The sequence below is a fragment of the Streptomyces sp. ISL-100 genome, assembly GCF_018614615.1.
Taxonomy (GTDB): Bacteria; Actinomycetota; Actinomycetes; order Streptomycetales; family Streptomycetaceae; genus Streptomyces.
Genome location: NZ_JAGGOK010000010.1, coordinates 224,286 through 281,956 on the forward strand (window position 1 = coordinate 224,286; position 57,671 = coordinate 281,956).

At 69.8% G+C, this 57,671-nt stretch carries 49 protein-coding genes, 1 other RNA gene and 1 pseudogene (2 of these 51 cut by a window edge); 24 read left to right on the forward strand and 27 right to left on the reverse strand.

All coding sequences use genetic code 11. The annotated features are described in order from the left end of the window. From J7E89_RS06510 to J7E89_RS06565, 12 genes are all read right to left on the reverse strand, one after another. A protein-coding gene (locus tag J7E89_RS06510; protein WP_214969362.1) for an NAD-dependent malic enzyme crosses the window boundary here: on the reverse strand, nucleotides 1-7 show its 5' portion. Its footprint begins 1,427 nt before the window's first position; only the first 7 of its 1,434 coding nucleotides appear in the window; it begins with the start codon at nucleotides 5-7; the stop codon falls past the left edge of the window. Between the two features lie 371 nt (nucleotides 8-378). Beyond that, nucleotides 379-2,799: a UvrD-helicase domain-containing protein gene (locus tag J7E89_RS06515; RefSeq protein ID WP_374196789.1), complete on the reverse strand. Its 2,421-nt coding sequence runs from the start codon at nucleotides 2,797-2,799 to the stop codon at nucleotides 379-381. Nucleotides 2,800-2,895: 96 nt separating this feature from the next. Beyond that, nucleotides 2,896-3,660, reverse strand: a complete 765-nt coding sequence (locus tag J7E89_RS06520; RefSeq protein WP_214969364.1) for an anti-sigma factor — start codon at nucleotides 3,658-3,660, stop codon at nucleotides 2,896-2,898. Continuing rightward, nucleotides 3,657-4,286 carry a sigma-70 family RNA polymerase sigma factor gene (locus tag J7E89_RS06525; RefSeq protein WP_214969366.1) on the reverse strand — a complete coding sequence of 210 codons (630 nt, stop codon included), beginning with the start codon at nucleotides 4,284-4,286 and terminating at the stop codon, nucleotides 3,657-3,659. The genes J7E89_RS06520 and J7E89_RS06525 overlap by 4 nt, the downstream gene beginning before the upstream one ends. A gap of 76 nt (nucleotides 4,287-4,362) precedes the next feature. Continuing rightward, nucleotides 4,363-4,953: an ABATE domain-containing protein gene (locus J7E89_RS06530; RefSeq protein WP_214969368.1), complete on the reverse strand. Its 591-nt coding sequence runs from the start codon at nucleotides 4,951-4,953 to the stop codon at nucleotides 4,363-4,365. Nucleotides 4,954-5,036: 83 nt separating this feature from the next. Next, nucleotides 5,037-5,549, reverse strand: a complete 513-nt coding sequence (locus J7E89_RS06535) for a GNAT family protein (RefSeq protein WP_308315364.1) — start codon at nucleotides 5,547-5,549, stop codon at nucleotides 5,037-5,039. Between the two features lie 356 nt (nucleotides 5,550-5,905). Then, on the reverse strand, nucleotides 5,906-7,069 hold the full coding sequence (locus J7E89_RS06540; protein WP_308315356.1) for a uroporphyrinogen-III synthase: 1,164 nt from the start codon (nucleotides 7,067-7,069) through the stop codon (nucleotides 5,906-5,908). A gap of 119 nt (nucleotides 7,070-7,188) precedes the next feature. Beyond that, nucleotides 7,189-8,520 (reverse strand): NarK/NasA family nitrate transporter, encoded by a 1,332-nt coding sequence (locus tag J7E89_RS06545; protein ID WP_214969372.1) that lies wholly within the window; start codon nucleotides 8,518-8,520, stop codon nucleotides 7,189-7,191. 106 nt (nucleotides 8,521-8,626) lie between these two features. Then, nucleotides 8,627-10,054 (reverse strand): acyltransferase, encoded by a 1,428-nt coding sequence (locus tag J7E89_RS06550; protein ID WP_251060156.1) that lies wholly within the window; start codon nucleotides 10,052-10,054, stop codon nucleotides 8,627-8,629. Next, complete coding sequence (locus tag J7E89_RS06555; RefSeq protein WP_214969511.1) at nucleotides 10,051-12,174, reverse strand: glycosyltransferase; 2,124 nt, start codon at nucleotides 12,172-12,174, stop codon at nucleotides 10,051-10,053. Before J7E89_RS06555 ends, J7E89_RS06550 begins: the two co-directional genes overlap by 4 nt. A gap of 107 nt (nucleotides 12,175-12,281) precedes the next feature. Beyond that, nucleotides 12,282-13,148, reverse strand: a complete 867-nt coding sequence (locus J7E89_RS06560) for a hypothetical protein (RefSeq protein ID WP_214969374.1) — start codon at nucleotides 13,146-13,148, stop codon at nucleotides 12,282-12,284. Nucleotides 13,149-13,293: 145 nt separating this feature from the next. Then, a complete protein-coding gene (locus J7E89_RS06565; protein ID WP_214969376.1) occupies nucleotides 13,294-14,259 on the reverse strand; it encodes a LysR family transcriptional regulator in 966 nt (321 codons plus the stop codon). Between the two features lie 83 nt (nucleotides 14,260-14,342). On the opposite strand from J7E89_RS06565, the gene J7E89_RS06570 reads away from it, so the two are divergent. The 12 genes from J7E89_RS06570 to J7E89_RS06625 all read left to right on the forward strand — a co-directional run bounded on the left by J7E89_RS06570 (nucleotide 14,343) and on the right by J7E89_RS06625 (nucleotide 22,620). After that, nucleotides 14,343-15,665 (forward strand): MFS transporter, encoded by a 1,323-nt coding sequence (locus tag J7E89_RS06570; RefSeq protein WP_214969378.1) that lies wholly within the window; start codon nucleotides 14,343-14,345, stop codon nucleotides 15,663-15,665. 376 nt (nucleotides 15,666-16,041) lie between these two features. Beyond that, nucleotides 16,042-16,335, forward strand: coding sequence for a type II toxin-antitoxin system Phd/YefM family antitoxin (locus J7E89_RS06575; RefSeq protein ID WP_214969380.1), 294 nt, complete (start codon nucleotides 16,042-16,044; stop codon nucleotides 16,333-16,335). Beyond that, the gene (locus J7E89_RS06580) at nucleotides 16,332-16,589 is read left to right on the forward strand and encodes a Txe/YoeB family addiction module toxin (protein WP_214969382.1); all 258 of its coding nucleotides are present in this window, start codon (nucleotides 16,332-16,334) and stop codon (nucleotides 16,587-16,589) included. The genes J7E89_RS06575 and J7E89_RS06580 overlap by 4 nt, the downstream gene beginning before the upstream one ends. 402 nt (nucleotides 16,590-16,991) lie before the next feature. Then, entirely contained in the window at nucleotides 16,992-18,212 is a 1,221-nt protein-coding gene (locus tag J7E89_RS06585; RefSeq protein WP_214969385.1) for a helix-turn-helix domain-containing protein, read from the forward strand. Between the two features lie 170 nt (nucleotides 18,213-18,382). Next, nucleotides 18,383-18,604 (forward strand): hypothetical protein, encoded by a 222-nt coding sequence (locus J7E89_RS06590; RefSeq protein ID WP_214969387.1) that lies wholly within the window; start codon nucleotides 18,383-18,385, stop codon nucleotides 18,602-18,604. 5 nt (nucleotides 18,605-18,609) lie between these two features. Further along, nucleotides 18,610-18,840, forward strand: a complete 231-nt coding sequence (locus J7E89_RS06595; RefSeq protein ID WP_214969389.1) for a hypothetical protein — start codon at nucleotides 18,610-18,612, stop codon at nucleotides 18,838-18,840. Beyond that, complete coding sequence (locus J7E89_RS06600; protein ID WP_214969391.1) at nucleotides 18,837-19,028, forward strand: hypothetical protein; 192 nt, start codon at nucleotides 18,837-18,839, stop codon at nucleotides 19,026-19,028. Before J7E89_RS06595 ends, J7E89_RS06600 begins: the two co-directional genes overlap by 4 nt. A gap of 184 nt (nucleotides 19,029-19,212) precedes the next feature. Continuing rightward, a complete protein-coding gene (locus J7E89_RS06605) occupies nucleotides 19,213-20,235 on the forward strand; it encodes a radical SAM protein (RefSeq protein WP_214969393.1) in 1,023 nt (340 codons plus the stop codon). Further along, nucleotides 20,232-20,882 (forward strand): AAA family ATPase, encoded by a 651-nt coding sequence (locus tag J7E89_RS06610; protein ID WP_308315357.1) that lies wholly within the window; start codon nucleotides 20,232-20,234, stop codon nucleotides 20,880-20,882. The genes J7E89_RS06605 and J7E89_RS06610 overlap by 4 nt, the downstream gene beginning before the upstream one ends. Next, the gene (locus J7E89_RS06615; protein WP_214969395.1) at nucleotides 20,875-21,375 is read left to right on the forward strand and encodes a hypothetical protein; all 501 of its coding nucleotides are present in this window, start codon (nucleotides 20,875-20,877) and stop codon (nucleotides 21,373-21,375) included. Before J7E89_RS06610 ends, J7E89_RS06615 begins: the two co-directional genes overlap by 8 nt. Then, nucleotides 21,372-22,163, forward strand: coding sequence for an STM4013/SEN3800 family hydrolase (locus J7E89_RS06620; RefSeq protein ID WP_214969397.1), 792 nt, complete (start codon nucleotides 21,372-21,374; stop codon nucleotides 22,161-22,163). Before J7E89_RS06615 ends, J7E89_RS06620 begins: the two co-directional genes overlap by 4 nt. A 22-nt stretch (nucleotides 22,164-22,185) precedes the next feature. Then, nucleotides 22,186-22,620 (forward strand): NUDIX hydrolase, encoded by a 435-nt coding sequence (locus J7E89_RS06625; RefSeq protein WP_214969399.1) that lies wholly within the window; start codon nucleotides 22,186-22,188, stop codon nucleotides 22,618-22,620. A 387-nt stretch (nucleotides 22,621-23,007) separates the two neighbouring features. Here J7E89_RS06625 and ssrA read toward each other — a convergent pair. The 5 genes from ssrA to ftsE form a co-directional block, all read right to left on the reverse strand. Then, nucleotides 23,008-23,378: a transfer-messenger RNA gene (ssrA, locus tag J7E89_RS06630) on the reverse strand. A gap of 106 nt (nucleotides 23,379-23,484) precedes the next feature. Beyond that, a complete protein-coding gene (smpB, locus tag J7E89_RS06635) occupies nucleotides 23,485-23,970 on the reverse strand; it encodes an SsrA-binding protein SmpB (RefSeq protein ID WP_214969401.1) in 486 nt (161 codons plus the stop codon). 18 nt (nucleotides 23,971-23,988) lie between these two features. Continuing rightward, the gene (locus J7E89_RS06640; protein ID WP_214969404.1) at nucleotides 23,989-25,161 is read right to left on the reverse strand and encodes a S41 family peptidase; all 1,173 of its coding nucleotides are present in this window, start codon (nucleotides 25,159-25,161) and stop codon (nucleotides 23,989-23,991) included. Nucleotides 25,162-25,229: 68 nt separating this feature from the next. After that, nucleotides 25,230-26,147 carry a permease-like cell division protein FtsX gene (gene ftsX, locus J7E89_RS06645; RefSeq protein ID WP_214969406.1) on the reverse strand — a complete coding sequence of 306 codons (918 nt, stop codon included), beginning with the start codon at nucleotides 26,145-26,147 and terminating at the stop codon, nucleotides 25,230-25,232. A 9-nt stretch (nucleotides 26,148-26,156) separates the two neighbouring features. Beyond that, entirely contained in the window at nucleotides 26,157-26,846 is a 690-nt protein-coding gene (ftsE, locus tag J7E89_RS06650; protein WP_028815006.1) for a cell division ATP-binding protein FtsE, read from the reverse strand. 256 nt (nucleotides 26,847-27,102) lie between these two features. On the opposite strand from ftsE, the gene J7E89_RS06655 reads away from it, so the two are divergent. Beyond that, nucleotides 27,103-27,297, forward strand: a complete 195-nt coding sequence (locus tag J7E89_RS06655; protein WP_214969408.1) for a hypothetical protein — start codon at nucleotides 27,103-27,105, stop codon at nucleotides 27,295-27,297. Between the two features lie 140 nt (nucleotides 27,298-27,437). Here J7E89_RS06655 and J7E89_RS06660 read toward each other — a convergent pair whose 3' ends face one another. From J7E89_RS06660 to J7E89_RS06675, 4 genes are all read right to left on the reverse strand, one after another. After that, a complete protein-coding gene (locus J7E89_RS06660) occupies nucleotides 27,438-28,334 on the reverse strand; it encodes an LPXTG cell wall anchor domain-containing protein (RefSeq protein ID WP_214969410.1) in 897 nt (298 codons plus the stop codon). 267 nt (nucleotides 28,335-28,601) lie between these two features. Beyond that, nucleotides 28,602-29,708 carry a peptide chain release factor 2 gene (gene prfB, locus J7E89_RS06665; RefSeq protein WP_214969412.1) on the reverse strand — a complete coding sequence of 369 codons (1,107 nt, stop codon included), beginning with the start codon at nucleotides 29,706-29,708 and terminating at the stop codon, nucleotides 28,602-28,604. Between the two features lie 71 nt (nucleotides 29,709-29,779). After that, nucleotides 29,780-31,027: a serine/threonine-protein kinase gene (locus tag J7E89_RS06670; protein WP_214969414.1), complete on the reverse strand. Its 1,248-nt coding sequence runs from the start codon at nucleotides 31,025-31,027 to the stop codon at nucleotides 29,780-29,782. A 131-nt stretch (nucleotides 31,028-31,158) separates the two neighbouring features. Continuing rightward, complete coding sequence (locus J7E89_RS06675; RefSeq protein WP_214969416.1) at nucleotides 31,159-32,787, reverse strand: serine/threonine-protein kinase; 1,629 nt, start codon at nucleotides 32,785-32,787, stop codon at nucleotides 31,159-31,161. Nucleotides 32,788-33,204: 417 nt separating this feature from the next. On the opposite strand from J7E89_RS06675, the gene J7E89_RS06680 reads away from it, so the two are divergent. The 4 genes from J7E89_RS06680 (at nucleotide 33,205) to J7E89_RS06695 (ending at nucleotide 40,144) form a co-directional block, all read left to right on the forward strand. After that, the gene (locus tag J7E89_RS06680; protein WP_214969418.1) at nucleotides 33,205-36,366 is read left to right on the forward strand and encodes an FtsK/SpoIIIE domain-containing protein; all 3,162 of its coding nucleotides are present in this window, start codon (nucleotides 33,205-33,207) and stop codon (nucleotides 36,364-36,366) included. A 172-nt stretch (nucleotides 36,367-36,538) separates the two neighbouring features. After that, nucleotides 36,539-37,912: an ABC transporter substrate-binding protein gene (locus J7E89_RS06685; protein ID WP_214969420.1), complete on the forward strand. Its 1,374-nt coding sequence runs from the start codon at nucleotides 36,539-36,541 to the stop codon at nucleotides 37,910-37,912. Nucleotides 37,913-37,988: 76 nt separating this feature from the next. Continuing rightward, nucleotides 37,989-39,272: a carbohydrate ABC transporter permease gene (locus tag J7E89_RS06690; protein WP_214969515.1), complete on the forward strand. Its 1,284-nt coding sequence runs from the start codon at nucleotides 37,989-37,991 to the stop codon at nucleotides 39,270-39,272. Beyond that, the gene (locus tag J7E89_RS06695) at nucleotides 39,269-40,144 is read left to right on the forward strand and encodes a carbohydrate ABC transporter permease (protein ID WP_214969422.1); all 876 of its coding nucleotides are present in this window, start codon (nucleotides 39,269-39,271) and stop codon (nucleotides 40,142-40,144) included. The genes J7E89_RS06690 and J7E89_RS06695 overlap by 4 nt, the downstream gene beginning before the upstream one ends. An 82-nt stretch (nucleotides 40,145-40,226) precedes the next feature. Here J7E89_RS06695 and J7E89_RS06700 read toward each other — a convergent pair whose 3' ends face one another. Further along, nucleotides 40,227-40,841, reverse strand: a complete 615-nt coding sequence (locus J7E89_RS06700) for a TetR/AcrR family transcriptional regulator (protein ID WP_214969424.1) — start codon at nucleotides 40,839-40,841, stop codon at nucleotides 40,227-40,229. A 116-nt stretch (nucleotides 40,842-40,957) separates the two neighbouring features. On the opposite strand from J7E89_RS06700, the gene J7E89_RS06705 reads away from it, so the two are divergent. From J7E89_RS06705 to J7E89_RS06715, 3 genes are read left to right on the forward strand one after another with little or no spacing between them, the layout of a single operon-like run. After that, nucleotides 40,958-41,833, forward strand: a complete 876-nt coding sequence (locus tag J7E89_RS06705; RefSeq protein ID WP_214969426.1) for an ABC transporter permease — start codon at nucleotides 40,958-40,960, stop codon at nucleotides 41,831-41,833. After that, nucleotides 41,826-42,545 (forward strand): ABC transporter ATP-binding protein, encoded by a 720-nt coding sequence (locus J7E89_RS06710; protein WP_374196790.1) that lies wholly within the window; start codon nucleotides 41,826-41,828, stop codon nucleotides 42,543-42,545. The genes J7E89_RS06705 and J7E89_RS06710 overlap by 8 nt, the downstream gene beginning before the upstream one ends. A gap of 27 nt (nucleotides 42,546-42,572) precedes the next feature. Continuing rightward, nucleotides 42,573-43,847 (forward strand): glycosyltransferase family 87 protein, encoded by a 1,275-nt coding sequence (locus J7E89_RS06715; RefSeq protein ID WP_214969430.1) that lies wholly within the window; start codon nucleotides 42,573-42,575, stop codon nucleotides 43,845-43,847. A gap of 74 nt (nucleotides 43,848-43,921) precedes the next feature. Here the strand turns inward: J7E89_RS06715 and J7E89_RS06720 are convergent, their stop codons facing one another. Beyond that, on the reverse strand, nucleotides 43,922-48,877 hold the full coding sequence (locus J7E89_RS06720; RefSeq protein ID WP_214969432.1) for an NAD-glutamate dehydrogenase: 4,956 nt from the start codon (nucleotides 48,875-48,877) through the stop codon (nucleotides 43,922-43,924). A 440-nt stretch (nucleotides 48,878-49,317) separates the two neighbouring features. Between J7E89_RS06720 and J7E89_RS06725 the strand changes: the two genes are divergently transcribed. Continuing rightward, entirely contained in the window at nucleotides 49,318-49,884 is a 567-nt protein-coding gene (locus tag J7E89_RS06725) for a DJ-1/PfpI family protein (protein WP_214969434.1), read from the forward strand. Between the two features lie 98 nt (nucleotides 49,885-49,982). On the opposite strand, the gene J7E89_RS06730 is transcribed toward J7E89_RS06725, so the two are convergent. Beyond that, nucleotides 49,983-50,648 carry an HAD family hydrolase gene (locus J7E89_RS06730; protein ID WP_214969436.1) on the reverse strand — a complete coding sequence of 222 codons (666 nt, stop codon included), beginning with the start codon at nucleotides 50,646-50,648 and terminating at the stop codon, nucleotides 49,983-49,985. A 73-nt stretch (nucleotides 50,649-50,721) separates the two neighbouring features. Next, nucleotides 50,722-51,230, reverse strand: a pseudogene (locus J7E89_RS06735) (hypothetical protein). Between the two features lie 278 nt (nucleotides 51,231-51,508). Here J7E89_RS06735 and J7E89_RS06740 point away from each other — a divergent pair. Continuing rightward, a complete protein-coding gene (locus tag J7E89_RS06740) occupies nucleotides 51,509-52,003 on the forward strand; it encodes an Rv3235 family protein (RefSeq protein ID WP_214969440.1) in 495 nt (164 codons plus the stop codon). A gap of 92 nt (nucleotides 52,004-52,095) precedes the next feature. On the opposite strand, the gene secA is transcribed toward J7E89_RS06740, so the two are convergent. Continuing rightward, nucleotides 52,096-54,927, reverse strand: coding sequence for a preprotein translocase subunit SecA (gene secA / locus J7E89_RS06745; RefSeq protein WP_214969442.1), 2,832 nt, complete (start codon nucleotides 54,925-54,927; stop codon nucleotides 52,096-52,098). A 239-nt stretch (nucleotides 54,928-55,166) separates the two neighbouring features. On the opposite strand from secA, the gene J7E89_RS06750 reads away from it, so the two are divergent. Next, entirely contained in the window at nucleotides 55,167-55,739 is a 573-nt protein-coding gene (locus tag J7E89_RS06750; RefSeq protein WP_214969444.1) for a GNAT family N-acetyltransferase, read from the forward strand. A 50-nt stretch (nucleotides 55,740-55,789) separates the two neighbouring features. Further along, nucleotides 55,790-56,962, forward strand: coding sequence for a winged helix-turn-helix domain-containing protein (locus J7E89_RS06755; RefSeq protein WP_214969446.1), 1,173 nt, complete (start codon nucleotides 55,790-55,792; stop codon nucleotides 56,960-56,962). Between the two features lie 36 nt (nucleotides 56,963-56,998). Here the strand turns inward: J7E89_RS06755 and J7E89_RS06760 are convergent, their stop codons facing one another. Beyond that, nucleotides 56,999-57,671: the 3' portion of a response regulator transcription factor gene (locus J7E89_RS06760; RefSeq protein ID WP_214969448.1), read on the reverse strand. 83 nt of this gene lie beyond the right edge of the window; the window shows 673 of its 756 coding nt (coding positions 84-756); its start codon lies beyond the right edge, outside the window; the stop codon is at nucleotides 56,999-57,001.

Here is a 57,671-nt window from a genome sequence, read left to right on the forward strand (position 1 = left end):
TTGCCATGGCCGACTTCCTCTGCTTTCCCTAGCTTCATTGCTGCGCGGCCGTGGCTGTTGCCCGGCGACGCCTTCCGATGGTCGCACCTACCTGTGGGTAGCAGGTAATGCGGTCATTTTGTTTTCGGAAAGTGTTTTCCACCATACGAGAAGTGCTGGTGGAACAAAAGAGATCCGCGGCACCCGAGGGTTCCGCGGACCTCTTCTTTGTATGTACGTACTAAAGCCAGGTGGCACCGACCCGCCATGCTCGCCTCGCGGCAAGTGGTCGCTCGAAGCGACGAAGGTTGGGCCCGGGGGCTTGGATCGAGCCGGTGCCACCCCCAGGCTAACAAACCACCCCGGGAAGTGAATCCCCGATGGCAGGTTGACCCGGATTTAGTACAACAGCGCCGGAACCCCGTCCGCACGCGGCTTGTCGCGCTCCCCCGAGACGACCGTGAGCTGCTGCGTCGCGCGCGTCAGCGCCACGTACAGGACCCGCAGGCCCGCCGGGGACTCCTCCGCGATCTCGGCCGGCGATACGACGACCGTCGCGTCGTACTCCAGCCCCTTCGCCTCCAGGCTGCCGAGCGCCACCACGCGCTCGCCCAGCGGCGCGAGCCACTTGCGTGCCTGCGCGCGACGGTTCATCGCGACCACTACGCCAATCGTGCCGTCCACACGGTCCAGGAGGCGCTGCGCCTCCTCACGGGTGGTCCGGGCGAGATCATTGCCGCGTACGACACCGCCGTGCTCATGGTTCGTCGTCACAAAACGCGGCTCCACGCCCGTGGAGCGAACGGCGGCGGGCGACTCCATGCCGGGCATGGCCCGCTCCAGCACCTTGGCGGCGAGAGCGGCGATCTCCGCCGGGTTGCGGTAGTTCACGGTCAGCGTGAAGCGGCGTCGCGGGCGGCCGCCGAGGGCCTCGTCGCGGGCCGCGGCCGCCTCGTCGGGGTCGGTCCACGAGGACTGCGCCGCGTCACCGACGATCGTCCAGGTCGCGTGCTTGCCCCGGCGGCCGACCATCCGCCACTGCATGGGCGTGAGGTCCTGCGCCTCGTCGACGATGACGTGCGCGTACTCGGTGCGCTCCTGCGCGAGCCGCTCGGCCCGCTCCCACTGCGTCTCCTCGCGCTGCGGCATGAGCTCTTCCAGGCCGCTGAGCTGGTCCAGCGGGTCGTACTCGCGCTTGCGCTTGGGGCGGGCCGGCGTACCGAGCAGCGTCTGGAGCTCGTCCAGGAGCGCCACGTCGTGCACGGACAGCGGACCGTTGCCCTCGGCGTCCAGGCGGCGCAGGGAGCGGGCCAGCTGACGGGTCTCGCGCGGGTTCAGTACGCGGCGGGCCCAGCGGCCGAGGCGCCTGTCGTCGGCCATGGCGGCGAGCACCCGGCGCGGCGTGAGCTCGGGCCACCAGGCGTCCAGGAACTCGATGAACTCGGTCTCCGTCGAGATGTCCTCGTCGAAGCCGGAGCGCAGCTCCGCGATCAGCTCCTGGTCGGTGTATCTGCCCCGGCCGCTGGACTTCGACCACAGGGCGTCCAGGAGCAGCTTGCGGGCGCGGGGGCGCAGGAGGTTGACGGGGGCTGTGCCGCTGAGGACGTTGTGGCGGATGCGGTTCAGGTCGTCGGCGTTCAGCTCCACGCGCTGGCCGAAGGCGACTACGCGCAGGCGGGTGGGGGTCTGGGCCTCCTGCGGCTCCTCGTCCCCGAAGGACAGCTGGCCGTCCTCGACGGGGGCCGCCGGGGCGGGCGGCGCGTCCAGGGCGCCGCGCGCGGCGTTGCGCAGCACCTTGAGCATGCGCGAGGAGCCCTTGATGCGGGAGATGTTCGGTTCGTCGTACGTCGATGCCTCCGCGCCGTCGACCAGCGAGCCCACCGCGCGGATCGCGACCTGGCCCTCCTCGCCGAGCGAGGGCAGCACACCCTCGGTGTACGCGACGAGCAGCGGCGTCGGGGACACGATGAGGATGCCGCCCGCGTACTTCCGCCGGTTCTGGTAGAGCAGGTACGCGGCGCGGTGCAGGGCCACGGCGGTCTTGCCGGTGCCCGGGCCGCCGGAGACCTCCGTGACGGAGGCGGCGGGGGCGCGGATGACCAGGTCCTGCTCGGCCTGGATCGACGACACGATGTCGCGCATGGTGTGGCTTCGGGCCTGCCCGAGCGCCGCCATGAGCGCGCCGTCGCCGATGACGGGCAACGGCTCGCCGCCCAGGGTCGCGGTCAGCTCCGGGCGCATCAGGTCGTCCTCGACGCCGAGGACCTTGCGGCCCTTGGAGCGGATGACCCGGCGGCGTACGACCCGTCCCGGCTCCTTGGGCGTGGAGCGGTAGAACGGCGCGGCCGCCGGCGCGCGCCAGTCGATGACCAGCGGGCTGTAGTCGGAGTCGAGTACGCCGATACGCCCGATGTGCAGCGTCTCCGCGATGTCCGCGGTGAGGTCGGGGCGTACCGCGTCGTCGGCCGGGTCCACCGAGGTGAACGCGCCGTCCGGGCCCTTCTCGCCGTCCTTGCCCCGGAGCAGGTCGATGCGTCCGAAGAGGAAGTCCTCGAATTCGTTGTTGAGCCGGTTGAGGTGAATGCCGGCGCGGAAAACCTGCGCGTCGCGTTCGGCGAGCGCGCCGGGAGTACCGACCTGGCCGCGCTTGGCGGCGTCGTTCATGAGGAATTCCGCCTCGTGGATCTTCTCCTCCAGACGGCGGTACACCTGATCCAGATGATCCTGTTCCACACCGATTTCGCGGGTCCGTGCCGACTCCTGCGAGGAGGAGTCGGCAACGGAATTCACGGAATCGACAGCGGCATCCTGCGCGGCCACCGAGGCCCCCTTCTGACGTGCTGCGGGCAGCCGTCAACCGTACGCGACGGGGGGCCGCGACCGCACCTGTCAGAAGCGGAGAATTATGCCGATCTGTCAGGCTTCTACCTCGACGAGGCGCTTTCCGTCGAAGGTCCGGACCTCGAAGTGGTCGATTTCGTTACGGTTCATCGCCGCCCCGCCGTGGACGTACAGCGGGTTCTTCGCCATCTCGTGCGTGCTGTCCGCGATGCCGTATCCCCATTTCGGGACGGCCCAGCTCGTCACTGTCTCTTCCTGGCCGTCCTTCGAGACGGCGATCAGGCTGCACTTCAGCGGGCCCTTGACGTTCTTGAGCTCCAGGACGGTGTGGGTGCCCCAGGCCTTCTTCTCCATGCCGACCGTCGCGCTGACCTTCGTGCTCGCGTCGGTCGCGACGATCTTCTCCTCCATGTGGTTGAAGAAGGCATCCTCGGCGGGGCTGGTGGGGTGCGGCTCTCCCGCGATGTTGCCGCCCTTGTCGTCGTTGCCTGCCGTCAGACCAGCCACGACGGCGATCGTGGGGCCGCCGACCACCAGTACCGCCGCTGCCGCGACCAGGTAGAACCCGCGGCGGCGGCGCTGCGCGCGGCCTGCGGCGACCTCGTCGGTGAGCCGGCTCAGCAGCTGCGGGCTCGGCTCGGTCAGCCGCGGGGGCGGGCCCGGGGATTCGGCCAGCGCGGCCATCAGCGGCTCCATGCCCGCGAAGTCGTCCAGCTGCGCGGCGCAGTACTCGCAGTAGGCCAGGTGGGCCTCGAAGGCGGTGGCATCCGCGTCGTCCAGGATGCCGAGCACATAGGCGCCGACGGCGTCATGCTCGGAGTGCCGGTCGTGCGTCGTCATGCCGTCACCCCTCGTTCCTCCAGCGCGAGCTTCATGGACCGCAGTGCGTAGAAGACCCGGGACCTGACAGTCCCGCTGGGTATGCCGAGCACTTCGGCCGCCTCATTGACCGTACGCCCTCTGAAGTACGTCTCGACAAGTGCTTCCCGGTGAGCGGGAGTCAAATCGTCGAGCGCGTCGGAGAGCGTCATCAGCCACAACGCCTTGTCGATCTCGTCCTCCGCGGGCATGACCTCCAGCGGCGACGGATCGACCTCCTGCGGCCGGGACTGCCGACTGCGGTGGTTGTCGATGACGATGCGTCTTGCGACCGTCACCAGCCAGGGGCGTACAGAACCGGTCGCCCGGTTGAGCTGACCGGCGTTCTTCCAGGCACGGATGAGCGTCTCCTGTACGACGTCCTCGGCGCGCTGGCGGTCGCCGGCGACGAGGCGGAGTACATAGGCGAGCAGTGGTCCGGCGTGCTCTCGGTAGAGCGCGCGCATCAACTCCTCGTCCGGCGTCGGTTTTTCGGCGCGCGGTCGCTCGCTGCGATGTCGAGCCCTGTGCTGACGGCTATCGGCCACGGCCGCATCCTCGCGCACCCGAACCTCCCGGTCGAGACCCTGTGTGGCTCCCTCCCCCATCACTACGGACTGGTTCGGCGATCTACTCAACGAGATCCGAAAAACTTTTCAGGTGCGGGCTTTTCAGGCGCGGGCCTTAGGCGCGGGCCGCGGCGATTGCCCGGCGCCGGTGCCGGGCGACTCGTTCCCGGTTGCCGCACACCTCGCTGGAGCACCAGCGCCTGCGGCGGCCGCGGGACGTGTCGAGGTACAGGCGGGCGCAGTTGTCGCCCTCGCACTGGCGCAGCAGGGCGCGGGCGGCGGGGTCCGTGAGGAGGTCCACCGTGTCGCGGGCGACGGTGGCGAGCAGCGGGGTGCATTGGGGGGTGTCGCTGAGCGCTCTGACCCAGGCGCCGTCCGGGGTGCGTACGGCTCTAACGCCGGGGGGCGGGGTGGCGGCGAAATTGTTGATGTGGTCGAGGGCGCGGGGGGCTGGGCGCCCTTGGAGCTGTGCGTGCACCAATTCGGCGACGTACGCCCTCGCTTCGGCGAATCGGCTGACCCACTCGTCGTCCACGGCGTCCAGTACGGCGTCGCCGGGCACGAGTTTCGCGCCCACGAGCCACTCCCGCAGCCTTCGTGGGCCGCTCAACTGCTCGGTGGGATGCCCGCCTGTCGCCACCAGGTCCAGACAGACCCGTCCGGAATCGAACCGCAACTCGCACGAGCCTGCGCTGCCCGCTGCCATGCGTCTGTCACCGCCTTCGCCGTCCTACCCAGAGTGCCCGGCGACGGCCCCCGCCGGAACCCCTCCCACCGGTCCTACCGGTCCTACCGGTGCAGAATGCGCTGAAAGAGCCTGTGGTCGCGCCACTCGCCGTTGATATGGAGGTAGTTCGGGGCGATGCCGATCTCTTCGAAGCCGTTCTTGGCGAGTACGCGCTGCGAGGCGGCGTTGTTGAGCAGCGTGCCGGCGGCGACACGATGCAGGCCGAGGTCGTCGCGGGCCGCCCGGCAGACTTCCGCCACGGCGGCGGTGGCGAGGCCGCGGCCGGTGCGGGTTACGTCGATCCAGTAGCCGAGGTTGGCGCTCTGGAAGGGGCCGAGGACGATGTTGGAGAGCGTGAACGCGCCGATGACGGCGTCGCCCTCCACCAGAACCCACGGCACGGCCCGCCCCGCCGCCATCTCCTCCAACTGAGCGCCCAGCCGGTCGACCTGTCCCTCGGCCGTGTAGAAGGCGTCGGGCCGATCGGGCTCCCAGGGCCGCAGATACGCACGACTGCGAGCCAGGGCTTCGCCGAGGGGCCGGGCGTCGTCAAGCGTCACGGGCCGCAACACGATCCCGCCGGCGACCGTACGGGGATGAATGATCACCCACGTACGGTACGAGGGCGCCAGTTTGCGGGGCCGCTGGGGTCGGTCCCGCGCCGGGGCGTCTCCTCGGGTGCCGAACGTTCGGGTACTGGGTTTCCGTTCGCGGTGGTTGCGTTCGACACCCTGCGGGGAGCGCCCCGCCACGGCCCCTCCTGGCACCGTGGTGTGCAAAGCGGCGTCCACCTTTCCCCCGCAGCCCGTCCGGCGTGGCCTCACGCGTCCCCCCTCAGCCCGTCCGGCGTTTGAGGACCGGGGTCTGGGGCGGAGCCCCGGTTTCGGGAAGGGGCGGGGTGGGGAAAAGCCGGCCGCGCCGGGTCGGCAAGCTACGCGTCCGCGTACTTCGTGTCCGCCGACGGGTCCAGTGCCAAGCGGTAGCCCCGCTTGACCACCGTCTGGATCAGGTTCGGCGCGCCGAGGGACGTCCGCAGGCGGGCCATCGCCGTTTCAACGGCGTGCTCGTCCCGGCCGGAGCCCGGCAGCGCGCGCAGGAGGTCCGCTCGGGAGACGACCCAGCCGGGGCGGCGGACCAGGGCCCGCAGCAGGGACATGCCGGCGGGCGGCACAGGGCGGAGTTCGCCGTCGACCACGACCGCGTGGCCCCGGATCTCGATACTGCGGCCGGCGACCGGCAGGGTCCGGGCGCGGCCCGGGAGCTCGCGGCAGACCAGCTGGACCAGCGGGCCGAGCCGGAAGCGGTCGGGCTGGACCGTGTCGATGCCGAGCGCCTGGAGGGGCAGCGCGGTGACCGGGCCGACGCAGGCCGCCAGTACGTCGTGGTTGAGCGCCTCCAGGAGGTCCGGCAGCTGCCCTCGCTCCTCGGCCCGGGAGAGCAGCGACGCCGCGGCCGGGGCGCTGGTGAAGGCCAGGGCGTCCACACCGCGCCCCACCGTCGCGTCGATGAGGCGGTCCAGCGGTGCGATGTCCTCCGGCGGCATCCAGCGGTAGACGGGAACTCCGACCACCTCCGCGCCGCCCGCCCGCAGCGCCTCCACGAAGCCGGGCAGCGGTTCGCCGTGCAGCTGGATCGCGATACGGCGGTCCGCCACCCCCTCGGCGAGGAGGCGGTCGAGGACCTCGGCCATGGACTCCGAGGTGGGCGACCATTCCTCGGTGAGGCCGGCGGCCCGGATCGCGCCCTTGACCTTCGGACCGCGGGCGAGGAGTTCGACGTTCTGCAGGCGTGCGAGGAGCGCCTCGCCGAGGCCCCAGCCGTCCGCCGCCTCCACCCAGCCCCGGAACCCGATCGCCGTCGTAGCGATCACGACGTCGGGCGCGTTGTCGATCAGCTGCTTCGTGGTGGCCAGGAGCTCGCTGTCGTCGGCCAGCGGCACGATCCGCAGCGCGGGCGCGTGCATGACCGCCGCGCCGCGCCGCGTCAGCAGCGTGCCCAGCTCGTCGGCGCGCCGGGCGGCGGTGACACCGATGGTGAAGCCCGCGAGCGGGCCGTGCTGGGGCTCTGGCTGTACTTCTTGCGTGGCGTTGTTCACGGACATCGCGTACCCGGCTCTCATACCGCTGTGCTGGTGGTGCGGAGGACCGAGCCTGTCAACACCACGTGACAGACTCGGTTCCTTCATATTTCCCAGCCGTTACGGACCCGCGCGGCTCACACCTCCGCATACGTGAGCTGCGGCTTCGCCGGTACGGCCACCGGGCGCCGAAGGTATACCGCCCAGGTGACCGTGAAGCACGCGGCGTAGAAGGCCAGGAAGGCGCCGAAGGCCGCTGTGCCCGTTCCCGCTGTGAGGAAAGACTGGCGGAAAGCGAGGTTGATCGCGAGTCCGCCGAGCGCGCCGACCGCGCCGATCAGGCCCATGGACGCCCCGGAAAGCCGCCGCCCGTACGCCGCGGCCTCCTCGCCCTCCATGCCCTTCGCCAGCGCCTTCGCCTGGAAGATCGCGGGGATCATCTTGTACGTCGAACCGTTGCCGAGGCCGCTCAGGACGAAGAGTGCGGTGAAGCCGGTCAGGAAGATCGGGAGGGACTTGGTGGTCGAGGCATAGACGACCACCGAGGTCGCCGCCGCCATCACCGCGAAGTTCCACAGCGTGATGCGCGCGCCGCCGAAGCGGTCCGCGAGGGAGCCGCCGAGGGGGCGGATCAGCGAGCCGAGGAGCGGGCCGATGAAGGTGAGCGAGGCGGCCTGGAGCGGCGTACGGCCGAACTGGGTCTGGAGGACCAGGCCGAAGGCGAAGCTGTATCCGATGAAGGAGCCGAACGTCCCGATGTAGAGGAAGGACATGATCCAGGTGTGCGGGTCGCGCACGGCCGCCTTCGCCGCGCCCGTGTCGTTGCGCACCGGCGCCAGGTTGTCCATCCACAGGGCGGCGCACACCGCCGCGATGATGATCAGTGGGATGTACGCGCCCAGGAGGATGCGGGGGTGCGTCGCGCCCGCCACCGCGATGACCAGCAGGCCCACGAGCTGAACCACCGGGACGCCGATGTTGCCGCCGCCCGCGTTCAGGCCGAGCGCCCAGCCCTTCTTACGGAGCGGGAAGAAGGAGTTGATGTTCGTCATGGAGGAGGCGAAGTTGCCGCCTCCGACGCCGGTGAGCGCCGCGACCACCATGAAGGTGGTGTACGACGTGCCCGGTTCCATGACGGCGTACGCCGCGCCCGTCGGCAGGAGCAGCATCAGCGCGCTGAAGATGGTCCAGTTCCGGCCGCCGAAGCGGGCCACCGCGAAGGTGTACGGGACCCGGACAACCGCGCCGACGAGGGTGGCGGTGGCGATCAGGAAGAACTTGCCCGCCGGGTCGATGCCGTACTCCGGGCCCATGAAGAGCACCATGACGGACCACAGGGTCCAGATCGAGAAGCCAATGTGCTCGGAAAGTACCGAGAAGAGCAGATTGCGGCGGGCGATCCGCTCTCCTGATTCCTTCCAGAAGGTGTCGTCCTCGGGGTCCCACTGTTCGATCCACCGGCCTGCCATGACGCGCCTCCACGAGTATTCGGGTCGTAGAAGCGACGCTAGGGACAGTGGATTTCAGGCCCGTGCCGTGAGGTGACCGGCGCGCAACCTTGCTCTCACCCTACGGTCATTGCTTGTGTGAGCGGTTTTGCCGACGGGGTGCGCCATTGGGCCACAGACGCGGCTTGCGTTGGGCCGCGACGTCTTCCAGCCAGCCGACCGCCATGATCATCAGGCCGATCAGCGGCCAGACGACGATGAGCATGAGGGTGGTGTACGCGCTCTCGATGTAGCCGGAGTACGTCGGCCAGACACCCGGGATCTGGAAGAGCAGGTCGATGACCGGGATGGTCGCCATGATCAGGAGGTTGTGCCAGAGGTAGATCGTCACGGCCCGGTTGTTGGCGAGGGTGATGACCGTGTCGAAGCCCTTGAGCTTGGCCGGCAGTTCCTTCCAGGCCGGGGAGTACTGGAGAAGGATCACGCAGAAGCCGAACGACCAGGCCGCCTGCGCGAGCGGGATGTCGTTGAGGTCCCAGCCGTCGGCCGTCAGGTGCCACGAGGCCCACCACAGGCCGAACGCCATGATCAGCGTTGACACGGACACCGAGATGTAGCGCGGAACCTTCTCGAACAGGCCGTCGTTGTGGGCGAACCCGAGCACCCAGCAGGAGCCGTAGACCGCGAAGTCGGTGATGGCGTTGCCGGCCTCACCGGGGATGGTCACCAGCCCGGAGCCGATGACCGCGGTGACGCCGAGCGGTGCGAGCAGGGTCACCCACGGCACCTTGCGGAACGCCCAGAGGAGGACGGGCGAGGCGATGACGAACCACAGGTACGCGCGGATGTACCAGAGGGGACCCGCGGCCTGGACCGCCCAGGTGTCCTCCAGGAGTCCGGGCTTGTCACCGCTGTGCCAGGGGAACGGCGGGGCGCCGACGGGGAAGATGTAGTTGGCGAGTTTCAGGAACCACCAGATGCCTTCCTCCCTCAGCGGCTCCCAGCCGAAATAGAACATGATCGGTACGACGGTGAGCGAGAACGCCCACATGGGCGGCAGCAGCCGTCGGATACGTCCGCGGATCACGCCGGCGGCCGGCCGCTTCAGCGAGCGGGCCATCAGCGATCCGGCCAGCGCGAACATCACGCCCATGGACGGGAAGAGGATCGTCAGCCAGGCCCAGCCGAAGATGTGGTAGACGACGACGCGGACGAGCGCGATGGTCCGCAGCACGTCGAGGTAGCGGTCGCGGCCCGGGCGGGCCGCCGCGGGGGCTGGCCCTCCGGACGGCGGCGCGGCCGCCTTGTGCCTGGCGCGGGGTACCTGCGCGGTGGCGTCGGTACCGAACGCGCCCTCGTGGGTCCCGTGGGTGGTGGTCGTGCCGTGGGTGTGGGTGGTGCTGTACGCAGGCTCGGTGCCGTACGCCGGCTCCGTGCCGTAGGCGGGCTCCGTGCTGTACGCCGGCTCCGTGCCGTACGAGCTGCCGAACGCGGGCTCGCTGCCGAACGCGGGTCCCCTGTCGTAAGCGGGGCCAGGTGTGGTGCCGGAGGTCATGCGACGGGCCTCTTCTCGTTGCTCCGCTGGCGCTGGCCCGGTATGGAGCCGGGCGCCTCGACCGCGCCGGTCCGCCGCAGCTTCTGCCAGCGCAGCCGGCCACCGGTGAGCGCGGTGATCCAGGACTGGAGCAGCACGACGTACATCAGCTGCCGGTAGAGGATCTGCTGGAGGGGCAGCGAGATCAGGTGGGTCATCTTCTCCCGGTCGAGCCGGAAGGCGTACGCCGCGCAGACCGCCTGGATGGCGAGGACGCCGAGCCAGGCGACGACGGTGTTCTGGGTGGGGCCGAAGACAAGGCCGTACAGGAGGAATACGTCGATGAGGGGCGCCAGTAGCGGGAACAGCACCATGAAGAGGGACACCAGCGGCAGGCCGACCCGGCCGAACCGGCCCGACGGGCCGCGCTCGATGACCGCGCGGCGGTGCTTCCAGATCGCCTGCATCGTGCCGTAGCTCCAGCGGTAGCGCTGGGACCACAGCTGCTGCACGCTCTCCGGGGCCTCGGTCCAGGCGCGCGCCTTCTCGGCGTACACGACCCGCCAGCCGTCGCGGTGCAGCGCCATGGTGACGTCGGTGTCCTCGGCGAGGGTGTCCTCGCTCATTCCGCCGAAGCGCTCCAGCGCGTCCGCGCGGAAGGCGCCGACCGCGCCGGGGATCGTCGGCATGCAGCCCAGCAGGTCGTACATGCGCCGGTCGAGGTTGAAGCCCATCACGTACTCGATGTGCTGCCACGCGCCGATCAGCGAATCGCGGTTGCCGACCTTGGCGTTGCCCGCGACGGCGCCGACGCGCGGGTCGCCGAAGGGCTGGACCAGCTCGCGGACGGTGGCGAGCTCGAAGACCGTGTCGCCGTCCATCATCACGACGATGTCGAAACGGGCGTTCGCGAGACCGTTGTTGAGCGCGGCGGGCTTGCCCGCGTTCTCCTGCCGTACGACGCGTACGTTCGGCAGGCGCATCGCCTCGACGATGTCCGCGGTGCCGTCCGTCGAACCATCGTCGATGACGATGATCTCGATGGGGTGCTCGCCGGCCATCAGCGAGCGGACCGTGTTGGCGATGCACTCGCGTTCGTTGTACGCCGGGACGAGCACCGAGACGGGCTCCGTGTACGGCGCGCCCCAGCTGAAGTTCCGCTTGCGGACCTTGCGCGCGTGCAGGAACGACAGCAGCAGCATCATCACGAAGCGCAGCATGACCAGGAAACCGATGACGGCGAGGCCGACGACGAGAACGCTGGTGGTCTTCTCCGAGACGGCCACGGCCCAGACCCAGGCCTTGCCCTTCCACAGCTCGGGGCCGGTGACCTGGGTGTGCGCGCTGGGCGCGCCCAGCGCCTCGGTGAGGCTGGCGAACGTGTAGCCGCGCTCCTGCATCGAGGGCAGGAAACGGTCGAGGGCCGCCACCGTCTGCGAGCGGTCGCCGCCGGAGTCGTGCATCAGCACGATCGATCCCTCGGTGCCCTTGGGGGTGGCGCGCTTGATGATCGCGTCGACGCCGGGGCGCTTCCAGTCCTCGGAGTCGGTGTTGTTGAACGCCGTGATGTAGCCGCGGCTGCCTATGTACTGCGTGACCGGCCAGGACTTGTCGTCGAGGGCGTCGGAGAACGAGGAGTACGGGGGACGGAAGAGCGAGGTCCGGATGCCGGCCGCGCCCGCGATCGCCAGCTGGTTCTGGGACAGCTCCCAGTCGATGCGGGACTTCGTCTGGAAGGAGAGGTCGGGGTGGTTGAACGTGTGCAGCCCGATCTCGTGCCCCTCCTCCACCATGCGCTCGACCAGGTCGGGGTGGCGGGAGGCCATCGTGCCGGTGACGAAGAAGACGCCGTGTGCGTCGTACTGCTTGAGCTTGTCGAGGACCTTCGGCGTCCACTCGGGGTCGGGGCCGTCGTCGAAGGTCAGCACGAGCTTGCGGTCGGGAACGCTGAGCGCCTGGGGCGACTGCGCGCTACGCGCGTCGATGACAGGGCCGCCCTTGAGGATGTGCTCGGGCACCTGGCCGATGGGTGCCGGAGGACGCACCCGGTGGTCGGCGAGGATCTCGCTGTGTACGTAACCGCGCAGCATCAGCATCGCGAGCAGCGCGACCAGGAAGAGCGAGGGCAGCAGATAGCGCATGGGGATGCGCCGCCGGACGGTACGCCGGCCGCGAGCCGCGCGCCGGGCCCCGGTGGGGCGCTGGGCGCGGTTGGCGCGGTTGGCGCGCCTGCCGTGGGATGCCATCTCTACTGCGTGCCTTTCGCGGCAAACTGACTGGTGGTGCCGCCTGCGGCGGGGTCTGTCTGCGGGTCTGCGGGCTCTGCGCCCGGGTCGGTGGTGCCTGGGTCGGTGCCGGTGTCCGGGTCCGTGCCCGGGTCGGTGCCATCGGGGTCGGGGTCCGTGCCGGGGTCGGTACCGGGGTCCGGTTCCGTGCCCGGGTCGGTGCCCGTACCGGGGTCGGTAGCGGGGTCGGGTTCCGTACCGGGGTCGGTGCCGGGGTCCGGATTCGTGCCGGGGCCGGTGCCACCGGTGGCCGGCGGCGGGCGGTTGTCCTTCGGGGGCAGGGAGCTCTTCGGGGCGGTCACGCCCGGCTCCGGCGGGAGGGGCTCGGTGCTGGGCTCCCCGTCGGCGGACGGCAGCACGGTGGCGTCCGCCGGGACCACGGGCGTCGCGCCGGGTGTCAGCGGGGGCGCCTCTCCGGGCGGCAGCGAACCCTCCGGGGCGGGCGATATCTCGACCGTGTCCGGCTTCTTCTGGTCGTCGGCGAGGCCGGGTATCTGGAGCCAGGGCGCGGTGGAGTTGCCGCCGGCCAGGGCGACGATCAGTGTGACGGCGTAACAGGCGCAGGCGAAGGCGAGAACCCAGCCGATGCGGCGCAGCTTCTTGCTCCGGCGGCCGCTCTCGTCGACGAAGACCGGCCCGTCGGAGCCCTCCTGAGGCGCCGGGGCACCGGGCATCTCCGGCAGCCGACCGCCGGGGCTGTCGAAGCCATCGACGCCATTGAGGCCGTCGAGCCGCACGGTGTCGAGCTGGACCGTGATGTCATTCGGATTCGGATCCTGGGGATACCCGGATCGGGCATCGTCTCGCCAATTGTCCACAGTTGTACGCACATCCCCCACTGAAGTGACTCGGGTGCGCACGCGACTGTCTGGTTACCTGCCGTCGGACCGGGCCCCCACCCACTCCGAGCGCCCCCTATCACACCGCACCCAGGCGATGAATGTAGCGCACGCCGCCGGCACCGGGGCTCCCGAGTCAGGTGTTGTTGAGCATCAGTGACATATCGGCTTCCGGAAGCCAGCCGTCTGCGGGCAAATCCAGCCACTGATGCCGCTCACCAAGCTCGTCGATCGTCCCTTTTAGCACCTCAAGCCCCTTATGGCGAAGACCTTTTCGCCACACAAGTGATATGGGCGACAGTGGTACGGGGTCGACGATCGGCCGCAGCTCCATGCCCGGCACCGCGATGAATTCGGTACTCGCCAGTACCGACCAGCGCCGCTTACGGACCACCCGTACGAACTCCTCGGCCCCCTCGATCTCCGGGAACGGCGCCGCCACCTCGATGCCCCGCCCCGCGAAGAGCCGCAGCGCCAGATCGGTCCACTCGGCGGTGGCCGGATTGCCCGCCCCCGCGTAGAGGGTCTCTCCCGCGAGCGCGTCCAGCGGCACCTCGTCCAGCGCGGCCAGCGGATGGTCCTCGGCGAGCAGTACGGCCATCCGCTCGAAGCGCAGTGGCCGGTGCTCCAGCCGGTCGAGAACCGCGGGGTCGAGCCCGGCGACCCGGCCCGAGGACACGTCCAGGCGGCCGGCGACGATCGCGGCCGCCGCGCCCGTGAGGCCGCTGTGGAAGCGCGCGACGAACTCGACGTCGGGCGCGGCGGCCCGCGCCGCCTCCAGCACCTGGTACGCCGTGCCGACCGTGGCACTCACATCCACGACCAACGGCCGCTCGTCGAGCGCCCAGGCCGCACCCATCTCGTCGTACGCCGCCAGTACGCGTCGCGCGTACGGCAGGAGTCGCCGGCCGTCCGCCGTCAGCGAGGCGCTGCGAGTGGACCGTACGAACAGCTCGGAGCCCAACTCCCGCTCAAGGCGCCGGATGTCGCGGCTGAGCGCCTGCTGGGCGACGTACAGCCTGGCGGCCGCACGGGTGAAGTGAAGATCCGCGGCGACTGCCTCGAAGGCGCGCAGCAGGCGGGGTTCGATGTCATGGGGCACGCCGTGAACTTACAACGCAAGTGCGTGAATCGACGCCCAGAAGGTGTTGGACCGCCGGAGCACCCCGCCCTGAAGCTTGATCCATGCCCCTCCAAGAACCCCCCTCCCCTCTGCTGGCCATGTCCGGCGACGTCCTGATAGCCACGGACCGCCCCACCCGCTACGCACACGAACCGCGCCGCCGCAGACCCGGCCGCTTCTCCCCCTACCTCCGCCTCTTCGCCACTCCCGGAGCCCGCGCCTTCACCGCGGGAAATCTGCTCGCCCGCCTCCCGATGGGCATGTTCAGCGTGAGCGCGGTCATGATGATCGCCGGTTCGCGCGGCTCGTACGCCCTGGCAGGCGCGGTCACCGCGACCGGCCTCGCCGTCACCGCCCTGGTGGCGCCGTGGACGGCCCGGCTCATCGACCGGCACGGCCAGGCCCGCGTCGCGGTGCCGGCCACCGCGATCGCGGTCCTGGCGTCCCTGGCCCTCCTCCTCTGCGTCCATTACGACGCACCGGACTGGACGCTTTTCGCCGCGTACGCCGCTACCGCCACCACCCCCAACACGGGCGGCATGTCCCGCGCCCGCTGGGCCCACCTGCACCGGGACGATCCGGCGGCCCAGCACACCGCCAACTCCTTCGAGCAGGCCGCCGACGAGCTGTGCTTCATGCTCGGACCGGTCGCCGCCGCCTTCCTCTGCTCGGCGCTCTTTCCCGAGGCCGGCACGCTGACCGGCGCGATCCTCCTGATGACGGGCATCTTGATCTTCGCCGCCCAGCGCACCACGGAACCGCCCGTCGCCCCCCGCACGACGACCACCCGCTCCCCCGTCCGCCTGCCCGGCGTGCCCGCCCTGCTCGCGGTCTTCCTCGCCACGGGCGCGGTTTTCGGCTCCATGGAGGTCGTCACCCTGGCCTTCGCCGACAGCCTGGGCCACGGCGCGGCGGCGGGCCCGGTCCTCGCCCTCCAGGCGGGCGGCTCATGCGTGGCGGGCCTGCTGTACGGCTCCGCCCGCCCGGCGACGAACCCGCACGCCCGCCTGCGCGCGTGCGTCGCGGCGATGACGCTGCTGATGTCCCTGCCCCTGCTGGCGGCCTCGACGGGCTCGCTGGTCGCGGTCGCCGGAGCGCTGCTCCTCGCGGGCGCGGCGACGGCGCCCACGATGGTCACGGGCATGACGCTGCTCCAACGCGTTGTCCCACCGGCCCAGTTGAACGAGGGCATGACCCTGGCCGTCACGGCCATCCTGGGCGGAATAGCCGCAGGCTCGGCGACGGGCGGCTGGACGGTTGAGCGCGTGAGCACGCACTACGGGTACGCCGTACCGGTCGCCGCAGCCGGACTCTCCGTGCTGGCGGCGTGGGTCAACGCCAGGACCGCACACCGGGTTCGCGAACCGGCATTCAGCCAGCAGTGATCTGCCCGGCCTTCTGCTCCACTTCGGCAACGAATGCGGGCGGGGCGTCGCCGAGGGACGTGCTGCTCGGACGGCTCGCACTCCCAGGCCCACGTCACTCGGCGGCCTCTTGACATGCCTCGTTCACTGGGAATTGTGGAGATGGCGGGAATCGAACCCACTTTTGAGGGTGCCCGCGACCTGCGCGTTTACCTGTCAGTTCAGGGTGGCGCTTCCGCCGGGAGTACTGATGATCACGGTCCGGTCAGGGCTGGTCCACGAGATTGGGCTGATCCCGACAACGCTCACCCATGTACGGGAATCCGGTACAGGTGATAGCGTTCACATGTACCGAGAAGTGGTACGTACTTGATTCCCGTACGTGAGAGGGGTGCTCGTGTCCACACCCGCCGTCTCTGCGACCACCGCACGCGCCAACCTGTTCAACCTCATCAAGGAGGTGGCCGCCGACCACACCGTCAAGCGCATCACCTCCAACGCGGGTGACGCCGTCCTGATGTCCGCCGAGGACTACGAGTCCTGGCAGGAGACCGTCTACCTGCTGCGCTCTCCCGCCAACGCCCGCCGCCTCATGGAGGCCGTCGCCCGCGACAAGGCAGGAGAGAGCGGGATCAACAAGACCATGGAGGAGCTGGAGAGCCTGACGGCCGACGCGGCAGGTGACGAGTGAGGGGCGTCAGCTTCGACCCGGACGCCTGGGAGGACTTCCTGCTCTGGCTGACGTCCGACAGGAAGAAGGCCGTCAGGATCACGCGACTGATCGGCGAGATCCAGCGCACCCCGTTCGCCGGGACCGGCAAGCCCGAACCCTTGAAGGGCGACCTGTCCGGCTACTGGTCCCGCCGTATCGATGACGAGCACCGGCTCGTGTACCGCGTCGATGACAAGGAAGTGAAGATCCTCAAGGCGCGCTACCACTACTGACCAGCCATCGGCCCGCCCTCAGACCGAGAGCGGCCCCGATCTTCCTGCGGCGGTGACGAGCCCGCCAGCCGCCTCAGCGACAGCTCTGGCCGCTGTCGGTGCCGTACCCGCCCGCCGAGACCGTGGACCCCCGTCCCCGCTACAGCGAGTGCGGCTGCGGGCCCCGACTCGACATCCCTTCCAGCACGCGCCCAGAGGCAGTCTCAGAGCCGAAGGAGAACACCCCGGCCCCTGAGGCGGAGCAGGGACAGCTCTGGCTGCCCGGCCTATGACGAGTCGGCCGGAGCGCCGGGAGCCGGAAATCATGCCGCCCCGCCCGGTGACGGGCGGGGCGTTTGCCATGTTCCCGCCTCCATGCGGCGAGTACCGTCCACGTAGGCCACTACAGAGGACGGAGCCAGTATGCACACGCCCACTGACATCGGAATAGGGGCACGGATCGCCGCCTACAGGCGCCTGCACCGCCTGACGCAGAAGCAGCTCTCCACCAAGGCCAACATCTCTTACAGCCTGCTGGTGAAGGTCGAGCAAGGCCGCCGTCCCGCCTCCGGATCGCTGATCGCTGCGGTAGCACGAGCCATGTCCGTACCCGTCACCACGTTCACCGGCCAGCCCTACAGCAACGACTACACCCACGACCGGCTCGACGGGCCGCTGTCGGACCTGCGGGCCTCCCTCGACAACTACGACTTCCCCCTGGACGAGCTGCCGTTGCGCAGCCTGACTGAGATCGTCGTGGACGTGCACGAGACTCTGCACGCCCGACGCGCAGCGAACTTCGGCCGGATCGTCAGAATGGCCCCGCCGCTCATTGACGAACTGGTGCAGGTGTCACAGACCGCGACCGGGCACACGGCCGAACAGGCGCACCGTCAGCTCGTCCACGTGTACCGCTCGGCGTATGACGTGGCGTACGGGCTGGGCTTGTCCGATCTGGTGTCGCTGCTGCTGGCGCGGATGGACTACTCCGCCGAGCGCTCCGCCGACCCGTACCTGATGGCCCTGCACGGCTACATGCGCGCCTACGCCTGTTTCAGCACTGGCCGGCACGAGGTGGGCCGGAAGATCATCGCGAAGGCTCGTACGGGCGTTGAGGACGGTGTGCGGGCCGGGGAGCTGTCCGCTCTGTGCTCGGCGGGGAACCTGCACTTGCGGGCGGCGATGCTCGCAACCCGCCAGGGCGATGCTGACGCCGCCCGGGGTGAGCTAGGCGAAGCCCGCCGTATGGCCGACCGGTTGGGCCGGGAGGTTACCGGCGACATGGGCGAGGGACTGCACGTGCAGTCGTTCGGGCCGACGAACGTCGCCATCCATGCGGCGGCGGTGGAGATGGAGTTGGGCAACCACGCCAAGTCGTTGCAGCTCGCCAAGCAGGTGCGTCCCCCGGCCGACTACTTTCCCGACCGGCTCGGGCACTTCTGGATCGACACCGCCCGCTCCCAGCTCTGGACCGGCAAGCCCGACTCCGCCCTGGCCTCACTGCTCAACGCCCGCAAGGTCGCCCCACAGCAGGCCAAGTACCACCCTGCTGTACGGGAAACGATCTCCGGACTGGTACATGCAGCCCGCCGCACCCCTGACACCCTGATCGGCTACGCCTCCTGGTGCGGGGTTCAGCTCTAACCAGCCGCCCGCTGTCACACAGCGCCCCGAGACTGTCACACCTTGTGCCAGTTGCGGGGCGCTGTTGCGCGTTGACTAAGCATCAGCAGCGCAGCCGACACGTTCGGCCCCGTCCCCCAAGATGCGCTGCCTGGTATCCGTACGGCTCCACGCCTGTCACGCGATCTCGTATGGGCTGGAGCATCCGATCCCCCGACGAGGCCGAGATGACCACCAACACGGATAACTCCAAGACCACGAGTGCGCAGATGATTTCGCTCCGCGTTCTCGACGACACGAAACTGTCCCGCCGCACCCTGGAGATCGCCGAGCACGGGTGGAGCGTCTTTCTCGGCCTCCCCGACCCGGACCCCGACGAGAAGGAGGACGAGCCCGCGAGCGGCACGTGGTGAGCGTCATGGCCGCCACGACCGCGCACTACCGCGTCGGAGACATCGTCACCGGGATCTCGTACGTGCCCCCGGAAGACCATCACCGAGAACAGCCGGAAGAGATCACCGGGAAGGTCGTGCAGGTCGGCGCAGGCTGGGCCGGAGTAGACGCGGACCGCGCCTACGTCTGGGTGCGGCTGGCCAACGGCCGCGAACGCCAGGCCCTCGTCCGCGACATTCAGCGGGTCGAGTCGTGAGCGCGGACGGCATGGCGGCAGGGGTCTTACTGATCGCCGCGAACGTGCTCGGCCTTGGTGGATGCGCCGTGAACGTCGCCCACGAGTGCACCAGCGGTGCCCCGGTTTCCGTACCGGACATAGACCTCGGCGCTCACACCGAGCCGTCGCACACCTGCCGGTGCGACGACCGCGCCACCGCCCCTTGATCCGCCCTGCGGCGGGGTGCTCCCCGTCCCCACGGCATACCCCCCGCCGCAGGGCCACCACATGCTCCGCCCGGAACAGCCCTGGACAGGTCGAGCCGGGCGGCCCCGGCGCGGCCGGCGTCCCCCGACGTCGGCCGCGCCACCCTCTTGCACCGCTCGAACCGATCGAATCGAGAGGAGCACCATGGCACCGACTCTTCTGCTCCCTGGACCGGCCGTCGACTGGACGGCCTTACGCAACTTCGCATTGCTGCTGGGCCAGCTCCGGGTGTCCCTCACCCCGCGCTGCAACCTGAAGTGCTGGTTCTGCCACAACGAGGGCGACGTCCCTCCGCCCTTCACCCACCTGCACCGGGACGCCCAGCCCCGCGCCCGCGAGCTGGCCGCCAACGGCTACGTGAACGCCATGCGCGCTCTCATCGAAGCTGGATTGAAGCGGATCTACTTCACCGGGGGCGAACCCCTGGCCTCACCCCTGGCCCGTCCGGTCCTCACCCGGCTCCCGGTCCGGGACGACGACGTGTCATACACGCTGATCACCAACGGCACCCTGGTCCGCACTCATCAGGAGTGGCTGGCAGACGCCGCGCTCGACAAGATCAAGGTGTCGCTGCACTACTTCTCCGACGAGTCCTTACGCGCCATCGCCCACACCCGCGTAGGGATCGATGCGATCTTGGACGGGATCGAAGCGGCCCGGGAAATCTGCGACCGGGTAGCGCTGAACACCTTGCTCCAGCGGGAGAACGAGCACGAGATCCTGCCCCTTCTCGAATTCGCCCTCAACTGGGGCCTGCCCGTCCAGTTCATCGAACTCGTGGACACCGACTTCAACGCCGACCGGCAGTCCTCCGCCGTCTCCGCACAAGGGCTGATCGACTACCTCCGCACCCTCACCAGCGACGAGCGCACGGAGATCGCGGGCGTCGGCCAGGGGCGACGGGTGTTCACCGTCGACGGTGTGGAGATCGACGTCATCCACCGAGGTCTCGGCCGCCACCACGTCGGACAGTGCGGCACCTGCCCCGTCCGCCCGAAGTGCATCGAAGGGTTCTGGGCGCTGCGCCTGGACCACGGCGGCGGCATCCAGCCCTGCCTGCTGCGCGATGACCTCCGCCTGGACATCCGAGACCTCGTAGACGCCCCGGACCGGCTCGCCGAGGTAGTCGCCGCCCACGTCACCGCATTCACCGAGGGGATCTTGTGAACCGTCCGAACGCCCTTCTCCCGGCCTTCCGCCCCACCCCGTCGAGCGAGCACGAGCAGCCGCCGTTCATCGTCCTCGAAGGCGTCTCCGGCATCGGGAAGTCCACCCTGGCCCGCCTTCTGGCCCGCCGACTGAACGGCACCGCACTCCACACCCTCGCCGACCCGCACAACACATGGTCGAAGGCTGTCGCCCAGCAGATGGAGGCGCTGCCGCAGATCGCGTTCTACCTCTCCGGGCTCCTCCACGTCTCCGACCTGATCCGCAACGCCCTCGCCCACGGGCCCGTCATCGCCGACCGCTACGCGCCGTCGGTGACCGCCCGCCAGGCCGCCATCCACAGCGTCAACCCGTCCGACGTGGACGCCCTGATCGCCCCGTTCCACCGCTACCTGCTGACCCCCGACCACACGTTCTACCTGCGGTGCTCGGAACACACCCTGCGGGAACGGATGGCCGTCAAGGACGACACCAAGCAGGACGACACCGACCTGTTCGATATCCCCGGCCGTCTCAAGACGCTCATCGCCAACTTCGAGACCGTCGCCGCCGGCGACCACACCGCCGTCATCCTCGACACCGACGGCATGGACCCCGAGGACCTGGCGGACGTGATCACCGACCACATGGAGCGCGCCCATGCTTAACCCCGTCGACACCACCACCGTCATCCGCGACGGCGCCGCGAGCGGCCGACAGCCGGATCAGATCCATACCGGGGTGGCGTGGTGGATGGCCGCCTGCTTCGTCGTCACCACCGAGACCGACCGGCTCGCCGTCGCCCATGACGGCCACCCGGTGAGCGGCGAATACTTCGACCGGCTGTGCCGGGGCGCGGTCAACGCCCAGCACTACGCCTGCCGCGTCCTCACCCTGGGGGCCGCCGACGAGAGCGAGCTGCTGGCCGCGATGGAGGAAGCCGGGGGTATCCCCGGGATGCGGGTGAGCACCACGACCGCCGACGACGGGGACATCGTGACGGTCGCCCTGTACGACCGCGACGGACAGCCCCTCACGGAGACTGCCGGCCTCGCCGTCATCCGGCAGATGATCGCCGAGGACCGGGTACCCATCCCCGTCAATGACACCTGCAAGGGAACCGTCGAGCCGTACGCGGCCACCATGGGAGCGGGCCGGTGATCAACGCCTCCCAGGTCATCGAGTCCGGTACGAGCATCCTGTTCGTCACCCTGGACTCCCTCCGCTACGACGTCGCCCGCACCGCCCTGGACGTGGGCCTCACCCCGAACCTGGCCCGTCTGCTCCCCGAAGGCGGCTGGGAGCAGCGCGAGACCCCCGGCTCGTTCACGCTGCCCGCGCACATGGCGTTCTTCTCCGGGTTCCTCCCCAAGCTCCCGACCCCCGAGCAGCCGCCCCGCCTGTGGGAGTGCCGCCCGCCCGCCTTCAAGACCGTGCCGCCCGAGACGTTCGTGTTCGACGCCCCCAACATGATCAAGGGCCTGGCACAGCACGGGTACCGGAGCGTCTGCATCGGCGGCGTCACCTACTTCTCCCGGGAGACACCGCTCGGCGGGGTCCTGCCCGACCTCTTCGATGAGGACCACTGGCGGCCCGAGTTCTGCTCACCCGAACCCGACTCCACCCGCCACCAGGTCGACCACGCCCTCACCGTCGCCGACACCCACGCCGGGCATCCGCTGTTCCTGTTCGTCAACGTGTCGGCCACCCACGTACCTCACGGGCACTACGTCGGAGACAGCACCGACAGCACCCGCTCCCAGACCGCCGCCCTCGCCTACGCTGACGCTCACCTAGGACGCCTGGTCACCACCCTGACCCGCGACCGGGAATGGCTGATCATCATGTGCGCCGACCACGGCGACTCCTTTGGCGAAGACGGCTACTGGGGCCGGGGAACCGCCCGCCCCGAGGTCATGACTGTCCCATTCGCCGCGATGCTGCGGTGAACCACGCCTACGCTGCAAGACCATGACGAACCACACTCCAGACGCATCCGTGATCGTGGCCGTGGACGGGGAAGGACTGGTGGCGATCCTCACCGCCGACTTTCCCGACCACGGCGGCGAGTACCTGTTCCTCCCCGGCGGCCGAATGGAAGACGGCGAGAGCCCCGAAGGCTGCGCACGCCGCGAACTGGCCGAAGAAGCCGGGATCACCGCCGAACGCCTGACCCACCTCGGCAGCTTCGCCATCACCCTGGGCAACGCCGCCCGCATCCACCTCTATCAAGCCCAGGGCCTCACCCTCGGCCCCCAGCAGCTCATGCCAGGCGAAGCCGACTTCAAGCTCACCTGGTGGCCCATGCAGGAAGCCGTCCAAGCCGGCGCCGACGGCCGGTTCCTCCTCCAAGGCGGACCCCTCGCTCTGCTCCTCGCCGACCGAGCATCGCAAGAGACCAGCTGAACCGCCGCCCACCACGGCCGGCATACGCACCGCGGCCCCGCTACCAGCGTTCTGGAGCGGGGCCGCAGTCATGAAGTGGCTGAACCTCAGCCGCTCTTCATCTTGCCCGCCGCCGCGATCGTGACCTTCACGTCGCCGCCACCAGACCGCACGCCAGCAGCTCAACCAGCATCGAGAGCGAGCGAGATCCTGGGACGAGACCCGCGAGGGCGACGGGTGATCGCCATTGGCGCGTCCGCAACATGCAGCGTGGTTATCTCCAAGACCTGACCCCACCGCGCTGTCCGTCCGCCGCCCGGTGCCGCCTCAGACCCTGCAAACATAGAAAAAAACCCCCCGCCCTGGCGAAGTTTTTCGCAGGCCAGAGGGTTTCTTCCCACATGGGATGAGTGGAGATGGCGGGAATCGAACCCGCGTCCAACGGTGCAGAACCAGGGCTTCTCCGAGTGCAGTCCGCTGCGATTTTCTCGGCCCCGGAGATCACACGGACAAGTCTCCGACGGGCTCAGTCACTGTTTGGTTTCCCACCCGATCCCGTGACCGGACCGAGTGGTTTAGTTCCCTTGATGATGCCAGGATCCGGGTCGGGAACACCCCCGGGCTGACACTTCACGCAGTCGCTACTTAGGCAGCGAGGGCGAAGGAATCGCGCTTGGAATCGGCGATTATTGGTTGCGACATATGGTTAACGAGATCATTGCCGCTTCCTCGACTCGCTTCCCCTGCCTCGACATCCGCTGTCGAAACCGATCATCCCCATGTTTTTTTATCAAGGTGGTGCCGCACCCCGAGGGGCACAAGCGCCATCGTACGTGAACAACGCACGACCGTGCCAGCCTATTCCTCACGGCCGGCGCTCAGCCATCAGACCCGCCCGCGCTCCCTGCGCTTCACCGCCGAGATCGCCCGGTTCGTCTCCCGCAGGTCCTGCTTCTCGCGCAGCGTCTGCCGCTTGTCGTACTCCTTCTTGCCCTTGGCCAGCGCGATCTCGATCTTGGCCCGGCCGTCCTTGAAGTACATCGCGAGCGGCACGATCGTGTGACCCGTCTCCTGCGACTTGCTCGCGAGCTTGTCGATCTCCACCCGGTTCAGCAGCAGCTTGCGCTTGCGGCGCGCCGAGTGGTTGGTCCAGGTCCCCTGCGTGTACTCGGGTACGTGCACGTTGTGCAGCCACGCCTCGCCCCCGTCGAGCTGCACGAAGCCGTCCACCAGCGAGGCGCGTCCCTGGCGCAGGGACTTCACCTCGGTGCCGGTCAGAACCATGCCGGCCTCGTAGGTGTCGATGATGAGGTAGTCGTGTCGCGCCTTCTTGTTCTGCGCGATCATCTTGCGCCCTTTTTCCTTAGCCATAGTGCCTTCATTTTCGCACTACGACCCTCCCCCGAGGCCACTCAATACTGTCCGGGCCCGCTCTTCGGCCTTCTCGCTCACCGCGAGGTCCGGGCTGATGCCCGTGCCGTCGACGCTGTGCCCCGCCGGGGTCCGGTAATGGCCGACGGTGAGCTCGGCCACGGAACCGTCCGGCAGCCGGCTCGGCATCTGGACCGAGCCCTTCCCGAACGTACGCGAACCCACAGTGACCGCCCGGCCACGGTCCTGGAGTGCGCCGGTGACGAGCTCCGCCGCGCTCATGGTTCCGCCGTCGACAAGCGCCACGACGGGCCGGTCGGTGTCCCCGCCCGGCTCCGCGTACAGCGCGCGCTGCTCGCCCTCCATGTCGTACGTCGCGACCAGGCCGCCGTCGAGGAAGGCGGACGCGGCGGTGACGGCCTCGGTGACGAGCCCGCCGCCGTTGCCGCGCAGATCCAGCAGTACGCCGTGATCCTCGGGCATGGCGCGGACCGCCTCCCGTACCTGCTCGCCGGAGCCCTTGGTGAAGGACGCCACCTTGATCAGCGTGGCACCGTCCGGCAGCCGCTCGACGGTGACGGCCTCGGTGGCCAGCCGCGCACGCCGCAGCCGCTCGCTCCACTGCCGGGCGCCGCGCTCCAGGCCGAGTACGACGGAGCTGCCGGTCTCCGCCACACCGTCACCGTCCCCGCGCAGGAGCTGGACGACTTCGGTGACTGGCCGGTTCTCGACCGGGCGCCCGTCGATCGTACGGAGCCGGTCGCCCGCCCTCACCCCCGACCGCTCGGCGGGGCCGCCGCGCTGCACTCTGGACACCTCGATGCGGCCGTCCTCGGTGCGCTCGGCCCAGAGGCCGACGCCCGTGTACTCGCCGCCGAGTGCCTGCTCGAACTCCTTGTACTCCGCCGGGTCGTAGACCGCGCCCCACCGGTCCCCGCTGCGGCTGACGACCTCTTCGGCCGCCTCCTTGCCGGACTTGCCGTCGGCCATCGCCTCGGCGGCGGCATCGGCGACCGCTTCGCGGTCGGCGGCGGCCGCGACGGAACGGGCGGAGAGCGGAGGGGACTTCTCGGTGTCGCGCTGCCAGGAATCGGTGGCGGCGGCAGTGACAAGTACGGTCGCGAAAACCAATGTCAGGGCCGCCCCGCGGCGAACACCGCGGGGATGAAGGGTTACTTCCGGGCCCGGCATGGCGCCGAGTCTAGGACAAACAAAGAGCGCCGTACGGTCGGTTGACCGTACGGCGCCAAGGGCTCATGTCACACCTTGAGGTACTTGCGCAGTGCTACGAAGCCCGCCATCGCGGGCATCAGCAGGGCGATAGCGAGGACCAGCGGCAGCTTGGCCAGCACCGCGTCCCAGCCGATGAAGTTGACGAGGGTCAGCTTCTCGGACAGTGCCAGGCCGTGGTCGATCAGGAAGTACCGCCCGGCGAGGAGCATGACGCAGGCGAACACGCCGCCGATCAGACCCGCGACCGCGGCTTCCATGATGAACGGCATCTGGATGTAGAAGCTCGACGCACCGACGAGCCGCATGATGCCCGTCTCACGCCGACGGCTGAAGGCGGAAACGCGCACGGTGTTGACGATCAGCATCAGCGCGATGATGAGCATCAGGGCCATCACGTAGAGCGCGACGACGTTCATGCCGTTCATGAGGTTGAAGAGGTTGTCGAGGATGCCGCGTTGGTCCTGGACGGACTGCACGCCGTCGCGGCCCGCGAACGCGGTGGCGACCACCTTGTACTTCTCCGGGTCGTCGAGCTTGACGCGGTACGACTCCTGCATCTGGTCCGGGGTGATGGTGTCGGCCATCGAGGAGTCCCCGAACTGCTCCTTGTAGTGCTTGAACGCCTGGTCGGCCGACTCGTAGTCGATGCTCTTGACGATGTCCATCTTGTCGAGGTCGGCGTAGACCTGCTTCTTCTGCTCAGCGGTGACCGCCCCCTTGGCGCACTTGGGGATGGTCTCCGCGTCGTTCTTGTTGCAGAAGAAGATGGAGACGTTGACCTTGTCGTACCAGTAGCCCTTCATCGTGCTCACCTGCTCGCGCATGAGCAGCGCCCCGCCGAAAAGGGCGAGGGAGAGGGCGACGGAGATGACCACTGCGAAGGTCATGGTGAGGTTCCGGCGGAGACCGACGCCGATCTCCGACAGGACGAACTGGGCGCGCATGGCGTCCTTTCAGTGCTGGTAGCCGTAGACGCCGCGAGACTGGTCGCGCACGAGGCGGCCACCCTCGAGTTCGATGACGCGCTTGCGCATCTGGTCGACGATCTGCTGGTCGTGGGTCGCCATCACCACAGTGGTGCCGGTGCGGTTGATGCGGTCCAGCAGCTTCATGATGCCGACGGAGGTCTGCGGGTCGAGGTTGCCGGTCGGCTCGTCCGCGATCAGCAGCATCGGGCGGTTGACGAACGCCCTCGCGATCGCCACGCGCTGCTGCTCACCGCCGGAGAGCTCGCCGGGCATCCGGTCCTCTTTGCCGCCGAGGCCGACAAGATCGAGGACCTGGGGCACGGACTTGCGGATCTCTCCGCGCGACTTGCCGATGACTTCCTGCGCGAACGCGACGTTTTCCCCAACGGTCTTGTTGGGAAGAAGACGGAAGTCCTGGAAGACGGTGCCGAGCTGGCGCCGCATCTGCGGCACCTTCCAGTTGGACAGGCGCGCGAGGTCCTTGCCGAGGACGTGCACCATGCCGTGGCTGGCGCGCTCCTCACGCAGCAGCAGCCGCAGGAAGGTTGACTTGCCGGAGCCGGAAGAGCCCACGAGGAAGACGAATTCGCCCTTCTCGACCTCCAGGGAAACATCCCTGAGGGCGGGGCGGCTCTGCTTCGGGTAGGTCTTGGAGACGTTGTCGAATCGGATCACGGGTGCACCACGGTCGCCGGGAGTAGGTGTGCGTGACCATACGCGACGCGGGCAAGGGCGCGCAGTCGGCGTCCTGGGATGGGCGTTTTATCACGGATCGCCGACCACTTCTGAACGGAACGGAACGGCCGTAACCCGGCGGGGCGCGCCGGAACGCGTGGGAGCTGGCACAGTGGGAAAGGGAACAGTCACGTTCCCCTGAGCGTTGGGCGAGAGAACCGCTGAGCGGCTCCGCCGCGCGGGAGGAGGAAAGCGCATGACCTATGACCGACTGGTGTGCGCGAACTGCGCGGCCCCTGTGAGCGAGGGCCGCTGCCGGGTCTGCCGGGCGCACCTGGCCAGGATGCAGCAGGAGGGCGGCCCGCTGGGCGGGCTGAGTCCTGCGGCGCTGCTGGCGCTCGTGGCGCTGCTGGTGGCCGCGGTGGCTCTGCTGGTCCACCAGACCGCGTAGAACCCGGCCGCCCCTACCGCTCGGTACGGCGGCTTTTGCCGCTCATATCGCTTCCACGGCCCCTCTGAGGGCCGGCGGGGACCAAAGAGAGGGGCCAGGAGCGCTCAGCGCTCCTGGCCCCTCTTGTGCGCCTAGGTGGTTCAGGCGATCGTGCGGCCGCCGGCCAGACGCGGCAGCATGCGGAAGCCGATGCCACCGGCGATCATCGTCGCGGCACCGACCAGCAGGAACGTGGTCCCGGCGGCGCCCGTCTCGGCGAGCTCCTCCTTGGCCTTGCCCTGCGCTACCGGCTGGGAGCCGGCGCTGTCGGTGTCGGTGTTGTCCTCGCACTCGGCACCGTCGAGGTCGAGGGTGCAGGTACCGGCGTCGTCGTCGGTGCCACCGGTCGAGGAGCCACCGGTCGAGGAGCCACCGGTCGAGGAGCCACCGGTGTCGTTGCCACCGTTGCCACCGTTGCCGCCACCGTTGTTGTTACCGCCGTTACCGCCGGTGCCGTTGGTGTTGCCGGGGTCGGTCGGGTCCGAGGGGTCCGTCGGGTCGGTCGGCGGGTCAACCGGGTCCGTCGGGTCGGTCGGCGGGTCAACCGGGTCCGTCGGGTCGGTCGGCGGGTCAACCGGGTCCGTCGGGTCGGTCGGCGGGTCAACCGGGTCCGTCGGGTCGGTCGGCGGGTCAACCGGGTCCGTCGGGTCCGTGGGCGGGTCGACCGGGTCCGTCGGGTCCGTGGGCGGGTCAACCGGGTCGGTCGGGTCCAGCGGGTCCAGCGGGTCAGTCGGGTCCGCAGGGTCGGCCGGGTCCGCGGGATCGGCCGGGTCGGCCGGGTCCGCGGGGTCAGCCGGGTCCGCAGGGTCGGCCGGGTCGGCCGGGTCGGCGGCGAGGGAGATGTCGACGCCCTCCTGGTCGACGCTGGCGTCGGCGCTGAGGCCGGCCACGTCGACACCGACGGCCGAAGCGGCGCCCGCGGCGGTCAGCGAAGCACCGGCGGCGATCACCGCACCGGCTGCTATACGCGCAACGCGGATCCGCGTCTTCTTGGTCATATGGCTGCTACCCCCAGTAGCTGAATTCGTCAGTGGAGCAGCGCAAGGGGCTACGGACACTGGGGGTTTGTGAATTCCCCCCGGTCACACACGCCCCAGAGATACGCATGCCGCGCGTCAGCTTTGCCACTTTTAAAGGGAGCGTCAAGGTCATTCCGCGCGCCATGTCCGTATTGCAGGCACTTGCCCGCCGTACGGGATAGGACTGTGACACAAAACGCAACTGCCGCCTCGGAGGCGGCAGTTACTGTGTCGACAAAGCGAGCTTTACTTCTCCTGCTGCTTGCGCCAGCGGATTCCGGCTTCCAGGAAGCCGTCGATCTCGCCGTCGAGGACCGCCTGCGGGTTGCCGACCTCGAACTCCGTACGCAGGTCCTTGACCATCTGGTAGGGGTGCAGGACGTACGAACGCATCTGGTTGCCCCAGGAGTTGCCGCCATCGCCCTTGAGCGAGTCCATCAGCGCCTGCTCCTCCTGGCGGCGGCGCTCAAGGAGCTTCGCCTGGAGGACGTTCATGGCGCTCGCCTTGTTCTGGATCTGCGAGCGCTCGTTCTGGCAGGAGACGACGATGCCGGTAGGCACGTGCGTCAGTCGGACAGCCGAGTCGGTCGTGTTGACGCCCTGACCACCCGGACCCGACGCGCGGTAGACGTCGACCCGCAGCTCGGACTCGTCGATCTCGATGTGGTCGGTCTTCTCGACGACCGGCAGCACCTCGACGCCCGCGAAGGACGTCTGACGGCGGCCCTGGTTGTCGAAGGGAGAGATCCGGACCAGACGGTGCGTGCCCTGCTCCACGGAGAGCGTTCCGTAGGCGTACGGCGCCTTGACGACGAAGGTGGCGGACTTGATACCGGCCTCTTCCGCGTACGACGTCTCGTAGACCTCGGTGGAGTACCCGTGGCGCTCGGCCCAGCGCAGGTACATGCGCATCAGCCGCTCGGCGAAGTCGGAGGCGTCGACGCCACCGGCCTCGGCGCGGATGTTGACCAGGGCCTCGCGCTCGTCGTACTTCCCGGACAGGAGCGTGCGTACTTCCATCTCGTCCAGCGCCTTGCGCACGGAGATGAGCTCGGTCTCCGCCTCCACCAGCGTGTCGGCGTCGTCCTCCATCTCGGCGAGCTCGAAGAGCACCGAAAGATCGTCGATCCGGCTGCGGAGCGCCTCGGTCTTGCGGAGCTCGGCCTGGAGATGGGACAGCTTGCTCGTGATCTTCTGAGCGGCGTCCGGGTCGTCCCACAGGGACGGGGCCGCGGCCTGCTCCTCGAGCACGGCGATATCGGCCCTCATCCTGTCGAGGTCCAGGACGGCCTCGATCGACCCCATGGTCGAGGAGAGGGACTTGAGCTCTTCGGATACATCGACGACTGCCACGGGTCCAGCGTAACGGCTGGGCGGCCGTACGTTCCCCTCGCCCGGGGGGAGCGCCTCATCACTCCCCCCGGCTACGGCTGTGACGGAGCAGACTGCTCAGTGTCCTGCGGGGGCTGGTCCGAGCCCTCCGCCGTCGCCGCCAGCCAGCCGCCCACGCCTATCGCGGCGGCGACCAGGACGGCGGCTCCGCCGAGTACGAGGCGCCGCCTGCGCACGGCGTCCGACTTGTTGCGCGCCGAACCGGGGCGGCGCTGGCCTGCGGCCCGGGGGGCGCGCGCCGTGCCGCGGGCGCCGCCGGCCAGCTCGTCGGGGGCGGGGACGCGCATGCTCGTGTGGGTGTCGCGGTTGGAGTCCGGGGCCGAGCCGGGGACCAGGGGGACGGCGCCGCGACGGCGGGGTACATCGGCAGCAGAGGGCTGCGCCTCCTCGTACGCCGCGTAGTGCGACGCCTCCTCGTCGTCCGAGCCGGGCTCGTCCACGTCCAGCGGCGGCATTCCGGCGAGGAGCGGGAGCTGGTCACGCAGCCGGGCGGAGAGCTCGGAGGCGCGCAGCCGGGAGGCCGGGGCCTTCGCCAGACACTGGACGAGGAGCTGCCACAGCTCCTCCGGAATGCCCGGCAGCGGCACGACGGTCTCGGTCACATGGCGGCGCAGCACAGCACCGGGGTGGCCGCCGCCGAAGGGCGTGAAGCCCGCGAGCAGCTCGTACAGGACGGTCGCCAGGGCGTAGATGTCGACGGCGGCGCGGGGCGGCAGGCCTTCGACAATCTCGGGGGCGAGGTAGTCGGGCGTACCGATGATCTTGGTGGCGCGGGTGCGGCGCGGGGTGTCGATCAGCTTGGCGACGCCGAAGTCGGTCAGCAGCGCGGGGTGCGCGCCGCCGGGCCCGAGCTGCCCCTCCATGTCCAGAAGGATGTTCTCGGGCTTCACATCCCGGTGTACGACACCGGCCGCGTGCGCCACGGCGAGCCCATCAGCGACATCCGCGGCGATCGCGACGGCCGCCTCGGGTGCCAGGCGCCGCTCGCGGTCGAGCCGCGTACGCAGATCCGTACCCCGCACAAGATCCATCACGAGTGCGAGGTCGGTACCGTCCACAACAAGATCACGGACGCCGACGACGCGGGGGTGGTCGAGTCCGAGCAGCGCGGTGCGCTCCTGGACGAAGCGTCCGACGAGCTCCTGGTCGGACGCGAGGTCCTCGCGCAGGAGCTTGATGGCGACAGGCCCCTCGGGTCCTTCACCGAGCCACACCGTGCCGGCACTGCCCCGCCCGAGGATCTGGTGGGCCGTGTACCGGCTGCCGATTTTCCGTGCCAAGACTGCTCCCTCTGACGGTCGCCCTGAGGCTACGCGGGTGGCAGGGCTTCCGGTGCCCGGTATGGCGTCAACCTCGACTTCTGGGGGCGAAATCCACCCCCAGAAGTCGACAAATCAACGAACTCGGCGTCTTAAGCGCCCGTAGAGCTGCCGAGATCGTTGAGGAACTTCGAAATGCTGTCGATCACGTCACCGATCTGGGCGAAGAAGCCCTTCGTCGTGCCGATCCACTCCTGAAGCCCGGAGAACTCCCAGATCAGCCACGAAGCCACGAACAGCAGAACGATCGTGAACAGGCAGCCCTTGAGGCAGCCGAGGCCCGGAATCCGCATCGGGTTGGCGCTGCGTCGGCGCGGCTCGCGGGGCTCACGCGGCGGGCGCGGGGCCGGCGGGGCGGGCTGCTGCGGCGGCGCGTACCGCTGCTGCGGGGGCGGCGCCTGGGGCTGCTGGTACTGCGGCGGGGGCGGCGGGGCGTACCGCTGAGGCTGCTGCGGACGCTGTTGCTGCTGACGCTGCGGGGGCTGCTGCGGCTGGCGCTGGGGCCGGCGGCGCAGCGGGTCCTCGCTCGGGTCGAGGTACTGGACCTGCGTCTGCTCGTTCCGGTCGCGGGCCGCCCGCAGCTGGTTCTGCCACGGGTGCGGGTCCTCGGGACCTGGCGCGCCGTCGGGGCGCGGCGGCACGGGCGGCATGACGGCGGTCGGGTCGGCGTGCTGTCCTCCGCCGCCGTACTGCGGTGCGCCGGTCGACGGCAGGACGCTGGTCGCGGCACTCGGGTCGTACGATCCGGCGTTGCTCGGCAGGACCTGCGTCGGGTCGGCGGCTCCGGGCGTACCCGGGACCGCCGCGGGGGCGGGGTCGGGCGCCAGCAGCGCACCGACGCCCATGGCTGCCTCGACCTGGGCGGACGACGAATGCACGCCGACGCCGGCCGCGACGGTGCGCAGGGCGCGGGCGAGGTTCTCGGCGCTGGGCCGCTCGTCCGGTTCCTTGCGCAGGCAGCGCTCTATTACGGTCCACAGCGGCTCGGGAACGGTGGTGGGCCGACGGGGCTCCTCGCTCAGGTGCCGGTGAAGCACCTCCAGCGCGCTGCCGCCCGCGAACGGCGGCCGCCCGGTAACCAGCTCGTACAGCAGAATTCCCGCGCCATAAATATCGACGGCGGACGTCTGCGGACGCCCCTCGGCCGATTCCGGGGCGACATACGCCGGCGTACCGACAAACTCATGCGTCCTGGTCAGACCCGGCGAGTCCGCGAGTCGCGCGATGCCGAAGTCGGTGAGCATCGGATGCATCTGACCGTCGCGCTCGTCGAGCAGAACGTTCGCGGGCTTGAGGTCGCGATGGACGACGCCGTCGGCGTGACTGGCGGCGAGAGCGTCCGCGATCTGCGCGGTGAGCAGAGAAGCGGCAACCGGCGAGAAGGGACCGTTCTCCCGCAGATACCGATGCAGATCGGGCCCGTCGATGAGATCCATCACCAGAGCGAGCAGATCCCCCTCAACGACCAGGTCGCGGGTCCGCACGATGTTGGGATGCGTAAGACGCAGAAGAACCGACCGCTCGCGCAAGAACCGCATCACGACATCGGCGTCGTTGGCGAGCTCCTCCTTGAGGACCTTGATCGCGACGGTCTCGCCGGGCTGACCGGCCACGGCCGCCTCGGCGCCCGCGGTCTCACGCTGGCGGGCTCGCCAGACGGTGCCCGTGGCGCCGCGTCCGAGCGGCTCCTCGAGCAGGTATTTACTGCCGACCGGCCGCACGTGATGCGCTCCCTGCTGCTCGTGTCCTCATGGTCCTACGTCGTCCAGGGCGCTCGGGCCCGTAGTTCCGATCCACTGTAATGCCGCCCGGCGCCTCGCACCGGGGCGCGGCCGGACCGGGTACCGAGTGAAGACGCCCGCACCACACACATGGTTGCCGAACGTGCGTGCCGCACATGTCACTGGCGAGGCCAAGCCTGCACGTTTACGCCCACAGCCGACCATTCAAGATCACTTGGCGGTGGCCGCCGGGCGTGTTGTCAGTGGCAGGTGCGAGGATGCCTGCAGCACGGACTGTGGGGTCGGGAGCCCCGCGCCACGTGCCGACCTGTACCGGACGACGCGTCCGTGCCGGGTGGGGGAATCACAGGGCGGCACCCCTGCCGGGCACTTCGCGCAGAAGGGACCGCTGACGCGATGCAGATCCGGCTGACCGTCCTCGCGCCGCGCAGCGGCCAGAGCGCGCACCGTACGTGCGACGTGCTCGTCACCGCACCCGCGGGAACCGCGCTGGCCGCGGTCGCCTCCGGCCTGGCCGCGGCCGTCTCGGGTCCCGGGTCGGGCCCGGAGACCACGGGCGCCGTGGTGGTCTACGCGGGCCAGGAGCGCCTCGACGCCCAGCGCTGCGCCCTGGGCGAGCCGCCACTGGTGGACGGAGCGATGCTGTCCCTCTACACACCGGCACCCGACGGAGCATCCGAAACCCAAACCCAACTGCACGTAGTAGCGGGCCCGGACGCGGGCGGAGTCCACTTCCTCCACGGCGGCCAGATCCGGATCGGCCGCTCGGCGGACGCGGACGTCCCTCTGGACGACCCGGACGTGTCGCGCCTGCACTGCGCGGTAACCCTGGCGGAAGACGGCAGGATCTCCGTCGCGGACCTGGGCTCCACGAACGGCACATCCCTGGACGGCGAGGACCTCACCGCCCACCCGGTCCCCTTTCCGCCCCGCGCGCTGCTGCGCGTGGGCGAATCGGCCCTGCGCCTGGCCCAGGGCGACCAAGCCCCTGCCCTCCCCACCACCCCCGACGGCGAGGGCCACCTGCGCCTGACCCGCACAACGGAACCCCGAAGCGCACCCCCCAAACCCCCGGCCGGCCGCCGAGTCTCCGGCCGAACGGCACCAGGAGCACCCCCCGCGTCGCACTTCACGGTGCCAGGAGGGGACGCGTCGGGGCGCTCCCCGCAGGGTGTCGAACACAACACGCCCGAAGACCCCCAGTACCCGAACGTTCGGCACCCGAGGAGACGCCCCGACGCGGCACCGACCCAGGAGCCCCCGCTGCCGCACCCCCCGGAAGCGACGCACGCCGCACTGACCCCGCAGCCCCCGGAGCCCAGCCGACGCGGCGGCATAGGGGCCTGGGCCCGCCGGCTCACCGGCGGCCGGCCCGAGCCCGTGGACGAGTACGCGCCGGCCGAGGCCACCCCCCTCGGCATGCCCCCGGCCGGCGCAGGCCCCGCGCCGGTAACCCCGCTGCCCGACGCCTGGCCCGACCCCGCCTCACTCCTGCTGACCGCGCTCGGACCCGGCCCCCGCCTGTGGGAGCGCGGCCCCGCCCACCCCGAGGCACTCGTGCTGCGCCTGGGCACAGCCGACCGCCCCGCACCCGACGGCGGACGGCCACTGCACGCCGTACCCGTAACGGTGGGGCTCCGCGAGGTCGGCTCACTGGGCCTGGCCGGCCCCCGATCCCGCCTGGCCGGCCTGGCCAGATCAGCCGTGGCCCAGCTCACCGCGCTGCACTCCCCCAACGACCTGGAAATCGTCCTGATCAGCACGGACAGGGCAAGGCCACTCCAAGAGCGCACCGCCGAGTGGGCGTGGCTCGGCTGGCTGCCGCACCTGCGCCCCGCCCACGGCCAGGACTGCCGGCTGCTCCTCGCGTACGACCGCGACCAGGCCACCGCCCGGATCGCCGAACTGGCGCGCCGCACACAGGACGACCCCCACACACAGGGCCCGTACACCGTAGTGATCGTCGACGGCGACCCCGGCTCGGCGGCCCTCCGCGAGTCCGTCACCCGCCTGGCCGCCACCGGCGCGGCCTCCGGCATCCACCTCATCTGCCTGGCCGAGACCCCAGCGGCATCCCCCCTGTCTCCAGTCGCGGCGACGTACGAGGCCGCCTGCGCCGCGTCGCCGGCGTTCCGCGAGTGCGGAGCGGCAGCCCTGCTCAGCGGCGACGTAGCCACCGCGCTGCGCCTGCTGCGTACGGCAGCCGGCGAGCCCGCGGGCCACGGCACACTGGCCGCGGTGGACGCGGTATCCGCGGCCTGGGCGGAGCGCTTCGCCCGCGCCCTGGCGCCACTGCGCACGGACGCGCAACCCGCAGGCGGCAGCCCGGACCCCACCGCCCGCCCCGGCCGCGCCGTCGCCCTCCCCCCGTCCTCCCGCCTCCTCGACGAGCTGGGCCTGGCCAGAGCCACCCCCGCCTCCCTGATGGCCCGCTGGGCGGCAGCCGCCGACGACGGCCAGGCACCCGGCGCCACCCGCGCATGGGCAGTCCTCGGCGCGGGCCCGCGCGGCCCGCTCTGCGTGGACCTGACCGCGGACGGCCCGCACCTCCTGATCGAGGGCCCGGCAGGCAGCGGCCGCACCGAGCTGCTGCGCTCCGTCGCGGCGTCACTGGCGGCGGCGGCCCGCCCGGACCGCCTGGGCCTCGTCCTCGTGGACGGCGCCGGCGGCGAACGAGGCGAAGGCCTGCGCGCCTGCACCGAACTGCCGCACGTCTCCACGCACCTCACCGCATCCGACCCGGTCCGCATGCGGGAGTTCGCCCAAGCCCTGAACGCCGAACTGAAGCGCCGCCACGAACTGCTCGGCAGCCTCGGCTTCGCCGAATGGCACACGCACCGCGAGGTCTCGGGCCGGATGATCGGCCAGCGCCCACCCAGCGCCGCCGAGCAGAACGGCGATCTCGACTCACCCCCCAGCGGCACCCTGCGCCTGCGGACCACGACGTCCCGCGAGCGCCAGGCCCGCGCCGACACCGCGCCCTCGCCCCTCCCCCGCCTCGTCGTCCTGGTCGACGACCTCGACGCGCTGGTCGCCCCCGCCCTCGGCAGTACGGGCCGCCCGGCGGCCGGTTCGGTCGTACGGGCACTGGAAGCCGTGGCCAGGGAAGGCGAGCGGCTCGGCGTACACCTGGTGGCCACCTCCGCAAGACCGGACCGTACGGCGGACACCGAGCTGGCGCGCGCCGCACGGCTGCGGGTCGTACTGGACCCACCGCCGTCAGCACCCGCACCGGACGAACCCGCACCGGGACGCGGCAGGCTGCTGCACCACAGGACCGCAACCGGACTCGCGACCGGAGCCGGAGCCGAGGACGGCACCGCGACCCCCTTCCAGGGCGGCCGCGTAACCGGCCGCATTCCCCGGACGGCGACGCTGCGCCCCACCGTCGTTCCGCTGGAGTGGGAGCGAATGGGCGATCCGCCGGCCCGCCGCCCGGTGCGCGAACTCGGCAACGGGCCGACCGACCTCGCGCTGCTGGCCAGCGCCCTGGACCGCGCCGCCCGCACGGTCAACGCGACCCCGCTGCCGCCCCTCGATGTTCCCCCCGAGGCCTGACGCAACGTCACGAGCCCATCACGATCACCCGGTTGACACGGAAGGCACTATTGCCGGGGCCGACCGCCGGGCGTAGGACTGACCCACGGGACAGCTAGACCGGCATCGGCGTCGCCATCGTCCTCCGAGGGCTGCGCCGAATCCGCACGCGCACAGGAGAGACGGGGCAGTAATGCGCACAACTCTTCGTACACACCGGGGTCGCAGGGCTCGAAGGGCCGCCCTGGCGATGATCGCCGCGAGTACGCTCGCCCTCACCGCCTGCGGCGGCGACGAGGACAAGGACAAAGGAAACGAGGGAAGCGGAGCCACCACAGAACCCCCGGCCTCCGTAGAGCTCCCCAAACTGAACGGCGAGGAGGTCCAGGTCGCCGCGGTCTGGACGGGCCCCGAGCAGGAGAACTTCACCAAGGTCCTCGACGAGTTCGAGAAGCGCACGGGCGCGAAGGTCACCTTCGTCCCGGCCCAGGACCCCATCGTGAACTTCCTCGGCACCAAGATCGCAGGGGGCTCACCCCCCGACGTGGCGATGCTGCCGCAGGTCGGCGCGCTCCAGCAGGCCGTCAAGCGCAAGTGGGCGAAGCCGGTCGACGCGGCGACCCAAGCACAGCTGGACAAGAACTACTCGCAGGGCTGGAAGGACATCGGCGCTGTCGACGGCACCCAGTACGGCGTGTACTTCAAGGCCGCCAACAAGTCCCTGATCTGGTACAACGCCCAGGTCTTCGAGGACGCGGGCGCCGAGGAGCCGAAGACCTGGAAGGACTTCCTGGCCACGGCCGAGACGATCTCCGCCTCCGGCGTCCCCCCGGTGTCGATCGGCGGCGCGGACGGCTGGACCCTCACCGACTGGTTCGAGAACATCTATCTCTCGCAGGCGGGCCCCGAGAAGTACGACCAGCTGGCCCAGCACAAGATCAAGTGGACGGACCCCTCCGTCAAGAACGCGCTGACCACCCTCGCGGAGCTGTTCGGCAAGAAGGAGTTCATCGCGGGCGGCCAGGACGGCGCCCTGCAGACAGAGTTCCCCGCGTCCGTCACCCAGACGTTCGCCGAGGACCCGAAGGCCGCGATGGTCTTCGAGGGCGACTTCGTCTCCGTCAACATCGCGCAGACGAAGGCGAAGATCGGCACCGACGCCAAGGTGTTCCCGTTCCCGGCGGTGGGCAGCGAGTCGCCCGTGGTGACGGGCGGCGACGCGGCCGTGGCGCTGAAGGACTCCAAGGGCGCCAAGGCGCTGCTGACCTTCCTGGCGTCACCCGACGCGGCGAAGATCTGGGCCGCGGCAGGCGGGTTCGTATCGCCGAACAAGTCCCTGGACGTGGCGGCGTACCCCAATGACGTGCAGCGCGACATCGCGAAGGCGCTGATCGCGGCGGGCGACGACTTCCGCTTCGACATGTCGGACCAGGCCCCGCAGTCGTTCGGCGGCACGCCGGGCAAGGGTGAGTGGAAGGCGCTCCAGGACTTCCTGAAGAACCCCAAGGACATCGCGGGAACCCAGCAGCGGCTGGAGTCCGACGCGGCCAAGGCGTACAAGAGCTGACGCCGTGACGCCAGCGAGCGCGGGGGGCGCCGCGAAGATCACGCCGCCCCCCGCCGACAAGGGCAAACGCAAGAGCGTGACAGGCACACGCAAATCCATAGCGGTCGGCTTTCTGCTGCCCGCGCTGGTGCTGCTCGGCGCGCTCGTGGTCTACCCGATCGGGTACTCGGTCTACCGGAGCTTCTTCGACAAGGCGGGCGACAGCTTCGCCGGGCTCGACAACTTCGTCGAGATCTTCACCGACGACACCATCCTGACGGCCGTCAAGAACAACGCGATCTGGGTGGTCGTCGCCCCGGCCGTCTCGACCGCGCTGGGGCTGATATTCGCGGTCCTCACCGAGCGCATCCGCTGGGGCACGGCGTTCAAGCTGCTGGTCTTCATGCCGATGGCGATCTCGATGCTCGCCGCGGGCATCATTTTCCGGCTGGTGTACGAGCAGAATCCGGAGCGCGGGGTCGCCAACGCCGTGGCGGTGAGCGTCCACGACACCTTCTCCGAATCGGCCGGCTTCCCGAAGGCGCGCCCGCTGCCGGTGCATCCGCTGAAGGCGGGCGGCGGCGGATCCTTCATCACGAAGGAACCGGTGCAAGCGGGCGAACAAGTCCTTCTCCCCCTGATCGGCGTACCGCCCGCCAAGATGCCGGGCGACGCCGAGATCGCCGCGCCCGCCAAGACGGCGCCCGACAAGGTCACCGGCACAGCCTGGCTGGACTTCACGAAGGGCGGCGGCGGCAAGCCCAACGCCATCGACCCCAAGGAGCTCGGCCTCAAGGGCATCAAGGTGGAGGCGGTCAAGGACGGCAAGGTGGTCGACTCGGCCAAGGCAGGAGCCGACGGTACGTTCACGCTCTCCGCCGAGGCCGACGGAGCGAACCTGCGCTTCCCGGCCTCGAACTTCCGGGAGCCGTACAACGGCGTCGACTGGCTCGGCCCGAGCCTGGTGACCCCGGCCATCATCGGCAGTTACGTGTGGATGTGGGCGGGCTTCGCGATGGTGCTGATCGCGGCCGGGCTCGCTGGCCTGCCGCGCGAACTCCTGGAGGCGGCCCGCGTCGACGGCGCCAACGAGTGGCAGGTCTTCCGCCGCGTCACGGTCCCGCTGCTCGCGCCGGTGCTGGCGGTGGTGCTGGTCACCCTGATGATCAACGTACTGAAGATCTTCGACCTGGTGTTCATCATCGCGCCGGGGTCGTCCCAGGACGACGCGAACGTGCTGGCGCTCCAGCTCTACCGCTCGTCGTTCGGTACGGACGCGGACCCGGGCATCGGTAGCGCCATCGCCGTACTGCTCCTGCTGCTGGTCGTCCCGGTGATGCTCTTCAACATCCGCAGGATGCGAAAGGAGAGCCGCCGATGACCGTAACGACCTCGAAGCCCAAGCAGTCCTTCCCCGCCCGGATAGTGGCGCGCGCGGGCACCGGCGTGGTGAGCGTTTTCCTCATCCTGGTCGCGCTGTTCTGGCTGATGCCGACGATCGGGCTGCTGTTCTCGTCCCTGCGCAACCCCACCGACATCGCGGAGACGGGCTGGTGGAAGGCCTTCTCCGCCCCCTCCGAGCTCACCCTCGACAACTACGCCAATCTCCTCGACAACAACACCATCGTTGATTCCCTGCTCACTACGATCATGATCACCGTCCCGTCGACCGTCCTGGTCGTCGTGATCGGCTCACTGGCCGGGTACGCCTTCGCCTGGATGGACTTCCCGGGCCGCGACTGGTGGTTCCTGGTGGTCGTCGGCCTGCTGGTGGTTCCGGTGCAGGTGGCGCTCGTCCCCGTGTCCGAACTCTTCGGCAAGATCGGCATCTTCGAGACCACGGCGGGCGTGGTCCTCTTCCACGTCGCCTTCGGCCTGCCCTTCGCCATCTTCCTCCTCCGCAACTTCTTCGCGGAGATCCCGAGGGAACTCCTGGAGGCGGCGCGGCTCGACGGCGCGGGCGAGATCCGCCTCTTCACCCGCGTCGTGATGCCGCTCGGCGGCCCCGCCATCGCGTCGCTCGGCATCTTCCAGTTCCTGTGGGTCTGGAACGACATGCTGGTCGCGCTGATCTTCGCCGACTCGGCCAACCCGCCGATCACGGTGGCGCTCCAGCGCCAGGTACGGCAGTTCGGCAACAACATCGACATCCTGGCGCCGGGCGCCTTCATCTCGATGATCATCCCGCTGATCGTCTTCTTCGCGTTTCAGCGGCAGTTCGTGTCCGGCGTGATGGCCGGCGCGGTGAAGTAGGCGGTTCCGGCCGCCCACGACGGCGGCCCGGTCTCGTGACCGGGCCGCCGTCCGGCTGCCCGGGCGGGCCCCGTGGAGGCCGTCAGGCCTTGAGCGCGGCGACCGCCGACGCCGCGAGGTCGTCGAGGTATCCGGCGGGCACAGGCGTGCGTACCACCACGAGCCGCCAGTACAGCGGCCCGACGATCAGGTCGAGGGCGCGGTCCACGTCCACCCCCTCGGGCAGCTCGCCGCGCGCGACGGCGTCCCGTACGACACCGGCGGCGACGCCCTGCTGTCCGTCGAGGAGGGCCGACTTGATGGCGCCGGCGATCTCGGGGTGACGCGCGGCCTCGACCAGCAGATCCGGGATGACCTGCGAGGCGACGGGGTGCCGCAGCGCGTGGGCGGCCACTTCGAGCACGGCGCGTACGTCGCCGTACAGCGAACCGGTGGCGGGGGCCGGCAGCCCCTCGGCCGCGACGGCTGAGACGAGGTCGAGCACGAGCGCGAGCTTGGACTTCCAGCGCCGGTAGACGGCCGTCTTGCCGACGCCGGCCCGGCGGGCGATGCCCTCGATCGACATCCGGGCGTACCCGACGGCGGCCAACTCGCCGAAGACGGCGGTGCGGATGGCGTCGGTGACGTCCTCCCGGAGCACGGCGGCTCCGGCGGGGGCGCGGCGGGGCGGCGTGGTCGGTCGCTGGTCGGCGCTCATGGGGGACAGCTTAGCGGCGCGACGCAACGGTTGCGTTTCGACGTACGAGCGCCCTACTGTCACCGTAGCGACGATACGGTCCCGTCCCGTCGTGCACTCTACAGAAAGCGACCGATGTGAGCTCCCCCGACCTCGCCGCACTCGCCGCCCGCCACGGCCTCACCAAGAGCGGCGCCCGCCCTCCGCTCCCCGAGTACACGCGCCGCCTCTGGGGACGCCGCCACTTCGTCACCGCGTTCGCCACCGCCCGGCTGACCGCCCAGTACAGCCGGGCCAGGCTCGGCCAGACCTGGCAGATCATGACTCCACTCCTCAACGCCACGGTCTACTACTTCATCTTCGGCGTCCTGCTCCACACCAAGGACGACGTCCCCGACTTCGTCCCGTTCCTGGTCACGGGCGTCTTCGTCTGGACGTTCACCAGCAGCTCGGTCCTCGCCGGCACCCGCGCGCTCACCGGCAACCTCGGCCTGGTCCGCGCCCTGCACTTCCCACGCGCTTCACTCCCCGTCGCGTACGCCGTCCAGCAACTCCAGCAGCTCCTCTTCTCGATGGCCGCGCTTTTGGCGATCCTCTGCTGCTTCGGACAGCTCCCCCGGCCCTCCTGGCTGCTGGCACTGCCCGCGCTCGCGCTCCAGTCGCTGTTCAACACGGGCCTGGCGCTGGTCATGGCCCGGCTGGCGTCCCGGACCCCGGACATCGCCCAGCTGATGCCGTTCGTCCTGCGCACCTGGATGTACGTCTCGGGCGTCATGTGGAGCGTCGGCCATGTCCTGCGGAGCGACAAGCTGCCCCACCTGGCGGCCGTGGCGCTGGAGTGCAATCCGGCCGCCGTCTACATCGACCTGATGCGTTTCGCCCTCATCGACAGCTTCACCGACGCCCAGCTGCCGCCGCACGCGTGGCTCGTCGCAACGGGCTGGGCGCTGCTCGCGGGCGTGGGCGGTTTCATCTACTTCTGGCATGCAGAGGAGACGTACGGCCGTGGCTGAGCAGCCCGAACAAACCCCCACCGTCATCGCTGACGACGTCCACATCACCTACAAGGTCCAGTCGGGCACCGGTGTCCGCGAAGTGCACGCCGTCAAAGGCGTCACCTTCGTCGCCCACAAAGGCGAAGCCATCGGCCTCATCGGCTCCAACGGCTCCGGCAAGTCCACGCTCCTCAAGGCGGTCGCCGGCCTGCTGCCGCCCGCACGCGGCCACATCTACACCCAGGGCCGGCCCTCACTCCTCGGCGTCAACGCCGCGCTGATGAACGACCTGACCGGCGAGCGCAACGTCGTCCTCGGCGGCCTGGCAATGGGCATGACCCGCCGCCAGATCCGCGAGCGCTACCAGCAGATCGTCGATTTCTCCGGCATCGACGACAAGGGCGACTTCATCACGCTGCCGATGCGCACGTACTCCTCCGGCATGGCGGCCCGTCTGCGCTTCTCGATCGCCGCCGCCAGGACCCACGACGTACTCATGATCGACGAGGCACTCGCCACCGGCGACGCCGCCTTCCAGCGCCGCAGCAAGGCCCGTATCGCCGAGCTCCGCGCGACGGCGGGCACCGTCTTCCTGGTCAGCCACAACAACAAGACCGTCACCGAGACGTGCGACCGGGCGATCTGGCTGGAGGCCGGGACACTGCGGATGGACGGCCCCGCGAAGGACGTCGTCGCCGCGTACGAGGGGCACACAAAGGCGAAGAAATAGCTCCAAGGGTGGCTAAAGTGCGCCTTGATGACGACCGACCAGATCGCGGCCACCGACGGGAACACCGCCCCCGGCTCCCCCACTGCCGCGGCCGCCGCGCGCCGCCGCGCCCGCGCACTCGCCGCCGTCTGGCTCACCACCCGCCTCCTCATGCTCGCCCTGCTCGCGCAGCCCCTCGCCGCCTTTGACGTGGGAACGATCAGCGGCGAGGTCCACCACATCTACTACGGCTGGTACGGACAGCTCGCCCGGGGCGACTTCCCCCTCGACGACGTCATGTGGCAGTACCCGCCGGGCGCGGCCCTGGTGATTCTCGCGCCGGGCACCCTGCCCTGGCTCACGTACTTCCAGGGGTTCCTCGTCCTCACCCTCGTCGCCGACGGGCTCGTCGCCCTGGCCCTCGCCCGCGCGGGACGGCGCACCGGACGCAGCACGGCCGGCGCCTGGATGTGGGTGTGCGCGCTGCCGCTGCTCCTGCATCTGCCCCTGGTCCGGTACGACGTCCAGGTCACCGCACTCGGCGCCCTGGCCCTGCTCTCCCTGCACCACCGGCCCCGCGTCGGCGGTGCGCTGGCCGCGCTCGGCGCGACGGTGAAGGTCTGGCCGGTCCTCACGCTTCTGGGCGCTCCCCGGGGACGTACCACCAGGGACGCCTGGCTGTCCGCCGCCGCCAGTGCGGCCGCGCTGCTCGCCGTGCTCGCGTTCGCCTTCTCGCACACCCTCGGCTTCCTGCGCCAGCAGGGCAGCAGAGGCGTTCAGGTCGAGTCGCTGGCCGGGACAGCGCTGTCCCTGGCGCGGCTGGTGGGCTGGCCCGGCACGGTCGAATACCGGTACGGCGCCATGGAGCTCACCGGGCCGTACGTCTTGTCCCTCGCCCACGCGTCCCTCCTCCTCACGGCCGCCGCCTTCTGCTGGCTGCTGGTGTGGCGGATCACGGCGCGGCGCTGGACACCGGCCACCCCTTTCGACGCCGCGCTGGCCGCCGTGCTCCTCTTCACCGTCACCAGCCGCGTGATCAGCCCCCAGTACCTGGTCTGGCTGCTGGGCCTGGCCGCCGTCTGTCTCACCTCGGGCGCGACCACCCAGCGCCCGGTCGCGGTGCTGCTGCTGCCGGCAGCCGCGATGAGCGCGCTCGCGTATCCGGTGCTGTACGAGGACGTGGTGTCGGGCACGCCGCTGGGCTGCGCGCTCATGGTCGTACGCAACGGCCTGCTGCTCGCGGCGGCCCTGCTGTCCTGCCGCAGGCTGTGGACGTCAACAAGAGCGACGTCTGCAAGAGGTACGTCGGCAAGAGGTACGTGAAAGGGGCGCCCCGCACCGAGTCGTTCCGGTGCGGGGCGCCCCTTTCTCTTACGCGTACGTGCATACGTACGGACTCAGACGCGCGTCCGCAGCATCGTCCGCATCGTGCGCATGGCCACCGACAGGTTCGCCAGGTCGAACGCGTCCGACCCCTGGATCTCCTCCAGCGTGGTCCGCGCCCGGCCCAGGATCGCCGCGCTCTTCTCCTCCCACGCCTTGAAGCGCTGCTCCGGCGTCGATTCCCCGTTGCCCACGGACAGCACGTCCTGCGTCAGGCCGGCGTGCGCCGCGTACAGGTCCTCGCGGATGGAGGCGCGGGCCATGGACTGCCAGCGGTCGGCCCGCGGCAGCTCGATGATCCGGTCCATCAGCTGGGTGATGGAGAGGCGGTCGGCGAGGTCGTAGTACACCTCGGCGACCTGCATCGCGGTCTTGCCGGTGCGCTCCGCGATGGCGACGATGTCGAGCGTCGGGAAGGCGGACGAGAATCCGGCCACCCGCAGCGCCAGCTCCTGCGGAACGCCCGCGTCGGTCAGCTCGTCGAGGATGCCCTGGTACCACTCCAGGTCCGCGCCGCGCAGCAGCTTCGGCAGCTCGTCCCAGACCCGTGCCACACCGGTGCCGAAGAACTCGATGGTCTCGGCGAGCTCCAGCGGCTGCGGCCGGTTGCCCAGCAGCCAGCGCGTACCGCGCTCGACGAGACGCCGCGAGTGCAGCCGGATCCGGGTCTGGACGTCGGCGGCGACCTTGTTGTCGAGCGCCTCGACGGCGTCCCACACCTCACTCAGCCCGAAGATCGCGCGGGCCGCGAACTGCGCCCGTACGATCTCCTCGATCGACGCCCCGGTCTCCTCCCGCAGCCGGTGCAGGAAGGTCGAACCACCGGTGTTGACGGTGTCGTTGACCAGCACCGTCGTGATGATCTCGCGGCGCAGCGCGTGCGCGTCGATCTGCTCGCCGAACTTCTCGCGCAGCGCCTTCGGGAAGTACGCGTGCAGCAGGCCCCGCAGGTGCGGGTCGTCCGGCAGGCCGGTGTGGATCAGCTCGTCCGCCACCGTGATCTTGGTGTACGCCATGAGGACGGCGAGCTCGGGCTGGCTCAGCCCGCGGCCCGCGCTCAGCAGTTCGCGGATCTGCCGGTCGGTGGGCAGGAACTCCAGCGGGCGGTTCAGATGGCCGTCGCGCTCCAGCCGGCGCATGAAGCGCTGGTGGGCGTGGAGCAGGGAGGGCGCCTGGGTGACGGCGTTGGCCAGGGCCGTGTTCTGCGCGTAGTTGTTGCGCAGCACCAGCGAGCCGACCTCGTCGGTCATCGTGGCGAGCAGCTTGTTCCGCTGCTTCACGGTCATGTCGCCGTCCGCGACGAGCCCGTTCAGCAGGATCTTGATGTTCACCTCGTGGTCGGAGGTGTCCACGCCCGCGCTGTTGTCGATGGCGTCGGTGTTGATCCGGCCGCCCTCACCACCCGCACCCCGCCGGGCGAACTCGATGCGGCCGAGCTGGGTGGCACCGAGGTTGCCGCCCTCGCCGACGACCTTGACCCGCAGGTCCTCGCCGTTGACGCGGATCGCGTCGTTCGCCTTGTCACCGACGTCGGCGTTCGACTCCGCCGAGGACTTGACGTACGTACCGATGCCGCCGTTCCACAGCAGGTCGACCGGCGCCTTGAGGATCGCCTTCATCAGATCGGCCGGGGTCATCTTGGTGATGCCCCGCTCGATGCCGAGCGCCTCGCGGATGTGCGAGTTGATCGGGATCGCCTTCGCGCTGCGCGGGTGGATGCCGCCGCCGGCGGACAGCAGCGCGGTGTCGTAATCGGCCCACGAGGAGCGCGGCAGCTCGAAGAGGCGGCGGCGCTCGGCATACGACGTGGCCGCGTCCGGGTTCGGGTCGATGAAGATGTGCCGGTGGTCGAAGGCCGCGACGAGACGGATGTGCTCGGAGAGCAGCATTCCATTACCGAAGACGTCGCCGGACATGTCACCCACACCGACGACCGTGAAGTCCTCGTTCTGGGTGTCGTGGCCGAGCTCGCGGAAGTGCCGCTTGACGGACTCCCAGGCGCCGCGGGCGGTGATGCCCATGCCCTTGTGGTCGTAACCGACCGAGCCGCCCGACGCGAAGGCGTCGCCGAGCCAGAAGTTGTAGGCGATCGCGATCTCGTTGGCGATGTCGGAGAAGGTCGCGGTGCCCTTGTCGGCGGCGACGACGAGGTACGTGTCGTCCTCGTCGTGGCGCACGACGTCCTTCGGCGCCACGACCTGCCCCGCCACCATGTTGTCGGTGATGTCGAGCAGCGCCGAGATGAAGGTCTTGTACGAGGCGATGCCCTCGGCCATCCACGCGTCACGGTCGACGGACGGGTCCGGCAGATTCTTGGCGACGAACCCACCCTTGGCACCGACCGGCACGATGACGGTGTTCTTCACCATCTGCGCCTTGACCAGGCCCAGCACCTCGGTCCGGAAGTCTTCCCTCCGGTCCGACCAGCGCAGGCCACCGCGCGCGACCTTGCCGAAGCGCAGGTGGACGCCCTCGACGCGCGGCGAGTAGACCCAGATCTCGTACGCCGGGCGGGGCGCGGGGAGGTCCGGAATCGCCTGCGGGTCGAACTTCATCGACACGTAGGAGTGCGGCTCACCGGTCGCGGTCTTCTGGAAGAAGCTCGTCCGCAGCGTCGCCTTGATGACGGTCAGGAAGGACCGCAGGATCCGGTCCTCGTCGAGGGACGCGACCTGGTCGAGCGCGCCGTCGAGCTCTTCGAGCAGCCCGTCGGTCAGCTCGGTGCCCGCGATCTGGCGCTCCGGCGACATCCGCGCCTCGAAGAGCGAGATCAGCAGCCGGGTGGTGTGGACGTTGTTGCGGAGGGTGTCCTCCATGTAGTCCTGGCTGAAGGTAGAACCGGCCTGGCGCAGGTACTTCGCGTACGCGCGCAGCACCATCGCCTGCCGCCAGTCCAGTCCGGCGCTCAGGACGAGGGCGTTGAAGCCGTCGTTCTCGGCCTGCCCGGTCCACACGGCGGAGAACGCTTGCTGGAAACGCTCCCGTGCGTCGTCGGCCAGGTAGCCGTCGTTGCCGTTCGACTTGGGCATGCGCAGGCCGAAGTCGTAGATCCACGCGTGCGTACGGTCGGCGCAGCGCAGCTCGTACGGACGCTCGTCGACGACCTCGACGCCGAGCCGCTGGAGCACGGGCAGGACGGCGGACAGGGAGACCTGCTCACCGATCCGGTAGATCTTGAAGCGGCGCTCGTTGGGTCCGGCGCCCACCGGCTCGTACAGGGAGAGCGAGAAGCTGTTGCGGCCGTGCGTCAGCTGTTCGAGGTGGACGAGGTCGGCGACGGCGGAGCGCGGCGAGTGGTCGGCCTTGTAGCCCTCGGGGAAGGCGTGACCGTACCGGCGCAGCAGCTCGGCGGCGCGCTCCTCGCCCAGCTCGGCGTTCATGGCCTCGGCGAAACCGTCGGCCCAGGAGCGGGCGGCCTCGACGAGGCGGGCCTCGATGCGCTCGGTGTCGGCGTCGGTGAGGGCCGGCAGCTCGGTGCCGGCCGGGACGCGTACGACGAAGTGCAGGCGGGAAAGGATCGACTCGGTGTTCCAGGCGGTGAAGTCGACGCTGATGCCGCCGAGCTCCTCCTTGAGGATGTCGATGAGCCGAAGCCGCACGGCGGTGGTGTAGCGGTCGCGGGGCAGGTAGATGAGGGCGGAGTAGTAGCGCCCGTACTCGTCCTGTCGCAGGTAGAGGCGCAGCCGGCGCCGTTCCTGGAGGTAGAGCACGCTCGTCACGATGGACGTCAGCTGGTCGACGGGCGTCTGGAAGAGCTCGTCGCGCGGGTACGTCTCCAGGATCTGGAGCAGGTCGCGGCCGTCGTGGCTGTTGGGCGAGAAGCCCGCGGTCTCGAGGACCTCTTCGACCTTGCGGCGGACGACGGGGACACGGCGTACGGACTCGGTGTACGCGGCCGAGGAGAACAGCCCGAGGAAGCGCCGCTCGCCGATGACATTGCCGTCCGCGTCGAACTTCTTCACGCCGACGTAGTCGAGGTAGCTGGGCCGGTGCACGGTCGAGCGGCTGTTGGCCTTCGTCAGTACGAGCAGCTTGTGCTCGCGGGCCTTGGCCCGGACGTCGGCGGGCAGCCGGCTGAAGGACGGGCTGACCGGGTGGTCCTCGTTGCCGCTGTGGTGCGGGTCGGAGCGCAGGATGCCGAGGCCGGTGCCGGGGACGGCGGACAGCGCGTCGTCCGGCGTCAGCTCGTACTCGCGGTAGCCGAGGAAGGTGAAGTGGTCACCGGCCAGCCAGCGCAGCAGCTCGCGGGCCTCGTCGACCTCCTGGTCGCGCAGGTCGTCGGCAGTGGGCTCGCTCGGCAGCTCGTCGGCGATACGCAGCGCCGAGTCGCGCATCTTCTCCCAGTCCTCGACGGCCTCGCGGACGTCGTTCAGGACACGCAGCAGGTCGGCGGTGATCTGCTTGAGGTCGGAGCGGTCGGTCTCGCGGTCGATCTCGACATGGATCCAGGACTCGACGCACGCGTCGTGCGGCAGCTTCCCGTTGCGGCGCCCGCCGTCGGCGGCGAGGACCTCGACCAGCTTGCCGGTGACATCGCGGCGCACGGTGACCTGCGGGTGGATCACGACGTGGATGCCGCGCCCCTGGCGGGACAGCTCATTGGTGACGGAGTCCACGAGGAAGGGCATGTCGTCGGTGACCACCTCGACGACGGAGTGGCTGCAGGTCCAGCCGTTCTCCTCGACGGTCGGGGTGTGCACCCGGACGTTGGCGGTGCCCTGCGGGCGGTTCTCCGCCAACCGGTAGTGCGAGAGAGCCGCGCCGAATACATCGACCGGGTCGCGGTCCGCGAGGTCTTCGGGGGCCGTGTGCAGGTAGTAGCGCTGGAGGTACGCGAGGAGCGTGTCCCTGTCGGGAGTGCCTTCGCTCGTGGACCCAGTCGAAGGTTGCCCCCCGGCCGGGCTGTTCTCAGCTACCCGGGCCGCCCGTACGAGCAGCTCGGCCTTGGCTTCGTCCAGCTTGGTCTGCATGTCCTCTGGCTCCTGTCGCGCGCCGTTGCGTGACGTAGGTGAAGAAAGATGACACAACGCCACGACGCGGGGTATCCGGTCGGGTCGACGTTATGCCGCGATGAGAGATACCCATGACGTTATTGGCCAATTTTGACGGCCGGTCGGGGTTTCGGGGACCAGCGATCGCCCGGGCACGGTGGTGCTCCGGGCGCATGCCGGGGGCTTCACTGCCCCCGAGGGCTATCGCGCTGATCACGGCACCAGGCTATCTCCCCGCACGGGGGCCCCGTCATGTCCGATCCTTGTACAAAACCAGGCCCGAAGTTTGACACTCTGGACAGCGCGGACAGTGCGAAGGCCTCTCACCTGATCCGGCGGGGCGCCTTGGCAAACGACGCCGCCCGGTGCACGTTGAACCGGACGGCACGGCACAGCCCGCCCGAGGGGAGCACACAGTCATGGCACCCAAGATCCTCATCGTGACCGGCGACGCAGCGGAGTCGCTGGAAGTCCTCTACCCGTACCAACGCCTGCGCGAGGAGGGGTACGAAGTCGACATCGCCGCCCCGGCCCGCAAGAAGCTCCAGTTCGTGGTCCACGACTTCGAGCCCGGCTTCGACACGTACACCGAGAAGCCCGGCTACACCTGGCCCGCCGACCTGGCGTTCTCCGAAGTCGAGCCGAGCCAGTACGCCGCCCTGGTGATCCCCGGCGGGCGGGCCCCGGAGTACCTGCGCAACGACCTCGAGCTGCGCAAGATCCTCAAGGCTTTCTTCGACTCGGACAAGCCGGTGGCGCAGATCTGCCACGGCCCGCTCCTGACGGCCGCCATCGACGGCCTGGCCGGCCGCCGGGTCACGGCCTATCCAGCCCTGGAGCTCGACATGCAGGCCGCGGGAGCGACGTTCCAGGACGCGGAGGCGGTCGTGGACGGCACGCTGGTCTCGGCCCGCGCCTGGCCGGACCACTCAGCCTGGATGCGCGAGTTCCTGAAGGTTCTCCGCGCGAAGAACCCGGTGACGTAGCCCCTCCCGCCCAGCCCCTTTGGCGTTTGAGGAGCGGGGTCCGGTGCGAAGCCCCAGAGAGCAGCCCGGGTGGGCGGACCGGTGGACAGGGGTGACCCTCACCCCATCCACCGCTCCGCCAGCTCCACCGCCTCCGCAAGCGTGTCCACCACCGGAACCCCCGCCGGCTCCAAGCTGGCCCGACTGTGCGAGCCCCCGGTATAGAGCACCGCCCGAGCCCCCACATGCGCAGCCGCCACAGCGTCATCCACCGCATCGCCGATAACAACAACCTGCTCCGGCGCGACACCGCCCAGCGCCGCGACATGCCGGGCCATGTGCGCGGCCTTGCTGCCGCCGGAAGGCCCGGTCCGCCCGTCGACCCGCACGAAGTGCCGCTCGATCCCGTACTGCCGCACCACCGGCAGCAGCTGCTCATGCCCGTACATGCTCAGCAGTGACTGGCTGCGCCCCCCGGCCCCCCACTCCACGAGCAGTTCCTCGACCCCGTGGGTGAGCGCGCACACCACCCGCAGCTCCGTGTAATGCCGATGGAACGCCTCGTCCATGACCAGCCACTCCGCGACCGTCGGCAGCCGCCCCATCAGCCGCTCGTAGAAGCGGGGTATGGGCACGCAGTACAGCTCCCGGTATCGCGCCAGCGTGATCGGCTCGATCCCGATCTCCGCGAACGCGGCGTTCGTCGCCCCGATGACCGCACTGATGTCATCGAGCAGCGTGCCGTTCCAGTCCCAGACGAGATGCGTCGTCGTGTGCTTCCCCATTCCAAGAAGGTACCCACTGGCTACGACAACGCAGCCACCACACCACAGCCCGGCTCAGCCGGGCTCAGACCGCTCAGCCGATCAGATTCGGGAGATCTCCTGCACCCCGAACCACAGCAGTTCGTGGTCCTCCGCGCCGTCCACCGTGAACTGCGCGTCGTCGTCCCCGTGGTCCGCCGCGCCCAGCGCCGAGGCCGCCGCCGTCACATCCGCCTCCGCGTCGTCCGCGTCGACATGTACCGCCGCCGCCTTCTTCAGCGGCACCGCGGCGGCGATCCGCACCTCGCCGAGCCCTGCCGCGTCCAGCCCCCGGTCCGGGTCCGCGACCGCGTCCCCGTCCGGTACGTCGACGGCCACGACCACCCGGCGGCGCGCGGCGCCCGGGTCCCCGGCCAGCAGCCGCAGGGACGCCGCCGCGGCCCGGTTGAGTGCGGCGTACTCGAGCTCCTCGATGTCGTCCGATACGTACCACTCGCGCAGACCGGGCGTCACGGCGTAGGCGGTCAGCGGGCCGGGCCCGAGCTGTCCGGCCTTGTGCGCCTCAGCGAGACCGGAAAGGGTCAGGGGGACGTAGACGCGCATTGGCAGGCCGCTTTCGTAGTCGGGAGGCGGACTCAAGGATACGTACGGAGTCCCCCTTCGGGGTGGTGGTCCCCGGCCTCCACGACGTCCACCTGACGAGCCGCCCGTCGGCCGGCCGCCGCCCCACTGCCGCCTCCCGTCACCCGGATAGGTGAATCGGCCGGCCACCGCCTCTTCCGGTCACCTCGCCTTGCCGCCGTCTCTCACCGCCGTAGAAGATCACCAGCAGAAGTTACTGCCCGGTATTACAGCCGGGCCGGCAGAGCGGGGGCACACAGATGAGCAAGGACAGGACCCGGCCGCAAGGACGCCGCGACCCGCGCAGGCCCGGCGCACCCACGTCCCGGGCGGCCACTACGAGCCCCACCACCGCAACCACACCCCCACCCGCACCCACACCACTCCGCCGGCACCACCACCGCCCCACACCCCACGAACAGTTCGCCGAGCGCCTGCTGGCCGTACTCAGCGGCCGGCGCCCCGTGCACTGGATGCTCGGCCACACCATCGGCGAGGCGTACGAGCAGCTCGTCCAGCTCGCGCCCAGGACCCCGCTGCGCACCCGCGGCACTCTCCCCGTCGTACGCACCTGCGGCAGCTTCCACCCGCGCCCCGGCGTGGTCGAGGCCTTCGCGAGCATCGCGGCCGGCGAGCAGGTACGGGCGATGGCGTTCCGCCTGGAGCAGGGCCGCGACCTGCGCTGGCGGTGCGCCGCCGTCGAGCTGGGCGGCGACCGCGGCGACCCGGTGGCGGCCTCCTGCGCCCCCGCCTAGCCACAGCCGGAACTCAGTCGACCCGCCGAAATGCGGCCGGGGCCGGACACCCATCGGTGTCCGGCCCCGGCCGCGCTGCAAGCGCCTGATGCCTACTTCTTGCGGCGACGGCCGCCGCTGCCGCCCTTCTGCGCCTTGCGCCGCTCGGCCCGCGTCATGCCGTCCGACTCGGACCGCGCAGGCCCTTCACCGTTCTCGAAGTCACCCTCGACGACACTGCCCTCACCGTCCACCTTGGGGGCGGAGAAGTGCAGCCGGTCGGGCCGCTGCGGAGCGTCGAGCCCCTTCGCCCGGATCTCCGGACGCGGCGCACCCGCGGGAACCGCGTCCTCCTTGCGCAGTGACGGCTTCTGGGACGCGTCCTGCGCCGGAACCGGAACTTCCTCGACCTGCTGCTCGACCTGGACCTCCAGGTTGAACAGGTAGCCGACGGACTCTTCCTTGATGCCGTCCATCATGGCGTTGAACATGTCGAAGCCCTCGCGCTGGTACTCGACCAGCGGGTCCTTCTGGGCCATGGCGCGCAGGCCGATGCCCTCCTGGAGATAGTCCATCTCGTAGAGGTGCTCGCGCCACTTGCGGTCCAGGACCGACAGCACGACGCGCCGCTCCAGCTCACGCATGATGTCGGAGCCGAGCTGCGCCTCGCGCTCGGCGTACTGCTCGTAGATGTCGTCCTTGATGGACTCGGCGATGAACTCGGCGGTGATGCCCGCGCGGTCGCCCGCCGCCTCCTCCAGCTCCTCCACCGTGACCTTCACCGGGTAGAGCTGCTTGAACGCGCCCCACAGCCGGTCGAGGTCCCACTCCTCGGCGAAGCCCTCGACGGTCTCGGCCTGGATATACGCGTCGATGGTGTCGTCCATGAAGTGACGGATCTGCTCCTGCAGGTCCTCACCCTCCAGGACCCGGCGGCGCTCACCGTAGATGACCTCGCGCTGCCGGTTGAGCACCTCGTCGTACTTCAGGACGTTCTTACGCGTCTCGAAGTTCTGCTGCTCGACCTGCGACTGCGCGGACGCGATCGCCCGCGTCACCATCTTGTTCTCGATCGGTACGTCGTCGGGCACATTCGCCATCGACATCACGCGCTCGACCATGGCGGCCTTGAACAGGCGCATCAGGTCGTCGCCCAGCGACAGGTAGAAGCGGGACTCGCCCGGGTCGCCCTGACGGCCGGAACGACCGCGCAGCTGGTTGTCGATACGCCGCGACTCGTGCCGCTCCGTACCGAGCACGTACAGCCCACCGAGGGCCTTGACCTCTTCGAACTCGGCCTTGACGGCCTGCTCGGCCTTCTCCAGCGCGCCGGGCAGGGCCGCGGCCCACTCCTCGATGTGCTCCTCCGGGTCGAGGCCGCGCTGGCGCAGCTCCGCCTCGGCGAGGTCGTCCGGGTTTCCGCCGAGCTTGATGTCCGTACCGCGACCGGCCATGTTCGTGGCGACGGTGACGGCGCCCTTGCGGCCGGCCTGGGCGATGATCGGCGCCTCACGGTCGTGCTGCTTGGCGTTGAGGACTTCGTGCTGGACTCCGCGCTTGGAGAGCTGCTGCGAGAGGTACTCCGACTTCTCCACGGAAGTCGTGCCGACCAGGATCGGCTGGCCCTTCTCGTGCTTCTCCGCGATGTCGTCGACGACGGCGGCGAACTTCGCGACCTCGGTGCGGTAAATGAGGTCGGACTGGTCGGCGCGGACCATCGGCCGGTTCGTCGGGATCGGCACGACGCCCAGCTTGTAGATCTGGTGGAACTCGGCGGCCTCGGTCATGGCCGTACCGGTCATGCCGGAGAGCTTGTCGTAGAGGCGGAAGAAGTTCTGCAGGGTGATCGTGGCGAGCGTCTGGTTCTCGTCCTTGATGTCCACCCCTTCCTTCGCCTCGATCGCCTGGTGCATGCCCTCGTTGTAGCGGCGGCCGGCGAGGATACGGCCGGTGTGCTCGTCGACGATCATGACTTCGCCGTCGATGACGACGTAGTCCTTGTCCTTCTTGAAGAGTTCCTTGGCCTTGATCGCGTTGTTCAGGTATCCGACGAGCGGCGTGTTGACCGACTCGTAGAGGTTGTCGATACCCAGCCAGTCCTCGACCTTGGCGACACCGGGCTCGTGGATGGCTACGGTGCGCTTCTTCTCGTCGACCTCGTAGTCGCCGGTCTCCTCGATGCCCTTGAGCGGGTTGCCCGGCTCGCCCTTCTTCAGACGGACGACCAGCTTGGCGAAGTCGCCGTACCACTTGGTGGCCTGGTCGGCCGGTCCCGAGATGATCAGCGGCGTACGGGCCTCGTCGACCAGGATCGAGTCGACCTCGTCGACGATCGCGAAGTTGTGACCGCGCTGGACGAGCTCGTCCTTGGACCACGCCATGTTGTCGCGCAGATAGTCGAAGCCGAATTCGTTGTTCGTGCCGTACGTGATGTCGCAGGCGTACATCTCACGGCGCTGCGCCGGCGACATGTCGGCGAGAATGCAGCCGACCTCGAGGCCGAGGATTTTGTGCACCCGGCCCATCATCTCGGAGTCGCGCTCGGCCAGGTAGTCGTTCACCGTGATCAGGTGGACGCCCTTGCCGGACAGCGCGTTCAGATACGCGGGAAGCGTGCCGACGAGGGTCTTGCCCTCACCGGTCTTCATCTCGGCGACATAACCGAGATGCAGGGCGGCGCCACCCATCATCTGGACGTCGTAATGGCGCTGACCGAGAACACGCTTCGCTGCCTCGCGGACGGTCGCGAAAGCCTCGGGAAGCAGGTCGTCCAGGCTCTCGCCGTCGGCGTACCGCTCCTTGTACTCATCGGTGAGCGCCCGCAACTCGGCGTCGGAGAGGTTGATGAAGTCCTCTTCGATGGAGTTGACCTGGTCCGCGATGCGGTGCAGTTTGCGCAGGATCTTGCCTTCGCCTGCACGCATGAGCTTGTTGAAGACGGACACTGAGGCTGGTCTCCTTGCCGGTCGGGCCTGTGCACTGGGTCGTATGGACTCTGGCGCGGGCACGGCAGGTGGTCCCCACCGCATCGGCCATCGTAAGCGAGGACCCCGCCACGCCGGGAGGTCCGCCCGCAGGAAGGCCCACTGTTACCCGCAAAGAGAACGGACAGGGAGCCCGGAAGGTGCCGGGCCATCCCAAAAAGGTCTGGCGCACCCCTGCCCGGCGAGCCGAGAATCAGCCGATGGAGCCCACCATCCTCACCACCGAGCGTCTGCTGCTGCGCCCTTTCGAGCCCGCCGACACGGACGCCGTCCTCCATGCTTGTCAGGATCCCGACATCCAGCGCTGGACGCCGATCCCCTCGCCGTACGAACGTGAGCACGCGGAGGGCTTCGTCCACCGGATCGTGCCGGACGGCTGGCGCTTCGACACCGTGTACGCCTTCGCGGTGCTCACCCGGGACAGCGGGGAACTGGTCGCGGCGATCTCGTCGATCAGCCGCGGCGAGGGCGCCGCGGAAGTCGGGTACTGGGCGGCGAAGCAGCACCGCGGCCGCGGCTACGTCACGGAAGCGGTCGGGGCCGTCGCCCACTGGGCCTTCACCACGGCGGGCGTGGAACGCCTGGAGTGGCGCGCCGAGGTCGGCAACGACGCGTCCCGCGCGGTCGCCGAGAAGGCCGGTTTCGTCATCGAGGGCGTCCAGCGCTCCGGCATCGCGAACAAGGGCGTACGCCGCGACGGCTGGACCGGCGCGCTGCTCCCGTCCGATCTCGGCCTGCCCACAGCGCGCCCGTACCTGCCCGCCAGAACCTGAATCCCCGCAGACCAGGGCCTGTTGTCAGTGGCGGCGCCTAGGCTGCGGCCATGACCAGTCTGCTGCCGCCCGCCGCCTCCCTGTCCGCCGACGAAGCCCGCAGGATCGCTCTGCGCGCGCAGGGATTCCTGGGTGCGCCGGACCGGCGGGCCGGAGTGCGCGGCGTGTTGCGCCACCTGGGCGCGGTCCAGCTCGACACCATCTCCGTGCTGGCCCGCTCGCACGAGCTGATTGCGTACGCCCGGCTCGGCGCCGTAGGTCGTACGCCGGTCGACGCCGCCTACTGGACCGGCGCTCACGCGTTCGAGTACTGGTCGCACGCCGCCTGCATCCTGCCCATGGAGGAATGGCCGCACTTCGCGTTCCGCCGCCGCGCGTACCGCGACCGGCCACACTGGCACCACGACCTGCCGGACGGCGCGTACGACGCGGTGATCAAGCAGCTGCGCGCCGAAGGCCCGCTGACGGCGACGGAGTTGGGCGGCGCCAAGAACGGCGGCGAGTGGTGGGACTGGTCGGCGTCGAAGGTGGCCGTCGAGCGGGCGCTGATGTACGGCGAGGTCGTGTGCACCGAGCGGCGCGGCTGGAAGCGGGTCTACGACCTGGCCGAGCGCGCCGTCCCGGACGCCGTCTACCACGACGACCTGGACGACACCGAGTGCCTTCGCCGCCTCGTGCGGCTGGCCGGGCAGTCCCTGGGCGTCGGCACGCGCGCCGACATCGCGGACTACCACCGTCTCAAGGGGGAGCAGGTCGAGGCCGTGATCGCCGAGTCGGGCCTGGTCCCGGTCGAGGTCGAGGGCTGGGCCAAGCCGGCCTGGGCGGACCCCGAGGCGCTGGCGGCCACCCCGCGCGGCCGCCACCGCACGACGCTCCTGTCGCCCTTCGACTCCCTCATCTGGGACCGCCCGCGCACCGAGCGCCTCTTCGGCTTCACTCACCGCCTGGAGGCTTACGTCCCCAAGCCGAAGCGGATACACGGGTACTTCGCGATGCCGCTGCTCGCGGGCGGCCGGCTGCTGGGCCGCGTCGACCCGGCGCGCGAGGGAAAGACCCTGGTGGCGCGCCAGGTCTCGGTGGAGAGCCGGAAGGCGGTCCGGCCGATGGCCGAGGCGCTGGTCGAGGCCGCGCAGTGGGTCGGCTGCACGGACGTACGCCTGGAGCGCGTCGACGCACCCGACTTGCGCACCGCGCTGACCACGGAACTGGCCCGCCTCACGTGACCACCCAGCCGAGGCCAGGACGGGCCGCCCCGCACCTCACCTGATCTCCAGGATCTTCTCCCGCATCGCGTAAACCACCGCCTCCATCCTGGAGTGCAGTTGCAGCTTCTCCAGGATGTTCCGGACGTGGTTCTTCACGGTGTTCTCGGAAATGAACAACTCCTTGGCGATGTCCCGGTTGTTCATGCCCGTCGCGACGAGCTTGAGGACCTCCAGCTCCCGCTCGGTCAGCCGCGGCGCCGGGACGAGCCGGCGCTCGTCGGTGCGCTGGATCATCGACTTGAATTCGGTGAGGAGCTTCGACGCCATCGACGGGCTGATCTGGGACTGGCCGTCGGCCACCGCCCGGATCGCGGTGGCCACCTCGTCCGTGGAGATCTCCTTGAGGAGATACCCCGTCGCCCCCGCCTTGATCGCGTCGTAGAGGTCCGCCTCCTCGTCGCTGATCGTCAGCATGATGATCTTCGCGCTGGGCGCCACCTCCTTGATCGAGGTGCACGCCTCAATACCGCCGCGCTTGGGCATCCGTACGTCCATCAGCACGATGTCGGGCAGCAGATCGGCGGCCTTGTCCACGGCCTCCGCCCCGTCCGCCGCCTCGCCGACGACCTGAATGTCCTCCTCCTGCGCGAGGACGATCTCCAGCCCCCGGCGAAACAGGGCGTGATCGTCCACGACCAGCACCCTGATGGGCTCCTTGCGCGTCCCC

What these genes read in the sequence shown, in the direction of transcription:
- J7E89_RS06685 (WP_214969420.1), top strand. Translation starts at nt 36,539, where the DNA reads ATGCGCACAACTCTTCGTACACACCGGGGTCGCAGGGCTCGAAGGGCC.
- J7E89_RS06715 (WP_214969430.1), top strand. Translation starts at nt 42,573, where the DNA reads ATGACGACCGACCAGATCGCGGCCACCGACGGGAACACCGCCCCCGGC.
- J7E89_RS06570 (WP_214969378.1), top strand. Translation starts at nt 14,343, where the DNA reads ATGCCCCTCCAAGAACCCCCCTCCCCTCTGCTGGCCATGTCCGGCGAC.
- J7E89_RS06545 (WP_214969372.1), bottom strand. Translation starts at nt 8,520, where the DNA reads ATGGCAGGCCGGTGGATCGAACAGTGGGACCCCGAGGACGACACCTTC.
- J7E89_RS06590 (WP_214969387.1), top strand. Translation starts at nt 18,383, where the DNA reads ATGGGCTGGAGCATCCGATCCCCCGACGAGGCCGAGATGACCACCAAC.
- J7E89_RS06605 (WP_214969393.1), top strand. Translation starts at nt 19,213, where the DNA reads ATGGCACCGACTCTTCTGCTCCCTGGACCGGCCGTCGACTGGACGGCC.
- J7E89_RS06555 (WP_214969511.1), bottom strand. Translation starts at nt 12,174, where the DNA reads ATGCGCTATCTGCTGCCCTCGCTCTTCCTGGTCGCGCTGCTCGCGATG.
- J7E89_RS06595 (WP_214969389.1), top strand. Translation starts at nt 18,610, where the DNA reads ATGGCCGCCACGACCGCGCACTACCGCGTCGGAGACATCGTCACCGGG.
- smpB (WP_214969401.1), bottom strand. Translation starts at nt 23,970, where the DNA reads ATGGCTAAGGAAAAAGGGCGCAAGATGATCGCGCAGAACAAGAAGGCG.
- J7E89_RS06750 (WP_214969444.1), top strand. Translation starts at nt 55,167, where the DNA reads ATGGAGCCCACCATCCTCACCACCGAGCGTCTGCTGCTGCGCCCTTTC.
- J7E89_RS06660 (WP_214969410.1), bottom strand. Translation starts at nt 28,334, where the DNA reads ATGACCAAGAAGACGCGGATCCGCGTTGCGCGTATAGCAGCCGGTGCG.
- J7E89_RS06695 (WP_214969422.1), top strand. Translation starts at nt 39,269, where the DNA reads ATGACCGTAACGACCTCGAAGCCCAAGCAGTCCTTCCCCGCCCGGATA.
- J7E89_RS06720 (WP_214969432.1), bottom strand. Translation starts at nt 48,877, where the DNA reads ATGCAGACCAAGCTGGACGAAGCCAAGGCCGAGCTGCTCGTACGGGCG.
- J7E89_RS06700 (WP_214969424.1), bottom strand. Translation starts at nt 40,841, where the DNA reads ATGAGCGCCGACCAGCGACCGACCACGCCGCCCCGCCGCGCCCCCGCC.
- J7E89_RS06725 (WP_214969434.1), top strand. Translation starts at nt 49,318, where the DNA reads ATGGCACCCAAGATCCTCATCGTGACCGGCGACGCAGCGGAGTCGCTG.
- J7E89_RS06530 (WP_214969368.1), bottom strand. Translation starts at nt 4,953, where the DNA reads ATGGCAGCGGGCAGCGCAGGCTCGTGCGAGTTGCGGTTCGATTCCGGA.
- J7E89_RS06525 (WP_214969366.1), bottom strand. Translation starts at nt 4,286, where the DNA reads ATGGGGGAGGGAGCCACACAGGGTCTCGACCGGGAGGTTCGGGTGCGC.
- ftsX (WP_214969406.1), bottom strand. Translation starts at nt 26,147, where the DNA reads ATGCGCGCCCAGTTCGTCCTGTCGGAGATCGGCGTCGGTCTCCGCCGG.
- J7E89_RS06730 (WP_214969436.1), bottom strand. Translation starts at nt 50,648, where the DNA reads ATGGGGAAGCACACGACGACGCATCTCGTCTGGGACTGGAACGGCACG.
- J7E89_RS06625 (WP_214969399.1), top strand. Translation starts at nt 22,186, where the DNA reads ATGACGAACCACACTCCAGACGCATCCGTGATCGTGGCCGTGGACGGG.
- J7E89_RS06755 (WP_214969446.1), top strand. Translation starts at nt 55,790, where the DNA reads ATGACCAGTCTGCTGCCGCCCGCCGCCTCCCTGTCCGCCGACGAAGCC.
- J7E89_RS06655 (WP_214969408.1), top strand. Translation starts at nt 27,103, where the DNA reads ATGACCTATGACCGACTGGTGTGCGCGAACTGCGCGGCCCCTGTGAGC.
- J7E89_RS06680 (WP_214969418.1), top strand. Translation starts at nt 33,205, where the DNA reads ATGCAGATCCGGCTGACCGTCCTCGCGCCGCGCAGCGGCCAGAGCGCG.
- J7E89_RS06615 (WP_214969395.1), top strand. Translation starts at nt 20,875, where the DNA reads ATGCTTAACCCCGTCGACACCACCACCGTCATCCGCGACGGCGCCGCG.
- J7E89_RS06550 (WP_251060156.1), bottom strand. Translation starts at nt 10,054, where the DNA reads ATGACCTCCGGCACCACACCTGGCCCCGCTTACGACAGGGGACCCGCG.
- J7E89_RS06585 (WP_214969385.1), top strand. Translation starts at nt 16,992, where the DNA reads ATGCACACGCCCACTGACATCGGAATAGGGGCACGGATCGCCGCCTAC.
- J7E89_RS06740 (WP_214969440.1), top strand. Translation starts at nt 51,509, where the DNA reads ATGAGCAAGGACAGGACCCGGCCGCAAGGACGCCGCGACCCGCGCAGG.
- J7E89_RS06520 (WP_214969364.1), bottom strand. Translation starts at nt 3,660, where the DNA reads ATGACGACGCACGACCGGCACTCCGAGCATGACGCCGTCGGCGCCTAT.
- J7E89_RS06640 (WP_214969404.1), bottom strand. Translation starts at nt 25,161, where the DNA reads ATGCCGGGCCCGGAAGTAACCCTTCATCCCCGCGGTGTTCGCCGCGGG.